The sequence below is a fragment of the Sporosarcina sp. SG10008 genome (assembly GCF_044569405.1).
Taxonomy (GTDB): domain Bacteria; phylum Bacillota; class Bacilli; order Bacillales_A; family Planococcaceae; genus Sporosarcina; species Sporosarcina psychrophila.
The window spans coordinates 3,272,177-3,329,847 of sequence record NZ_CP172607.1 but is presented as its reverse complement, the minus strand read 5'-3'; the positions used below and the strand labels follow the sequence as shown (position 1 = coordinate 3,329,847).

Genomic DNA, 57,671 nt, shown 5'->3' with positions numbered 1-57,671 from the left:
TTAAATATACAACAGCTTTTGATTACGAAAAGCGAGCAGATAAAGGTAAGAATTATTTACAAAACAAAGTAACGCTCAATTGGAAAGACAAAGATGAAAAAGACCAAACAAAAGAAGCGAAATCTGACTTCACCCCAGATGGTTATACACAGTCCAATGGTTTCAAAAACGGTTCATACAATGCCATGACGCAAGAAATCACTTGGAATGTTGGCGTGAACTATAACCTAAAAACACTTACAAATGCTTCTGTGGAGGACTTCATTCTTGGAAATCAAAAGGTTTTAAAAGAATCGATTGAAGTTCATGAAATGGCTCTCACAGGTGGGGCAAATGGAACAGAAGTGAAGGAATTGATTGAAGGAAAAGACTACTCAACTAGTTGGATTAAAGATGAAAATGGTAATCCAGGATTTGTGGTTAAATTTAACAACGAAATAACTAAGCCGTACATGATAACGTACAAAACAAGCTTGAAAGATTTAGATTTAGTCGAAGCCAAATACGATAACACAGCAACTGTTAAGAATGGCACGGATAAAGAAACAGATCTTACAGCATCCGTTTCAATTCCACACGGTGGAAAATACACAGCCAAATCCGGCTTACAAAATGGGAAAATTATTGATTGGAAAGTCGACATAAACTTTGCCCAATCGAAAGTTTCTAAGGCAAAAGTAACCGATATACCAAGTGCTGACCAAGCAGTTTTGGAAGATTCCATACGTCTATATGCTACGGATGTAGATGAAAAAGGGAATGTTAAAAAAGGTGCATTATTAACGAAAGGCACAGACTATACACTCGATTTCAATGAAAGCCACGATCCATATGCGTTCGAACTTTCATTTATAAATGAAATTAGTGAACCGTATATGTTGGAATATCAATCATTTATTCTAAAAGCACCTGCTAATATTACGAATAAGATTTCATTTACAGGTGAGCATGTTAGAGTAGATAAAACCGAATCTACTAGTACAGTTGAAGTGAAGGTAACAGGTGGTGAGGGCAGTGGTTCAGGTGAACTAGGACGCCTCAAAATAACGAAAACAGATGCTGTAACTGGCGAACTACTTAAAGACGCAAAATTCATATTGATAGACAAGGATAGTGGAACAATTATTAAAACTGGAGTTACTGGTGTCGATGGAGTCGTTAAATTCGACAGATTACTCTGGGGCGATTACCTCTTAGTAGAGACTGAAGCTCCTGAAGGATATCTTAAAAATGAAGATGTGATGCCAATTACAATTAATAAGGCATTCGTCGATGGAGATGCAGAAAAAGTAGGGAACCATGAACCTGTTACGAACAAAAAAATTGTGCGAGCTGTGCAATTAGAGAAGGTAGATAGCGAGGATACTTCGAAGAAGTTAAAAGGTGCTAGCTTTGAATTGAAACACCTAGTTGGAGATCAATTCGAAACGATTGGCTTACTGCCAACTGATGAAAAGGGGATCATCTATAAAGACGGATTGAAACCGGGTGACTATCAATTTATCGAGCGAATTGCTCCGAATGGTTACTTAGTAGATGATACGCCGATTCCGTTTACAATCGGAGAGAACCAACTTGAGGTTGTTAAATTAGACCAGGTAAAAAATGATATTATCAAAGGGGCAGTCGAACTTAAGAAGGTCGACAAAGATAATCCGAAAATCACGCTTAAAAATGCAGTATTTGAGTTGCAAGATGCAACTGGTATAGTGCTTGAAAAAGGTTTGACAACAGATGGCGGCGGAAATATCATTAAAAACGGTTTGAACCCAGGCAGCTATCAGTTTGTTGAAACGAAAGCCCCGTTCGGTTATAAGCTGGATCAGACGCCAATTTCATTCGAAATCGTACCGTCCCAAAATACGATTCTTGAATTGACGGCAAGGAATGAAGTGATCTTAGGTTCTGTGGTCCTTACAAAAGTTGACGAGGACAATTCCGAAACAGCATTGAAAGGCGCAATCTTTGAATTACAAGATGCAACTGGAAATAAAATACAAGATGGACTATCAACGGATAAAAACGGTAAAATCACTGTTCTTAATTTAAAACCAGGAGCTTATCAGTTCGTTGAAACAAAAGCACCTGCATACTATCAACTAGATCAACAACCAATTAAATTCAATATTGAAACTGGAGAGACTTCGGTTACAACTTCAGTCAATGCACCAAATAAATTGGTGACGGGTTCAGTTGAATTAAAGAAAGTCGATAAAGATAACGCTAAATTGGTAGTAAAAGGTGCAGAATTTGCACTGCAAGATACAGATGGGAAAGTACTCCAATCGGCATTGAAAACTGATAAAAATGGTAAGTTACTTGTTACTGACTTGAAACCAGGTAGCTACCAATTCGTAGAAACGAAAGCACCATTCGGTTATGTGTTAGATGAAACACCAATCACGTTTACAATCAAAAAAAGTAAAACGATAGCTGATGTAAAACTAGTAAAAGTCAAAGCAGAAAACGAATTGAAAACGGGCTCTGTAGAATTAACAAAGGTCGACAATGAAGACCCGACAACTATATTAGCAGGCGCGGTATTCAAACTGCAAAATGCAAGTGGCAAGACGATTCAAAAAGGCTTAAAAACGAATAAAGAAGGTAAAATTGTTGTAGATAACTTGAAACCAGGCAAGTATCAGTTTGTCGAAACAAAAGCACCATTCGGCTATGACTTAGATGCTACGCCAGTTAAGTTTACGATTGCCAAAGGCCAATCAAAGATCCTCAAAATTTCAACGAACAATAATTTGACACGCGGTTCCGTGGAATTAGTTAAAGTGAACAGCGATAACAATGCAGTCACTCTAGCAGGTGCAGAGTTTAAATTGCTGGACGAAAAAGGTGAAATGCTCCAAGAAAACCTACCAACGAATGCTGATGGGGAATTGGTTGTAAATGAATTAACACCAGGTAATTATCAGTTCGTGGAGACAAAAGCACCTTTTGGCTATGAATTAGACGATACACCAATTAATTTCACGATTGACAAAGGTCAAACTGAAGCGCGTAAATTGGAAATTCCGAATACGATCATTAAAGGCTCAGTTGAATTAACGAAGTACGATAAAGACAATGACGGTGCGATTTTAACAGATGTGGAATTTGAATTGCTAGATGCAGAAGGCAAAATGCTCAGAGAAGGATTGGTAACAGATCAAACTGGTAAAGTTGTTGTAGAAGACTTAAAACCGGGTAACTATCAATTCGTAGAAACGAAAGCACTATTCGGTTATAAGCTGAATGCAACGCCAATCAAATTTACAATTGTCCTAGGACCAACTGCTGTAGAAACAGTAGAAGCCTATAACGAATTATCAACAGGCTCAGTTGAACTTACAAAGCGTCCCGAACATAATGGGAATGGAACACTTGCAGGTGCAGTCTTTAAACTGCTAGATGCAGAAGGCAACACGTTGAAAGAAGATTTAACGACGGATAAAGATGGTAAACTAGTTGTAGATAATTTAAAACCGGGTAACTACCAGTTTATCGAGACAAAAGCTCCAACTAATTATATTCTAGATACTACACCAGTAAAATTTGAAATTATTAAAGGTCAGACAGTTACGGTACAGGTAATTAAAACAAATAAATATAATCCGTATTATCCACCGGTCGACCCAGGCAAACCAAGTGAACCAGGCAAACCGAGTGAACCAGGCAAACCGAGTGAACCAGGCAAACCAAGCGAACCAGGCAAACCAAGTGAACCAGGCAAACCAAGTGAACCGGGCAAACCGAGTGAACCAGGCAAACCAAGTGAACCAGGCAATCCGGTTGAACCAAGCGAACCGGTTGAACAAGAGAATCCAGGTATACCGGGCAACCCAAGCAACCCAAGCAACCCAAGCAACCCAAGCAACCCGAGCAATCCGAGCAATCCAAGTAATCCAAGTAACCCCAGTCTAGTGATTCCAAGTGAAAAGTTACCACAAACGGGTGAAGCCTTCCCAATTGGCTCAATGGCAGCCGGTATTGGAATGATTCTTCTTGGAGCTTGGATGGTATTGAGAAGAAAAAAATCAAAAAAAACACCAATTGAATTTTCATGACACAATAATGACAAGCAAAACCAGTTAGCTGTTTAGCTGCTGGTTTTGCTTTTTTCTTTTTTTGAGAGAGTATAAAGAGTTCTTTAAGAACGTTGACGTATGATAGAAGTGAAATTGAATTACATACTAATGACCTATTACAATTGATCATGAATTTATTCAATAAGCCATTCATAATTGAAAATCACCAAATCAATGCAAGTATAAGCATTGGGGCTAGCGTTTATCCACGGATTCAAAGCTGTTAATCGAGTATGCAGTTTTAGCAATGTTCGATGCTAAGGGGACTACTGGAAATACGTACTGCGAATATAAGCCAAGCATGAATGGATAACAGTAAGAAATGGGTGTATCTAAAACCCATTTAAGATGAATGGATAGGAGAAATAGAGATGAATAAAAAAGGGATTGACCTGTCAAACAGCGAAGACAATTGTCATGAATAAGAAAAAGATGATTGTTGTCGTTGGTATTTTTGTACTTATACTTATCAGTTTCCGGTTTTTATGGATTTATTACAATTTGACAGCGGATTATCCTTACGCTGAAAAAGGGATACTTGACCTTCGGGATATTGAGTTAACAGATGAAAGGGTAATTACGCTAAATGGCGAGTGGGATTTTTATAACAATCAATTGATTGAACCGGGGAGCTTGGAGAAGCACTTAGCGGACGATGAAAAAATAGGGATAACGGTTCCCGGAGATTGGAGAAAAATAATACCTGAGGATGAAAAATCATCGTATGAATATGGGACCTATCGTTTGCGTATTTTGCTGGATGAACAAAAACAGTTGTTCAGTCTGTATATAAAAGAAATAAGGTCGAATGCCACTATATTTATAAATGGAGAAAAAGTAATGGAATTGGGGCGTGTAGGTGAAGATTCCGAATCAGCAAAATCTGATTTTCGACCAGTTGAAGTGAGTCTGGAAAAACACGAAACAGAGATTGATTTGCTAATACATGTTTCGAACTATAACCCCGCTTATCCAGCAGGCATTACCAAAACGATTAAATTTGGAACATCATCTGCCATTAAAAAAAGTCAACTAGTTTCTTATTTAATGCAATTTACATCAGTAGTCATTCTGCTAATGCACAGCGTTTATACACTAGTCATCTTTCTTTTATTTGGAAGAAAGAAGGAATTAGTTTTTCTTTCGCTTACGTTCCTTTGTGCTGCGATTTCGATTCTCATAGATGATGATAAACTATTGCTTTATTTGTTTCCGGCGATTAGTTGGACGTGGTGGGTGAAGCTGCTTTATCTTTCATATGCAAGCAGTGTTTTTTTTATGTTGCAATTTTTCAAACAGATACTGATGGAAAATTCAATTCATAAAACAAGGATATCTATTCCGTTCAAGGCGCTTACAGTTTTGTATCTGTTATTTGTCATATGTGTGTTACTAGATTATAAGATGATGATCGCTCCATTGTTTAGGGTTATTATGTTCTTTATACCGGCGATTATTCCTTTCACTTTGAGTAAAGTGGTAGCGCAAGGCAAGGCTTACGCAATCTACTTTCTACTTGCGACGATTAGCATTGCCTCCAGTATTTTATGGGGATGGATTAAAAATCATGCTTTTTCGACATTACCCTACTACCCATTTGAAATCATCATTGGTGTTATTCTTTTTGCAATCTATTGGTTCAAACGTTTTTTCCAAGCAACAGATGAAAGTAAGGAACTGACTGTGAAATTGCAAAAAGAAGTCAAAAGAAAAGATGACTTTCTAGCGAATACATCTCATGAATTAAGAAACCCTCTACACGGAATCATGAATATTACCCAAACGATTTATGACAGCGAAAAGGATAACTTGACCGAAGAAAACAAGAAAAACTTACAAATTCTGATGTCTGTAGGCCGCCGTATGTCAATGATACTGAATGATCTTCTTGATATTACTAAACTGAAGGAAAATGGCATTAAGTTACAAGTTAAAGAAGTGGACCTCTCATCAGTTGTATCGGGTGTATTTGATATGCTCCAGTTTTTGAAGGAAGGGAAAAGCATTACGTTTAGGCAAACGGGCCTCGAGACATTTCCAAGGGTGGAAGCTGATGAAAATCGTCTTTTTCAAATACTATTTAATTTAGTTCATAATGCAGTGAAGTTTACAAATGAGGGAGAAATCATCGTTTCTGCAGAAACTCAGAACGACATGGCTGTTATTCATGTGCATGATACTGGTATTGGTATAGATGCTGAAACAATGAAATCTGTTTTTCAGCCATACGAGCAAGCGGACCCTAAGATAACAGCATTTGCAGGCGGAATTGGACTTGGACTGAGTATTTGCGATCAGTTAGTTAAATTACATGGAGGATCGATTAATGTCAAATCGACTGTGGGAAAAGGGTCTACGTTCACTTTCACATTGCCGATTGCCTCGCAACAAAAGAGAATTGCTACTAACCAGTCTATACGACAGGTTATACCGGAGATAGCTAGCGGGAATCAGGAGACAATAGATCAGATTTTGAATGAAGAATTGCCATGCATATTAGTGGTAGATGATGATCCGCTTAACTTAGCGATGGTCGGGCAAATGTTGGTAGCTGAACAATTCGATGTTGTTACATGTACAAGTGGAAAAGAAGCCTTGGTTTTATTGGACAAAGGAAGATGGGATCTCGTTATATCGGATGTAATGATGCCAAATATGTCTGGTTACGAGTTGACACAGAAAATACGGGAACGCTTTCCGATTTCGGAACTTCCTATTTTACTGTTGACAGCCCGTAGTCAATTAGAGGATATCCAAACCGGTTTTCATTGTGGAGCCAGTGATTATGTTACTAAACCCGTAGAAAAACTTGAATTGGTGACACGCGTAAAGGCCTTAACCGATTTGAAAACGTCGATTGGCGAACGAGTAAGAATGGAGGCTGCGTGGCTGCAGGCACAAATTCAGCCTCATTTCTTATTCAATACCTTAAATACGATAGCGGCACTTAGCGAGATCGATCCACCCAAAATGGTGGAGTTGCTAGATAAGTTCGGGAATTATTTGCGTGCTAGTTTCGCAAGCCATAATTTAAATCAAGTGATCCAACTAGAGACAGAATTAGAGCTCGTTCGTTCCTATCTGTTCATTGAACAAGAACGTTTTGGGGATCGATTGAGTGTAGAATGGGAGATGCGTGGGATACCGGCTATTCAAATTCCTCCGCTTTCGATTCAAACAATCGTAGAAAATGCCATTCAACATGGTGTCTTAAAACGACCTGAAGGCGGGACTGTCCAAATAAAAGTGCTAGAACAGAAGGACTTTATAGAAATTATAATAATGGACGATGGAGTAGGAATACCCGAAGAGAAATTGAAGAGTCTGCTAAACTACCATACAGAAGAACAACGAGGAATAGGCTTGCTTAATACAGACAAACGGCTCAAACAGCAATTCGGAAGTGGAATTGACATAACAAGTGTACCAAATAGGGGAACGACCGTTACATTTATCGTTCCAAAAAAAGAATAACACACGAAAAACGCCGCTGCCAATTCAGGCAGTTGGCGTTTTCTGTTTGATTACGTTATAACGAGGATCGATTCATAAAGTTCATTTGTTGCACGTCCTGGTAAAATGTCGAGATCCTCCAATAATTGTTTCTTGAAGTCATGGTACACCTTAATGGCATCCCCTCGGTTCCCAACGTCAAGGTGGTAGTGCATAAGTTGCTGTAAAACATGTTCGGAATATGGATTATAGTTGAGCAGAATCTGTAAAAAATGCTGTTTTTTATGTAACTCCTCATTCTTAGAGTAATAATCAATCATCTTTTGGAGAAGCTGCAACAGTTTTTGACGCATACTTTGTGTTTTGGCTGCGGCCCATTCATAGCCGTTCTTATCCATATAGTCGCCGCTATATTGCTGAACTACATGTTCGAATACCTGAATAGTATCATGATCCACGTCAGTATAATCAGCTAATACCCGCTCCAGTTCAATCGCATCGCATTGGAATCCATGTAGCTCCAGTGCATAGCATTGATCTGAAAAAGTTAACGAGCCTGGGTAGCCCACAGAATCCAACATTTTACGCAAATGCGAAATTGACGTATGGAGTTGAATCTTAGCCTTTTGGTATTCGCTCTCCGGCCAAAGCAAATCGATAAGAGAGTCTCTGTTCATAGACGTATTTAGATGTGTAATGAAAACAGCAAACAGTTCTTTTACTTTTGCCGTTTTCCATTTGACAGGTTCCTCTTGGCTGAAGACAGTAAACTCATCAAAACAGAAAATTTTCAGGGAAGGAGAGGTATCTCGTTCATTTACTGAAGATTTATCACTCAAAAGCAGCTGTTCTTGAAGACGCATCACTGTTTTTTCGAGGCGCTCTTTCATAATAGGCTTCAATAAATAATCAATCGAATGCAATTCAAAAGCTTGAATCGCATAATCCCGATAGGCAGTCACAAAGACAATATATACATCTTTTTTTCCTTTTTGAATGAGTTCAGCTAAATCCAATCCGCTAAAGCCCGGCATTTCGATATCCAAAAAGGCCACTTGAAAATCAAGGTGCTTCATTTCCTTTAAAACATTAGGTGCATTTGAAAAAGTTTTAACGACTTCGACAGTACCTAATTCATTTAACTTGTTCTCTAAATGTTTCAAAGCCAACTGCTCATCATCGACTAATATTGCACGTATGACGAGAATCACCTTCTTTCCTGAAAAGAAACGCTTTCTTTCTATTATCTCAAGAGTGTCACAGACTTGCAATATTTAACAAATAACTGTTTGGCGGAGAGTGCAAGGAAACATGTCAGGAGTTTTCATCCGGTTAAATATAAATTATTGAGGCCGACTTGGAAGGTATCTGGTATCGGAGCTGTTTTGATAAAAGGCTGTGAAACAAATTAGTTGTCTGAGTCGTTTCGGATTAGACTGGGTGACTGTCACCCAGTCTAATAGTCGCGCGGCCAATCATATATCCCGCCACCCGATCATAACCGCCGGGCTGCCGATCATATATCCGGCCTACCAATCAAAACCGCCGGACTGCCGATTATATATCCTGCAAACCAATCAAAACCGGCGGACTGCCGATCATATATCCGGCCATCCAATCAAAACCGGCGGACTGCCGATCATATATCCCGCTAACCAATCATAACCTGCGGGCTGCCGATCATATATCCTGCCACCCAATCAAAACCGCCGGGCTGCCAATCATATATCCCACCACCCGATCATAACCAACGTTCAACCGATCATATATCCCGCCAACCGATCATAACCGCCGCGCTGCCGATCAAATATCCGGCCATCCAATCAAAACCGTCGCGCTACCAATCATATATCCCACCACCCGATCATAACCACCGTTCACCCGAGCATATATCCCACCAACCGATCATATATCCGGCCATCCAATCATAACCGTCGCGCTACCAATCATATAACCCACCACCCGATCATAACCGCCGGGCTGCCAATCATATAACCCGCGACCCGATCATAACCGCCGGGCTGCCAATCATATATCTCACCACCCGATCATAACCGCCGGGCTGCCGATCATATAACTTGCGACCCGATCATAATCGCCCGGCTGCCGATCATATAACTCGTCAACCGATCATAACCTCCGCGCTGCCGATCATATATCCCATCCGACTCTCCTCAATTTGAGAATAGAATCACTAGAACTATATTTAGCACTAAACAAACATTCAATTCACGCTATACGCCACCAAGCCCTTAGCATTGGCATACAATGCCGCGTTTGTTCGATCGGCAAGATCTAACTTTGCTAATACCTGACTGACATGTTTCTTTACAGTAAACTCTGTAATATATAAAGCCTGTGAAATTTGTTTATTTGAATGACCCAACCCGAGTTCGAGTAATATCTCCTTTTCCTTCGGTGTTAGCTGTTCGATATGCCTATCATTTTCAAAAGGGCTTTCCTTCGATTTTATCACCAAATCAAACACCCCTGGATCATAATACTTTCTACCTCTGCCGATAACTCCGAGGGCATGGATCAGTTCTTCAGGTAATGCCTCTTTTAATATATAGCCATCGACTCCTATTTCTTTTGCCTGTTTAAAGTCGTGCTCTTCCGTCGATGAAGTTAGCACAACGAATTTACAAGTTATTCCTTGTTGTTTCGCTTCTGTAATTAATTCCAAACCGGATTCATTTCCCAAGCGAAGATCCACTATCGCCAAATCAGGTGTAGTGTCATGGAATAGAGTTAGCGCGTCCTTTCTATTTGCTGCTTCACCTAGGATTTCAATTGCTCCATCTATAGTAAGGATAGATGTTAATCCTTTTCTTACTAATGGGTGATCATCGACAATAACAATTTGCATTAGCCACTCACCTGGACCTTCTCAAGTATTTTTGCGGTTGGAATTTCGATTTGTATTTCTGTCCCTATCCCGTGTAATCCACTTATCAAAAACGTTCCTGCAAAAGTACTTACAAGACGTCTCATATTGAAAAGACCGATTCCTTTTTCCGGTTGGCCTTCGGGTATGTGCGAATTAATTCCGATTCCATTATCATGAATTTCCAATACAGTTTTCGCGTCAAGTAAAGATAATCTGACTTCAATAGCCGTGCACTGGCCATGACGAACGGCATTTCCGCAAGCTTCACAAATAATTCTATAGAGTGCTTGTTTTAGTTCGCTTGATAGTAAAGCTTCATCACCCGTTATCTGATAATCAATTCGTATATCACTTAACCGTGCGTACTCGTCAAAATAGTTTTGCAGCCCAACTTGAAAAGATTTTTCGCCATTCTTCGTCGAGTTGAGACCGTATATCGTCGACCGTAGTTCCTTTAATGTAGTGTTGGCAGATTGTGAAAGAAATTGATATTCATCATTCAACTCAGTACTTGTCATACTTTTACTTTTTGTTTGTAAACTATGCAGAGAATAAACAATACCGACCAATCTTTGCGAAACACTGTCGTGGATTTCATTGGAGATACGATTTTGTTCCTTACTTACAATCATTTGCTCCTTCATTGAATCTGTATGAATTCTTTCGAGCATTATTTCACTAAGTTCGGCTAAAAACTCAAAAGGGCGATTGAAGAGTAATGTTTCTCTAGCCTCACTTGAACCGGAAATCTTAACGCCGATAACGCCGATAGTAGTGGAGGTTCTAATGACTTTCATCCCGTACCAATCCTCGTTAATTTTACTGACAAACAGTTCATTCTCCAGACGTATAGTATTCCATTCTTTTTTTAGGCCAGTTTCAATATGGGGATTACTCGTAGAAGATGCTAGGTAGCTATTTTGATGATTTATATCCGTTAACCAAAAGAATACTTCATCACTATGTGTAAGCTTGATGATAGATGCTATTATTTCTTTCATTATCATTTGAGGGCTTGAATTATCCATTAGGTGGAACAGTGATATACTGTGCTCCAATGTAGCTAGATACATATCATTCGTTTCGATGTTTTTTTTGGGGACGCGTGCTTTTCCTATATAGAAATGGGGAGTTTTCTTATGGCACCTTTTTAACATAATAACTAGAGTTTTTTTGATTTCCACTATTACTCCTCCTCATGGCATAATAAAACCTGACTAAATTGAACATATTGTCCAAATCTAATCAGGCCGGTTGCACCAATAACTCCATACATCCAAGGTGCCCATATAGAGGATGTATTTCACAGTTTCCGTTAATTATATTCTATTTTATAGTTCAGTATAACCAAGTTCCTCTAAATATCACGTCGCCTCTTGCGGTTGAAGAGGTTCTTTTTTTTTGTTATTAACTTGTATTTTAGCGAATTAAGACTTTTCAGTTACTTACTGCCCATCAGTAAATCAATATACAAGGTTACTTCTATAAGGTAGAGCTGTTCATCGAAGTAGAAGTGAACTGGTACGAAAGTGCACCGACTCTACACTAAAGTAGAAAACCGGGGTAGACAAACGATATCAGAAAATTACTCTTTAGAGTGAGGATGCCCGACTGGAATACTCCTATACTAAAAGTAGTTACAAAAATGGTAACGAGCCGAAAAAAGCATTGGAGGAGATTTCCATGAAAAAGTATGACACCTACTAAAGGGGTGTCAAGGATCACAACAGCTGCCAAACTATGAAAATGGTGCATGCAATCAAGGCTACTTTATCAGGTGAAAATGAACTCATACCTTAGATCGAAGAAGAAAATAATTTCTTCCAAGTCGCAGGGAAGAACAAAGAACAAGCATTCAATAAAAGCGAAAAAATACAAACTAATTGGAGGAAATTAAAAATGGGTATTAAACAGAAGCTAGCAATGGGTATCGCAACTGGGGCATTGGCTGTAAGTATGATTGGCGGGGGAACATATGCTTATTTCAACGATGTAGAAACAATGACGAATACATTCGCAGCAGGTACTCTGGATTTATCGCTAAACCCTGAGACAATTATTGGTGTAACTAAGATTAAGCCTGGTGACTGGATGGATCGCACTTTCAAATTAGAGAACAAAGGTAACCTTGATATTTCAAAAGTATTTTTAACTACTGAATATACTGAAACGGTAGCAGGTTTTGCGGATCATATTGTGGTAGACTTCCTTAAAAATGAAGATAAAGGCAGTATAGCTGGACCTAGTAATGTGATTAAATCCATGACTTTAAGCCAATTGGCAAATATGTCAGCGGATGCAGTTAAAAATGAATCACCGAAATGGTTTGGATTACAGGGTGGAGAAAAAAGCGGGATTAAGGCCGGTACAACTGATAATATGTACGTGAAAATTAGATTTAATGAAAATGGTGAAGATCAAAACGCTTACCAAGGCGCTTCCTTAGAACTGAAATGGAAGTTTGATGCACAGCAGACAGCTGGAGAATCGAAATAAACTATATCCCGGGAGGAGAGCACTTCTCCTCCTTCCTTTTATTTCATCAATCAACCAACGCTCTTCCTTATATATATTTCTCAACATATAACTCGATTTTGTGTTTTGAGGAATATACGTAAGAAAAATCCAGTGGTAAAAAATCGAAAGGCGGGATCAGGTTGAAAACCAGCCGAAGGCGCAAACGTAGGAAAAAGCATCAAGGTTCATTTCTATCTTTAAAATTGGCACTCATATGTTATTTAGTCATCTTTAGCATTAGTTATATGTCGTCTAACACGTCTGCGTATCTCAGTAGCCAGTCGGAAGTTTCCCAGATGATCACTGCCGAATGGGAAGTTCCGGTTGTTCTCATTAATCAATGCAGTGAGGAAATTGAAAAGGATGCTATAACGGGTAAGGAAATCAAGATCGACCGTGAGAACATAGATAATAAGCCTAAGGAAGAAAACGATAAGGACACGGTATCGGGTGAGGAAACCGAAGTCGACTGCCTAGACAAAGATGATAAGACTAAGGAAAAAGAAGAGCAGGATGCTGCACCAAGCGATGTCGATTGCAAGCGCGAAGATGATAAGTCTGTTGGAGAAAACGAACAGGATGCTGTATCAAGCGAGAAAATAAAGGCCGACTGCAAGAATATAGATGATGAATCAAAGGAAGAAATTGAAAAGGATAAGGTCATAGAAGGTGAAGATGATAAAGCAGATTCGGATGCTAACAAAGAGAACGAGCAGCAGAAGCCTGAAGATGACGGTCAAAAACAGCCGGACGTCAAGGATGGATCTGTTGATGAATCTACTGAAAAGAAACCGGATGAAAAGGATTCTGTAGAAAGTAAGGCTCCAGAAAATAACTCTGAAACAAAGAATGAAGCTGAAGTGAACGCTGTCGTAAAACCAGAAAATAACACAAAGAAAGTAGAAGGTGATACAAATGAGAGAGAAGAAATTAATGAAAAAGAAGAAACGAATGAAGAGGATAAGTAGCATCGTCTCAGGCATATTGATGGTTCTGCTGATTAGTGTAGCTTCCATAGTGGTCATCACGAAAATTTCAGGCGGTGAGCCACAGCTTTTCGGTTACCAATTAAAAACAGTTCTGTCGGGGTCTATGGAGCCTGGAATCCTAACGGGTTCAATCATCTCCGTAAAACAAGCTGTAGATAAAACCAATTTTAAAAAAGGTGACGTCATTACATTCCAAGAAGCAGAAAATATTTTGATCACACATCGGATTACTGAGGTAGTCAAAAGTGGAGACTCCGTACTTTACCGGACAAAAGGCGACAACAACAATGCAGAGGACATGAATCCAGTTATGTCTGACAATGTGGTAGCGGAGTACACTGGTTTTACAGTGCCTTACGTAGGGTACTTCATTAACTTTACCCAGTCGAAGAATGGTGCTTTTTTGCTATTAATACCTGGATTCCTGCTGCTACTCTACTCGGGGTTTACGATTTGGAGAGCACTTGGAGAAATCGAATTGGCTCCGAAAAAAAAGGTGAATATAGTGGGGGAAGATGGCGGAGAAAGTTCTTCCTGAATCGATCGCTAAGATATGTAAGGAGGCATTACCATGAGTAAACTGTTTCGAGTTTTCCCGATTCTTTTATTAATAAGCGGAATATGTTTCTTTCCCGTTACGAGCGTATTTGCAGATGGTGAAGACAACGCGGGCAAGGATGATATAGACATCAGTATTTCACCAAATGATACGTTATTTGAAATCAGCAATATGAAGCCTGGTGACTGGGCGCCTCGGACCATTACAGTCCAAAACGTAGGTAGCAAAGATTTTGCCTACCAAATGCAGTTAGAAAACAGTGGAGAAAAAAAGCTGTTCAACGAGCTACTGCTGGAAATAAAAGTCGACGGCAAGGAATTGTATCAGGGCAAATTGGCTGCATTTAAATCTCTGCCCGCAAGAAAACTTACACGCGGCGGCGGGGAGAATCTGGACATCACTATTCGTTTTCCGGAGCACCTTGGAAATGATTTTCAAGGCCTTGGGGCGGCATTTGTTTTCACTTTTACGGCGGAAGGAAGAGATAACCCGGGGAATGGAGGAGGCGATAACCCAGGGGACGGAGGAAGCGATAACCCTGCGGAGGGAGGAAGCGATAACCCTACGGAGGGAGGAAGCGATAACCCTACGGAGGGAGGAAGCGATAACCCTGCGGAGGGAGGAAACGATAACCCTACGGAGGGAGGAAGCGATAACCCTGCGGAGGGAGGAAGCGATAACCCTGCGGAGGAAGGAAGCGATAACCCTGCGGAGGGAGGAAGCGATAGCCCGGCGGTTCAAGTCACAATACCAGGACAGATCGACAGCGGCGTTCCAACAACAGCCGGGTTCAACTTGCCTGCCACGTCAACAAATATATTTAATTTGATGTTAGTTGGTTCTGTACTTGTGGCAGGTGGAATTGTGTTGATGATCATCAGGCATTACAGAAGGATGAAGATAGCTCAATAGCCACGTAAATGACTCAAATGGCTAATTGGTTAAAGAGAAAATTTTGAAAAGCTGCCTGTGCATGGCGTATCGTGCCTTGGTAGCTTTTCTGTTTTTCGTCAAAACTGAAGTGAATATGAGATGAATCAACACATCCTTTATTAGCTGGAGGTGATGTAATTTGCTGAAAAAAATGGCTGTGATTATGCTGGCGAGTGGACTATTTTTCATTGGCTACGCCAGTGTGCAGCTAAAGTCCGCACAGCAGTCGGAAAAAGTAGCACTGGTTCAGGCAAAGGGGGAGTTGGAAAAACAAAAAATAAAGTCACCCCAGCTTGAGTCATCCCATCCCGACCTGTCTTTTCAGAACGGTCAAACAATCGGCATCCTGCAAATTCCCATTATTCAAAAAGAGCTTCCCATTGTGGAAGGGACGGATGACGATGCTTTAAAGCAAGGCGTTGGTCACTACACAGGCACCGTTTATCCCGGGCAAAAAGATCAAATTCTGTTATCGGGACACAGGGACACTGTGTTTACCGGATTGGACAAATTGCAAAATGGCGATACAATCATTATGGAAATGCAGCATGGTACCTTTACATATGCCGTTGTGGATACGGAAATTGTAGATGCAAATGATACAACAGTCATCCGTTCTACAGCACCGGAAGAAATGCTGACTTTATCCACATGCTATCCATTTCGGTATATCGGCAATGCACCGCAACGGTATATTGTTTATGCGATACCGAAGTGAAATAAGTACCTACTAAACTTCGTTATTCAAAAAAAGCATTGAACAACAAAAAAATCCAGCCAATCTCATAAATGGCTGGATTTCTCTATGTCTAACACCTAAAACTATCCCTATTTCTTCTCACCAATCAGAAAACCGAACAATTCCGACCAATCAGTAATCCGTGGGAAATCCAGGTGTCGATTATACGATTGGCTTTTGGCAAACAATTTAAGGGGATGATTCCTCAAGGTTTCAAGAACCGCAGGCTTGTCATCGAAATAATAGTCTAGGTTCAAATCCTTGATGATGTTGACTTTGTCTTCGTCTTTCATGCCGTAATAAAACCTGTCTTTGTCAACAGGAAACCCATTTTCAATCATCCACTCGATTGTACGCTTGCCATGAACGTCGGGTCTCGCCGTAATATAATAAATTTCATGACCTTCTTTATCCAATCTTTGTAAGGTTTCTACTGCATCTGGATAGGGAGGACAGGATGTGAAATAGATTTCTTCCAATGAACGATTCCACATTTGACTGCCTTGTTCAGCAGTCATGTCAAAAAGCTCATGAATTTCAACCTTATCCAACGCGTGGAAGAGATCCACCGCCACTGTCCGATTCAACTTCGTGTTGTAAAGTTGAAAAGCATGTTCCCTTAAATTAATCAACGTATCATCAATGTCAAAACCGAATTTCATATTCCAAAACCTCTATTCATTTGCGGTATACCGCGGATAGCCCGTGAACTTGAAATCTTTGCCGACGGGGGTAATCCGAAGATCCGCCAAGTCTATAGCGTCCCGCATTAATTCCACGCCTGTACCTTCAAGAAATGTTGGTGCATGGGCGCCTCCGACTAATTTAGGTGCGATATAAATTTCAACTTTGTCGACCAGCTGATTTTCAAGGAAAGCAGCGTGAATGGAACCGCCTCCTTCAATCAAGACGGAGGAAATCAGCTTTTCACCGAGAATGCGGACGACGTCATTTGGGTTCACCTGTTTCACTCCTGAAGTTGGGAAGATTAAAATCCCTTGTTCTTCTAGCTTTTGTTTAGCTAGTTGGTCAACCTCTTGAGCGGTAAAAATCCAAGTGGGTGCCTGTCCGTCGGTTACGATCTTTGAATCCAGTGGAATTCGCAGTGTGGAATCTAAAATGACGCGAATCGGATTCCTTCCATTAGGGATCCGTGTAGTTAATTCGGGATCATCCTCAATTACTGTATTGACGCCAACTAAAATAACCATATTTTCATTGCGCAGTACATGTCCGTCATGCCTAGCTTCGGCGGATGTAATCCACTTACTATCGGCAGTGTGTGTAGCGATTTTGCCATCCAATGTGCTTCCTGCTTTCATCGTCATGAAAGGCTTTTGTTCGACGATGAACTTGTTAAATACTTCATTCATCTGGCGAGATTCCTCTTCCATTATGCCGACGATGACCTCGATTCCGGCATCTTCCAAAATCTTGACACCGTTACCGGCAACGACAGGATTTGGATCAAGCGTAGCGATAACAACTTTGTTAATCCCGGCTTCAACAATGGCTAGTGCACAAGGACCCGTTCGCCCGTAATGCGAGCATGGCTCAAGGGTCACATAAATCGTGCCGCCTTTTGCCCTATCACCAGCCATCCGAATGGCATGTATTTCCGCATGCGGTTCTCCAGCCTTTAAATGTGTCCCGATGCCAACTACTCGATTGTCATTAACAATAACCGAACCGACGAGTGGATTTGGATCTGTCTGTCCTTTCATCGCGCGCGCATTGCTTAGGGCTAAATTCATGTAAAATTCATGGTTAGTCATTTGGCTGAGTTCCTTTTTCATCTAAATGGCCTGAACGATCAATCTTTGTCTGCAAATAACTTTCATTGAACTCTGATTTATCGCCCCATAAAGGTTCTCTTCCGGATACAGGGAGCCCAGCATTTTTCAGTGCATCCAGTTTCTTTGGATTATTTGTCATGAGCTTAACAGGTTTTGTCCGTAGCGTCTTGAGTACCTGAATCGCATCATCATAATTTCTGGAGTCGTCGACAAATCCAAGACTTTCGTTTGCTTCCACTGTATCATAGCCATTTTCCTGCAGCACATAGGCCATCGCTTTGCTGAATAAACCAATACCACGCCCTTCATGATTCGCTAAATAAAACAGCGCACCCGTCCCATGGTCCGCAATATTCTGCATCGATTGCTTGAGCTGATAGCCGCAATCGCATCTTTTACTACCAAATATATCGCCAGTATGGCAAATTGAATGCATGCGAATTAACGCATCATCCGCATGTTCGAAATCTCCGTAGACGAGCACGCTTGACTGTTGGTACTCCGCCAAATTCGCAGATGACAACTGTTCGATAATTTCTAAGTAATTGTCCGTTACTTGGCAACGGCTAAGCCAGCAATACCATTGAAAAACAACTGTTTCTCCATGCAGATTGACAGGGAGTTGGATTGGTCCGACCAAGTAGATGGCGCCTTCATCTGTGGGGATCATTTGTATTTTATCTTTTAATACGTCAAGGACTTTTGGTTCCAGTTTCAAATTCAACATACAATCATTCCTTCTATTTAAATTTGGGTTATCATGCAAATTTATAGTAACTGTAGTACTAGAGCCACTTCATGTGGATTTTTAAATGTGCAATAAATCAGGAAATTATTCCTTTAGCATACCTTATTGTTTCGTGATTTACTCTAAAGTTGTTTTGGGCAGTTTGCTAGGCAGTTCATTCAATAAAACTTCATCCTCTTCTATACGTATGCGCTTATATCTGATTGTCGGTGACAGTCACCCAGTCAAATTGAAAACTGCCGAATAAGCGGTGACAAAAGCAAAGAAATCGTGCAAATTACTATTTTGCTCCGAGCTGATCTTTTATTATTTACATGGAATGCAGAAAGAGGGATAATAGTATTACAAAATAATTTAATGTCGAAGGACTGTATTTCACTCATGAAAAAACAGCACAAAAAAGAAACACGTACACATTTTATATTCCGTTATCTATTCATTATGATAGGGGCGACTATGGCGGCGGTCGCGATTGAACTATTTCTTGTTCCAAACTCTATTATAGATGGTGGAATCATCGGGATTTCACTAATTCTTACTTTTTTAACGGGTATCCCATTCGGTTTACTCATACTGCTGATCAACTTGCCATTCCTTTTCTTTGGCTATAAGTATATCGGGAAGAACTTTTTCATATCTTCCTCTTTTGCAATCGTTGTGCTTGCGCTTGTGGAAATTCCACTTAAGGCGGTTGACCCTTTTGTGACGGATCCGCTTCTTGCGACTGTCTTCGGAGGGCTCTTGCTCGGAGCGGGCGTCGGGCTTGTCATTCGTAATGGCGGTGCTTTAGATGGGACTGAGATACTTGGTATTTTATTGACTAAAAAGATTCCATTCTCTGTCGGCGAATTTGTGATGTTTTTCAATATCTTCATTTTCGGCTGGGCAGGCTTTGTACTCGGCTGGGAGCAAGCCATGTATTCGATTTTGACGTATTATATCGCTTCAAAAACAATCGATGCCGTTATCCAAGGTTTGGATGAAACAAAAGCGGTGATTATCGTGTCGGATGAATACGAGGAACTCGGAATTGCCATTAATGAACGTCTCGGTAGAAGCATTACGAACCTTAAGGGAAGCGGCGGTTATAACAACAGTGACAAAGATGTCATTTACGTAGTTGTCACGCGTCTGGAAATAAGTAAATTGAAACAAATCGTCCATGAAGTCGATGCAAATGCATTTTTAACAATCATGAATACGCAAGAAGCACATGGCGGACAGTTTAAATCACCGATTCATTGAGATAAACAACAAAAAGAAGTGTAGACCTTAATTGGTCTGCACTTCTTTTCATTAATAAAGAAAAAGCCCCCATCCGGCTTGGGATAGGGAGACTATCAATTAGTACTTGGGACAAACACGTGGAAGTTAACGTTAAAAGTTTCTCGGAATTGAATGTCGTTTTTGTCAGCGTAAAGTGTAACTTGGACGTCCTCTGCAGATACATCGCTGTCCGTTGAAGGTTTAGTACTAGGTTTCAAGAGGGCGAAGAAGTCTTCTTTCAACGTATCTTTTGCGGTGGGTCGCGAGAGGTCGACAGCTTTAGCATTACCTATGCTAATTTTTTTCACGCCGAGCGCTCGCAATTTACTAGAGAAAACACCAATTCCGGTCAACCCTTTAATCCCTTCGTCAATATCATAGGCAGTCATCGTTACTGTATTTGTCCTGCTATTAAACCTTGACTCAGCAACTTTTTTAACGCCTACTTCAATGACACCATTTTGCGTAACGACTTTTCTGATTTCAGCACGCGCCTTTTCGATTGGATTAGATGCGACTTTGATATTCTCGGTACGTACAACAAATGATGCCATTTGGGCACGTGTGATGCTAGAATTCGGATCGAAAGTTGTTGGCGTCTTTCCTTTCGTCACCTTGTTAGTGACGAGTGCCTTGACATGATCCACGTACCACGCAGAATTACTTACATCTCTGAATGGATTTACGGTAGATTTACCCTCGAGTTTGAATCCGAGATCGATTGCTTTCGCCATATGGGCACGCGTCATGGATGCATTCGGTTTGAACGTGTTGTCTTCGAATCCTGAAATGAGCCCTGCATTTTCAAGTGCTGCTACATATTTATAGAAGCCATTCTTGTTGTCGAGGTCTTTAAAGCCCGGATTTCTGACGTTTCTCGTATCCAGCTTCAATGCGAGCGCAAGTATTTTCGAAGCTTGACCACGCGTAAGCTCATTGTCCGGACGATACGTACCATCTGAATAGCCTTTGACAATTCCACGCCCAGCAAGATTCATAATCGGATCATAATGGTCAAGAGTCGACTTTACATCTGTAAATGAAGTACCAGCCGCATCAGTAGTGACAGGAACTGCAGTAACAATCACTCCCAAGACAACTGCCACAGAAACAGTAGCCGCGTATATCTTTCTTCGTAAATTGCTCATTGTGATGTAATTCCCTCCAATAGTTAAACTTTTATGGCAATAATATGGATTTTAATACACAAAGAAACTATAGCATAATCCTATTTAGAATGATAACTCAATATATGAACTAATTATAGAGTTAAGCTGGACTTCTAGTACTTAACGGAAATGGTACTAGTTGGTTAGTTGGGGAATTGGATGTGATTGTTGAGGAGTCAACCAAACTATCGAAGTGTCCAACGAATGCGGTGGGATGTCCAACCAAATCGGTGAAGCCTCCAACTAATTCCGCGAAGTGTGCAACCAACCAGAAAGCGTCCAACCAAACTATCGAAGTGCCCAACCAACGCGGTGGAGTCTCCGACCAAATTGGCAAAGTCTCCAACGAATTCCGTGAAGCGTCCAACCAACCGGAAAGCGTCCAACCAAACTATCGAAGCGTCCAACCAACGCGATGGAGTCTCCAACAAAATTGGCAAAGCCTCCAACCAATTCCGTGAAGTGTCCAACAAACCGAAGAGTGTGCAACCAAACTATCGAAGCGTCCAACAAATGCGGTGGAGTCTCCAACAAAATCGGCATAGCCTCCAACCGATTCCGTGAAGTGTCCAACCAACCGGAAAGCGTGCAACCAACCTATAGAAGCGCCCAACAAATGCGGTGGAGTCCCCAACGAAATCGGCAAAGCCTCCAACCAATTCCGTGAAGTGTCCAACCAACCGGAAAGCGTGCAACCAAACTATCGAAGCGTCCAACAAACGCGATGGAGTGTCCAACCAACCTTATACGAAGTAGTGGGGGTATAGGGAGGAGGTTGTAAAGAAAGAGAGTGTAATAACGAATTACAATGGTAGTGGCCTGGCGATTTAATAAACTTGCAATTTGAAAATAAAACGCATATTTATTTAGAAATTTCGAAAAACGATGCTAATGACATCCTACAATTGTCATGGGAAAAGTTGGTTATAAGGCTTTAGTGGTCTAGACGACTGTACTTCATTTTAGATATGCTTTAACTATAGGTTGTAAGCGTTTCCACCTAACTACTTTTATTTATTAGATGGATGACCTAAAATTTGTTTATAAAAGGAGGAAGATATGAAAAAAACGTTTATGATCACCACTGTTTGTACGATTTTGTTGGGAGCATCGCCTGTTTTTGCCAGCGGTGATTCACCTCATTTACCATCGATTGAAAAGCAAGAGAAGCACGCTACTTCATCCCAGAAACCGCATCCAGTATTCACATGGAATTCAACCATCATCCCGATTTCTAACACACTTCACCCCGGCTCGGCACGAGGAGCAGGTATGGTGGAAACTCCACTCCAACAAATTGATCAGATTATGAATCAGGCCATCACGGAAAAAGTAATGCCCGGCGCTGTTGCCATCGTGGCGAGAGGCGGGAAAATTGTGAAGCATGATGCTTACGGTTTTTCAGCTCAGTACACAGATGACTCGCGTACAGAAATGGAAAGTCCAATCCCAATGCAGACGGACACAATCTTTGATTTAGCGTCCATCAGTAAGATCTTCACTGCTACGTCCGTGATGATGCTTTTTGAAAAAGGTTTATTCGAACTAGATGACCCAGTTGCTAAACATATTCCGGAATTTGCTGCAAATGGGAAGGAAAACGTAACGATTCGCCAATTGTTGACACACACCTCGGGGTTTGTTGCGTGGATTCCTTTATATTCAAAGGGGAATTCGAGAGATGAGCGGCTGCAGTCGGTGTTAAGCCAACCGTTAGCCAATGCCCCTGGTACGACTTACACTTACAGCGATTTAAACATGATCACATTAGGTGTGCTAATCGAGCGATTGTCAGGGACTCGTCAAGATGAGTTTGTCAAGACGCACATCACTGGACCAATGGGGATGAAAGATACGATGTATAATCCTCCAGCTTTCTTGAAAAATCGAATTGCAGCAACCGAATTTCAGTCAATACCAGACAGGGGCCTTGTTTGGGGAGAGGTTCATGATGAGAATGCCTGGTCACTGGATGGTGTTGCGGGACATGCAGGTGTGTTCTCAACTGCGAAGGATCTTGCCATGCTTGCCCACGTTTTCCTGAATAACGGAAAATATGGCGGAAAAACAATGCTTAAGCCTGAAACGGTCCAACTCTTACTTCAAAATGAGAATGCAGCGTTCCCTGGGAATGACCATGGTCTTGGCTGGGAGCTAGGACAGGGATGGTATATGGATGCACTTTCAGAGGGGACATACTCCTTTGGCCATACTGGTTATACGGGAACATCGATTGTGGTTAGCCCGAACAACAAAACGGTTGCGATTTTACTGACCAATCGCGTGCATCCTAGTCGAACGACTGTATCGACAAATCAAACGCGGAGACTGTTCGTTAGACAGGTAGCGGATGCGATTCCGGTCTCCATTCCTGGTAAGAATTCAGCATGGTTTGCAGGCTACGGAGACAATATGAACCGTGTAATGGAAGCTGATCTTGCATTAGAAAAGGACGCCAAACTTACTTTTCGTACATGGCATATGCTTGAGAATGAGTCTGATTTTGGCTTTGTAGAAATATATACTGATGGCGTATGGGAAAAGATCGCCTCATTCACTGGTACAAGCAATGGCTGGGTTGATCAAAAGCTCACCATCCCAAAGGAAGCTTCGAAACTACGCTTCGTCTATCGTACCGATTCTTCGGTGAATGGCCGTGGCTTGTATATTCTAGATCCGTTGCTCAATTCAAAGAGCAAGCTTACTTTCACTAATAATGAATGGCAGCTGCGTGACCATTAATATTGTATATATGTTAAGCAAATGAATGCCTATATAAACTGGGCGGGGGAGTTTTCGGTGCCAGTTGCTGACACCGGGCGGCATCTCCTAAATGAAAAGGGAGGCAAAGTATGAGTAAATTAGTCAAGAAATGTATCATCTCAATTATTGCATTTGCTTTAGTGTTAACGGGGATTCCTCTCGCGGGGGCATCGGCTGCTTCGGGAATCAAGGATTTAGTGATCGACCTCAACGTACCGCAAGTCAAAAGAGATGTGAAGAATAACAAACTTGATTTAAATGGTCTATATGTCTATGAGGATGGCCACTTTACCCTAGCATCAGAGAATGTAACCTGGGAGTCTTCTAACAAAAATGTGGCCTCTGTTAATCAAGGCGGAGAAGTTAGTCTATCTGGTCACAATGGAAAAACGTTTATCTCTGTAAGCAATGGCAAATTCAGTGACCGGATCTCCATTCAATACAAAGGAAATCAAGGTCAGATTATTGTTGAAAAAGAAAAAGGTGTTCGCTATGACCTTATCGGACAGGCGATCAAGCAGATGACGATGGAAGAAAAAGTCGGACAAATGCTAATGCCTGATTTTAGAACCTGGAAGGGTAAAAATGTTACGGAAATGAATGCTGAAATTGCCCAGCTTGTTAAAGATTATCACTTGGGCGGCGTGATATTATTCCGCGAAAACACAGTGACAGCTGAGCAAACGACGAAGCTAGTTAGTACTTATCAGGAAGCATCAGAAAAATACGGACTTCTGATTTCAATTGACCAAGAAGGCGGGATTGTAACACGTCTCCAGACTGGTACGGATTTTCCAGGAAACATGGCACTAGGAGCAACACGATCTGAAGAGGTAGCAAAAAAGGTTGGTATGGCCATTGGTGAAGAGCTTAACGCCCTTGGTATTAATATGAATTTTGGACCTTCACTGGATGTAAACAATAATCCTGATAATCCTGTCATCGGTGTTCGTTCCTTTGGAGAGGATCCTGAGTTAGTGGGGAAATTGGGGAATGCCTACATTAAAGGACTTCAGGAAAGCGGAACAGCTGCAACGGCCAAGCATTTTCCGGGTCACGGTGATACGGCAGTTGATTCCCATTTAGGCCTTCCAGAAGTACCACACGATATCAATCGTCTGAAAAAGGTAGAATTATATCCGTTCCAGCAGGCAATGGATGCTGGTATTGATGCAGTTATGACGGCACATGTGACCTTCCCGAAAATTGATGATACAAAAGTGATTTCGAAAAAAGATGGAAAAGAAATTGCCCTACCAGCTACGCTTTCTCAAAAAGTATTAACAGGTTTGATGCGTGAACAAATGAGCTTTAAGGGAGTTATTGTTACAGATGCGATGAATATGGGGGCGATCGTTGAGCATTTTGGTGCAGTCGATGCGGCCATTCGCACTGTGAAAGCAGGAACAGATATTGTTTTAATGCCTGTAGGTCTTGAGGCAGTCGCCAATGGCCTTTATGATGCAGTTAACAAGGGAGAAATTTCAACTAAAAGAATCGAACAGTCCGTCGAACGGATTCTAACGCTGAAGTTAAATCGAGGCATCGTGAAGGCTGAGGTTGAAAAAAGTTTAGATGAGAAAATTGCTAATGCCATACAAGTAGTAGGCTCTGCTGAACATAAAGCAGTAGAAAACGAAGCAGCGGCTAAATCAATTACACTTGTAAAAAACAATGCTGCTCTTCCACTTAAAGTGGGAACAACAGATAAGATTGTTGTGGTCGGTTCAAGTGCTGACCTCCTTGCAGTTGAGGTTCAAAAGCATCATGAAAATATAACGGTTTTAACTACTGAAACACTCCTTACAGAATCACAATTGACGCAAGCAAAAGCGGCAGATTATATCATTTTAGGAACCAATACCTCCACAGTGAGCGGCAGGGCGCCAAGTAATAATTTAATGAAGCTGGCAAATCAACTTATCGAACAAACCGATGCACCAGTCATTGGAGTCGGAATCCGAAATCCGTATGATATTATGTCCTATCAGAATGTAGATGCTTATCTGGTCCAGTATGGATTCAGACCAGCAAGCTATGAAGCATCCATTAACACGATTTTTGGGATAAATAACCCAACAGGTAAGCTTCCAGTTACCATTTACGATCAAGATGGTGACGTTCTATACAAGTTTGGACATGGTTTAGGGTACTAATCTAGGTTTTTTGATGGAAAAAGTTTCGGTTGTTTATATATTACATGGAAGAGGGAGGCGTTTTTATGAAGAAATGGCTTACAGGGATACTTGCGCTCGTTCTAGTACTATCCACATTTTCTGCAGTTTCTGCCAAGGATGATAAAGATAAGAAGGACAAGAAGTTTCGCTTGGGTGTGGAGGTTTTATTGCAGGATCGCATTGAATTGATCAAGGGTAAGCGGGTTGGTTTGATCACCAATCCAACGGGAGTAGATAAAAGCGTTACGAGTATCGTAGATTTGCTTCACACTAATCCTAATGTGCAACTTACAGCTCTTTATGGTCCTGAGCATGGTGTTCGTGGGGATGCGCAGGCCGGGCAATATGTTGAAAAATATATTGATGAAAAAACAGGGGTTCCCGTATATAGCCTTTATGGGGCCACGAAAAAGCCAACACCTGAAATGCTGAAAAATGTCGATGTGCTGATATTCGATATTCAGGATGTAGGGGCACGATTTTACACGTATATTTATACAATGGCTCTAGCGATGGAAGCGGCAAAGGAGAACAATATTCCGATTATCATTCTTGACCGTCCGAATCCGATTAGCGGAACAAAAGTAGAAGGTCCTGTTCTCGAGAATAAGTACTCCTCGTTTGTGGGTGAGTACCCGATTCCTGTGCGCCATGGGATGACGGTTGGGGAATTAGCGCAGCTTTTCAATAAAGAATTCAAGATCGGAGCCAATTTAACGGTCGTGAAAATGGAAGGCTGGAAGCGGAGTATGTATTATGATGAAACGCCTTTGGAATTCGTCTTACCATCACCAAACATGCCAACCTTGGATACGACTCTTGTCTACCCAGGTGCGGCTTTAATTGAAGGAACGAATGTTTCAGAAGGAAGAGGAACAACTAAGCCGTTTGAATTAATCGGTGCTCCATTCATCAACAGCACGGATTTGGCGGCAAAGTTGAATTCTTACAAATTGCCTGGAGTCACCTTCAGAGCGGCTTCGTTTACGCCGACGTTCTCAAAGCACGCGAATAAGTTGAGCCATGGAATTCAAATCCATATCACGAATCGAAACGTATATAAGCCGTTTGAAACCGGGTTATATATTGTGAAAACCATCCATGATATGTATCCAAACGATTTTGAGTTTACAGCGCCGGGTAGCGACGGAATTTCCTTCTTTGATAAACTTGTCGGTAATGGCTCCATCCGTGCCGATATTGAAGCAGGCAAGTCTGTCGAGGAAATGAAAAAAGCATGGCAGGCTGGTCTAGACAAATTTACTCACGTTCGTGAGAAGTATCTGTTATATAAATAAGTAATCGAGCGACCTCTTTTTGAAAAGAGGTCGCTTTTTGGTGCGTTCGGAATCTGAAGGAAGCGGGCGGCAAACCGGAAAGCGTGCAACCAAACTATCGAAGCGTCCAACAAACGCTGTGGAGTCTCCAACAAAATCGGCGAAGCCTCCAACCAATTCCGTGAAGTGTGCAACAAACTGGAAAGCGTGCAACCAAACTATCGAAGTGTCCAACGAACGCGGTGGAGTGTCCAACAAAATCCGCGAAGCCTCCAACCAATTCCGTGAAGTGTGCAACAAACTGGAAAGCCTCCAACAAACGCGGCGAAGTCTCCAACAAAATCGGCAAAGCCTCCAACCAATTTCGTGAAGTGTCCAACCAACCGGAAAGCGTCCAACCAAACCATCGAAGCCTCCTACAAAACCGGAAAGCGTCCAACCAATCCCGCGAAGTGTTCAACAATCCTGGTGTCGTATATACTAAAGGTGTTGGAGGTGTAGAAATGAAATCATTAATCGATAAAATTAAACAAGGCTTGGCTATTTTATCTGCTGCTGAAAGAAAAGTGGGTGAATACATAATTTTGCATTCGGAGTTAATTCCCAATATGACGACAAAAGAGCTGTCAAAAAAGATAGGTGTAAGCGAGGCAAGTGTGATTCGCTTTTGCAAATCGATTGGAATGGGTAGCTTCAAGTCATTTAAACTTGCGCTTGTTAAGGATTTAACGTTAACAGAAATGAACTTAACGGATTTTTCGATCTTGCAGCAAAAGGATACCCCCTATGACTCATTTCAAAAGGTCATACAGGTGAATAAATTCGCAATTGAATCTTGTACGGACTCAATGGATAAGAAGGAGTTATTGAAAGCAGTAGATGCCATAAAAGACGCAAAAAAAATTGTTTTCTTTGGTGTTGGCGGATCATCTACTGCAGCACTTGATGCACACTATAAATTTACAAGGCTAGGGTATCAATCTATTACCTCTTTGGATTTTCATTACATGCTTACGGTTATTCCTTATTTAACCAAAAATGATATTTTTGTTGCCATCAGTACATCGGGAAAGACGAGGGATGTATTGGAACTTTCCCAGTTTGCTCAAAAGAAAGGGGCAATTGTAATCGCAATTACGAATCTGGATAAGTCACCCTTATACAGAACAGCGGATATCAGACTATGCACCCCGAATGTGGAACAGGATTTTAGAATTGGAAGTATACCTTCCAGAATGACGCAGCTGACCGTCATTGATACCTTATATATGAGCGTTTTTCATCATGTCGGAGAAAAGGTAATCAAACAATATCAGGAAGCTAGAAGTGAGATGGAGAAATTACGGAGATGAGGAAACCGAATAGGGGTTTCCTTTTTTTTATTTTCTTATGAAATTAAGATTCAGTAATAATTCGAATAATCTTGACATATAGTTTCTTGTGAGTACAATTGGATTATAAAGTATTAGTTTAAGAGGGGCGATAGAATGCTTGAAAAATTAGCTACAGAAAAGAGAAATAGCAAGACGATGCAGCTTGATGAAATGTCTGTAAGAGGAATTCTAGAAGCGATGAATCGAGAGGATAGTTCAGTTCCTACTACTATCAAAAATGAGCTAGATCATATTGAAAAAGTTGTTGAATCTGTTGTTAAATCGTTCCAAACAGGAGGCCGACTCATTTATGTTGGGGCGGGAACGAGCGGAAGATTGGGGATTCTTGACGCTGTTGAATGTGTCCCAACGTTTGGGGTTTCTCCTGAAATGGTTCGAGGTTTCATTGCTGGAGGAATGGAAGCGTTTACAACTGCGGTTGAGGGTGCCGAAGACAGTGTAAATATGGGGGCGCTAGATATGGAATCTGCTTCAGTTTGCGATAAGGATACTGTCATTGGAATAGCCGCGAGCGGTAGAACTCCATATGTAATAGGTGCTTTAGATTACGCGCGAGAAAAAGGGGCTAAAACGGTAGCAATTTCATGTAATAAAGGCGCTGAAATAAGCAAGCATGCTGAAATGGTAATTGAAGTAGAGACTGGTCCTGAGATTTTAACAGGGTCAACGAGATTAAAAGCGGGAACAGCCCAAAAATTAGTACTGAATATGATTTCTACGGCATCCATGATTGGAATTGGGAAAGTATATGAAAATCTTATGGTCGATGTCCAATCTACTAATGAAAAGTTAACAGAGCGCTCCAAAAGAATCATTATGGAAGCCACTCAAGTTGACTATGAGACAGCCGAGAACTATTACGAAAAAGCACAACAGCAGGTGAAAACCGCTATAGTCATGATTTTACTGCAAAGTACTTATGAAGAAGCGGTTGGAAAATTGGAACAAACAGGCGGCTTTGTCCGAAAGTCTATATAAATAGTGAAATGGGGGGATTGGAATGAAAAAGGAAGAGCGTATGGCCAAAGATATTTTTGCGAATATCGGTGGTAAGGAAAATATCCAGCGGTTATCCCACTGTATGACTCGTTTGCGCTTAGTATTAAAAGATGATAGTAAGGCGAATATTGACACGTTGAAAAAAGTCGATGGCGTAATGGGTGTCATTGAAGATGATACTTTGCAAATCGTAGTGGGGCCGGGGACGGTCAATAAAGTTGCTGCAGAAATGAGCAAAGTCACGGGGCTGTCAATTGGGGAAGAGGCAGCCTTAGATGAAAATGATTTAACTTTTAGCGAAAAAGCAGCAAGAAATCAAGCTAATCTGAAGGAGAAGAATAAAACACCTATAAAAATGCTACTTCGCCGAATTGGTAGTATCTTCATTCCACTAATCCCAGGTCTTGTTGCATCAGGTCTAATTAACGGAGGGGCAAACTTCGCGAAAAACGCGGGTGTGGATCCGACGGTAACATGGATGCAAATTCTTCTTCTACTTGGAAGCGGTATTTTCATGTATCTTGCGATTTTGGTGGGTTGGAATACAGCTAAGGAGTTTGGAGGCACACCAGTACTTGGTGCAATTGCTGGAGCATTTTTGTTCAACCCTGCACTTGCAGATATTACAATTTACGGTGAGGCATTAGTGGTAGGTCGAGGTGGATTATTTGGCGTCATCTTTGCGGCTTGGTTAATGACTTGGGTTGAAAAGCGTGTTCGATCTGTTATGCATGATTCGATTGATATTATAGTTACACCTTTAATTACCGTATTAACAGTAGGTTTCTTTTCACTCTATGCAGTAGTACCAGTTGCTGGTGTTCTATCTGATGGTATTACTTCTGGAATCAATGTCATTTTGGATGTCGGTGGTGTTTTTGCAGGTGCGGTTCTCGCAGGTTTCTTCCTGCCGCTGGTTATGGTCGGACTTCATCATGGTTTGACGCCCATTCATCTAGAATTGATCAATTCTGTGGGCTACACTGCATTATTACCAATATTGGCAATGGCAGGCGCGGGTCAAGTTGGTGCAGCCATCGCGATATTTGTGAAAACTAAAAACAAACGATTACGTAATATAATTAAAGGGGCGCTACCAGTAGGCTTCCTAGGAATTGGAGAACCGCTGCTTTACGGGGTAACGCTTCCTTTAGGTCGCCCATTCCTTACTGCATGTATGGGTGCAGCAGTCGGCGGTGCCTTCCAGGCAGTCATGAAAGTTGCTGCATCTGGTATCGGCGTATCTGGTATTTCGTTAATACCACTTATTGCAGACAATAAATTCTTGTTTTATTTCTTGGGTCTATTAATTGCCTATATATTCGGATTCCTATTCACGTACTTGTTTGGATTCAAGGAAGAAATGGCGGACGGTATTTAAAAAAGGGGGGCTTGCCTCCTTTTTTTGATGAAAAGAAAGATCTAGCTCGAGGCACGTCTAATGCGGCACCTTGCGCTTTTCTTAAACTTACAAAGGAGCTGATTGCATGCTTGGAATTTCCGTTTATTTAGGAAATGATTTGAATGAGGAATTTGAATTTTATCTTAAAAAGGTAAGAGAAATCGGTTTTACTTCCATTTTCACATCGCTTCATATCCCCGAGGAGGATCCGCAGCTTTATAAAGAACGTCTTCAAAAGCTAGGGGCAGCAGCGAAACAATATAATATGGAGTTAATGGCAGATATTTCGCCAAAGTCACTTGGACATCTTGGTTTCACATGGGAAAATGCAGAAGGTCTCCTCGAGTGGGGGCTAACGGGTTTACGGGTGGACTATGGTATTTCAGAAGCCACAATTGTCAGGTTGTCTAAGAAAATGAAAATTGCACTGAATGCAAGCACGCTGACCGAGGATAGTCTGGAAAAAATGAAACAGGCAGGGTTACACACGGAATCTATTGAGGCGTGGCATAACTTTTATCCGCGACCCGAAACAGGACTCGATCGTGATGAATTTCGCAAGGTGAATGAGTGGCTGAAACAGGAAGGGGTCACAGTGATGGCCTTCATTCCAGGAGATGGATCATTGCGCGGACCGCTGTATGAAAGATTGCCGACATTGGAAGACCATCGAAGTATCTCACCATTTTCCGCCTTTCTGGACTTAATTGAAAATGGCTGTGTGGACAAGGTCTTGGTCGGTGATCTTACACTGACTGAACAATCGCTAGAGCAATTTGCTTCTTATCAAAATGGGATTTTTTTATTGCGAGCTGAACAGGCAATCCACGACAAATCTCTGCTTGAAATAGTGGGAGCCGTACAGACAAATCGTTTAGACGCTGCTCGGGATTGTATCCGATCGATGGAATCAAGAGAATACGGACTAATAGGAACCCGTCCCGTTAAAGCGGTCAATACGGTAGAAAGACCATTTGGTACGATTACCGTAGATAACGAAAAGTATGAACGCTATCAGGGAGAAATTCAAATTACAAAACGAGATCTCCCAGCTGATGAAAAGGTGAATGTGATTGGACGAATCAATGAGGATGATCGGTTATTGCTACAGTATATGTATGGTGGATCTAAGTTTCAAATAAAATGGATGTAATGGGAGGGTGTGCAACATAATTGGTGGAGTGTCCAACCAACTCCGGGCAAGTGTCCAACGAACCTGGGAGAGTGTCCAATATAATCAATGAAGCGTCCACCCAACCGGAGAGTGTCCAACCAAACTATAGGAGTCTCCAACGAACGCGGTTGAGTCTCCACCCAAATTGGTGAAGCGTCCAACCAACCGAAGAGTGTCCAACCAAATCAATAAAGTGTCCAACGAACGCGGTGGAGTCTCCAACCAAATCGGTGAAGCGTCCAACCAACCGGAGAGTGTCCAACCAAACTATAGAAGTGTCCAACAAACGCGATGGGGTTTCCAACCAACCCAACAAAACCCCAGCCAAAGTCCCACCTTGGCTGGGGTTTCACCTAATATCCAGTATAAAAATCCATCAAATAATCCTTCCCATTTTTAACACGAATCACAAGCTTATACGAAGTAGATGGTGCATAAGAAGAAACCGCCGAAGCAACAATCTCCTTAGTTTCAACTTTTGAACGCAACGTAATCGGCACTAGTTCACTGCCCCGAAAAACGTGAATGTCAATGATGTCCTTAGCTGAAAGCTGTCGGGTAAACTCAATATGCCACTCCTTATTCAAAGGAACATTTCTCACCGTGGGAAGCCGGATGAAGTTTGAAAAGTCCATCGCCTGTTCGTCCGCGCTGACACGTTGAGGTTCGTCATACGACGCAACATTGACAATGCCCTCTCCAAAAATCGGATCCCAACCAACAGCACCTTGATCATCCACATACTTCTTCAACAGCCGTTCAATCTCCTGAATCGAACGACTCGGATCATCCAGTTTTATCATCGCTGCAACACTGCTAACAAACGGCACAGCCATAGAAGTACCAGTCAGACTGCCGTATCGATTACCAGGTAAACTCGAAACAATTCCGACGCCCGGGGCAGAAAGATCTATTGTGTCGCCCGTATTACTGAAACTAGCGATATTATCATGTTGATCGGTAGCGGAAACAACGATTACATTTTGTTCGGAAGCAGGGAAATAATTTGCAGTATCCGCCCCGTTATTCCCAGCTACGACGACCACAAGGACATTATTCGCAAGGGCGTAATTGAGTGCATCGGTCAAGTATTGCGAGTAACCTTCTCCAATAAAGCTCAGGTTAATAATATCCGCTCCATTATCAACCGCAAATCGAATCGCTGTCGAAATATCGGAATCATACCCTTTTCCTTTTTCATCCATTGCGCGAATGGGCATGATCTTCACATTTGCCGGCGTTGAATCAGCAATGATGCCCGCGACATGCGTACCGTGGAAATGCACATCCATCGGGTCAGACGTATTTTTGAGTACATCATATCCCGCTACAATCCGATCCTTCAGCAGCGGATGCGTGTAATCGACGCCCGTATCGATGACTGCGATAACAACCGTACCCTTACCTGGAACCATTTTTTTTACACCAATCCGTTCTTTCCCCCAAGAATCCGCAACGCCAGTAGTTGTCTGTATGGCTGCATAGCGAATGAAATCAGGCTGAAGGACCTCGATACCATCAAGAAGTTCAACCTCGTCTTTTGCCACACTATCAATCAATTCACTACCAACGAATTTAACAAGCACTCGATCACTCTCTTTAGATGAAGCAAAGCCCTCATTTGCAGGAGGCACAACATACAAAAGTCCAAGAATAAAAAAGAATCCAAGTATAGAAATAATTTTCTTCAAAAATAACACCCCTATATTATAGTAGTTATACGTTTATATATCGGCTCAAAAGGGAAGCTAGTAAGGAAATAGTAGAGTTAATGTAGAAAAAGTTTTCAGAAATACCAAACAATTTTTATCAGCCTACTATAGAATACCTACTAAATCTATGATACGATGAAAATAGTAAATTCAGATTACCATGTATTTATGGGGATTATGTCTAATAATATGTTAAAATGGTTTTTTAAGGATATATATCATAGGAGGTTGGAGAATGCAGAAAAACACTTATCAAAAACTATTCAGAGCAACATTAGCGACAACGGTTGCAACGGGGGCATTTGTTGCGGCAGTACCGACCTTTACACAAGCAGAAGTAACGAAAGGCACTTCTTTCTCGGACGTTAAAGATACGCATCAGTTCTATGAAGCTATCAAGAGTTTAACATCTAGAGGCGTTATTAATGGCTATGAAGACGGTACATACAAGCCAGGTCAACAAATTAGCAGGGCGCATGCAGCAAAAATCATGGCTTTGGCTTTAGGTCTAGACACGAAAAATGTAGTAGATCCAGGATTTAAAGATGTCAAAAAGGATCATCCTTACTACGGACATATCGCTGCACTTGTAAATGCAGGAATTATTAAAGGATATGAAGACAAAACATTTAAACCAACTGGTAATCTAACACGTGCTCATGTCGCGCAAATGCTCGTATTAGGCTATGAATTAGAAGAAAACAAGCTTTCTAATCTACCATTTAAAGACGTTAACAACAAACAATGGTTTGCGAACTATATTCAAACATTGTTCTCCAATAAAATCACGTCTGGAACAACTGCAACTACTTTCTCACCTAACGCATTTGTAACACGCGGACAAGTTGCTTCTTTCATCTTTAAAAGTGAAGCAGCAACTAAGGTAGAAACGCCTGAAGTTCCGGAAGTTCCAGAAGCTCAACAGAAAGAATCGACACTCGTAAACATTACGGCTGATAAAGTAGAGTTCGCAGAAGGAACATATACATTGCCAGCTATCTTGAAAGACGTATTCAGCGATTCTAATCTAGAAGCTCTTAAAGGAGCAGTCGTCAAGTACTCGGTTAAAGACGGTACGATCGTTGGCATTAGTTCAATTGAAATTAAAGCAAGCGGTACTGCTGAAAAACATCTTACACTAGATGGCAAAGGTTTAACATTCCCTGGCAATCTAACAATTAACGGAGACTATGTTCACCTGAAAAACCTTACAATTAAAGGTGATCTAGAAATCGGTAAAGAAGTGAAAAGCAGCGTCACTGTTGAAAAAGTTACAATAGAAGGAAAAACAATCGTTTCCAATAAAGCAGCTTCTACAGCAAAAGCGAGTTATTCGATAGCGGCAGAAACAGCAGCAGCAGCAGACATCATCTTTATTGATTCTACAATGGCTAGCGTTGTGGTAACGAAAGATGGCGTACTAATCGAATACAAAGGTACTACAAAAGTTTCAGAATTAATCATTTCTGCTAACGTTACGATTAAAGCGGATGCGGGCATCACGATTCCAAAAGTAACGATTAATGCAGGAGCTACAGCAGTAACAATTGATGCAAATGTAGGCAACCTAACAGTCAATTCAACTGACAAACTAACAATCGCAGGTACTGGCAACATTGCAGAAGTAACGATTGAATCTGCCAATGAAGTGAAGTTAGATACAACAGGGAAAGTCGACAAGCTTGAAATCAAGTCAAAAGACGCGAAAATCTCCCTAGGCGATAAAACAAAAGTTGCAAATCTAGTCCTTCCTGAAGGAGTAGCTGCAAAAGATCTAATCCAAGATTACGATAAAGTAAAAGGCAACATCGAGCAAATCGGTGGAACAACAAACCCTGACGCTCCAGTAGTAACACCAAGTCCTGGAAACGGTGGCGGTGGAACGGTAACACCTCCATCAGCTGAAGCAGTATTTGAATCAGCAGTTCAAGCTAAATTGAATGCTATCGACAGTTCAGCTGTAGGTGCAACAGTTCAATTTTCTCCATCTTCTAACACTGTGAATGTAACAGTTACAGAAAAAGGGAAATCTACATCGGACCTTTTCGGGAATGGACTAGCAGGAGCATTTATTGGGACAGGCGTAACAGAAGCTAGTTTATCCGCTATTAGAGCACAAGCCCTTGAAGTATTTAAAACCGCTCCTACACTAGGGGACTTGACTGACCCACTAGTGATAAACGTTACATTAACAGGCGGTCAAGCGTTAACTTATACAATTAACTTTAACTAATAAGAAGTGCAGAAATCCCCCAGGTCTATTTCTAGACGTAAGGGGATTTCTTTTCGTTTGGCGATAAAAGTTGGTAAATTGGCGCTACCAACTTATACATAATGAATAAGGCGAACAGTTCTACATAAAAGATTTAGTTGGATGAAAAAAATCGATAAAGAGAAGTCCGTTCCACCGCTTATCGAGCAAAACCTACAAATTAACGCAAAATGTCGAAGATTGCCTATTTAGTTACACCCGACACCGCCTTTCTGTTAAACTAGTAAAAACACACCAATAAAGGGGTAGTCAATTGAAGAAAAAACTAAAGATTTTCTTACTAATACTACTAATTGTACTCTTGGCCACCGCGGGAACTCTACTTTATTTCTTTAAATTCAAAGAGTACGATGTAGCGGATGAAGAAGTGGCAAAAATCATTGAAGATCCGTATACCATTGAAATGCCTGACGGAACGACGATTACAGTGGATGCCAATGGTGAAGTTGTGGAATCTGTCGAGCCTACTTTACCTCCCGTAACCGAGGGAACTTCGTCTGAAGGAACGTCTACAGATGGCAGCGAAGTGAAAGGGACTTCTACAGACGGCAGTAAAGGGGAAGGAACGTCTTCTGGCGATAAAGCCCCTAGCTCGACGACGGGGGAGAGCAACACTACGGAAACAACTCCAAAACCGACAGTTAGTACGATTAAACAGAAGTATGTCCCGACGCTTGAAAATCTCCAATCCCAGGCTGACAGTAAGCTGAATACATTGGTGGGGCATGCGAAGAAAGAGTACAGTGATAAAAAAGCGAGTGGGGAAAGCATCAGCTACGGTTATTTTTACAATAAATACGTAGGTGCTGCAAACGGGCTTGAAGCACGTACCGATGCAGTATTCGCAGGTGTCATCAAAGGGGTAGAGAAAGATCTAGTAGCAAACGGCTACGATAAATCCTATGCACAAAACTTAATCGATGATTATAACGCGAAGAAAAAAGCGCGTAAAGACAGTCTATTGAACAAGGCAATGGGTTTATAAAAAGAACCAAAAAAGCAAGAGTCGCCTCTCGGTGGACTCTTGCTTTTTTATGTCTAGCCGCTTGGAGGCTCACAGGAACTGGTGCACTTAAGCTGCGTTCCTTTTAGGCGACGCTTTTCTTTTCTTCTTTTTCTTCGGTTTCACTAGTATAATCAACCGTAAAATAAGCAAAAACGTCACGGCTCCAGCTGCATCAAGAATCACATCTTGCAACGCTGGCGTTCGTCCGCCCGTCAATGACTGGTGATACTCATCCGCTATAGCGAGTAGAACTGTAATCCAAGTCGCTGTCAACATTCGAAATACATGTTTGGGTAGTATCAAGTAGATAGCGACGGCAAGAACACCGAAAATGACAAAATGAGCGCTTTTTCGAAGAAGGAACTCAACGAAGTGGTAATAACCTCGTTCCTCAACTGAAATCGTTGTACCCCAATAGGGCACTTGCAACTTTGCAAGGGATGATTCGAACGGTTCACTCGGCAGCCACTTCTCAAGTGTTGGGATGAGTGACTGCTGTTCATAGGTTTGACCTGATGAAAAGAATAGAATGCTTAGTAGAATGATCAGAACGATTAGTTTTTTCATATGAGGATTGTACCATACTGAATGCAAGAATACATGCATAAGGGAAGGTCAGAGAGGGGCCCTTCCGACGTTCAAATCAATTATTGCTTAGGAACGAACAGTCAAAAGTATTCATAGTTTGAATGAAAGCTCCCCCAACATCAAAAAAATCCCCCAACCGTTTAGTAATCCAGTTTTGGGGGACTATCTTACTAGCAAACGCAATGAACAACTGCTTTCACAACTTCAAATGCTCTTTCAATTCAACTTTGATACTTTCCAATTCCTGATCGTTCATCATGTAATACCATACACCATTCATCATTTTACCCTGACCTTCTTTAATATAAAGCTGATCAACTTTTCCGAACGCATCGCGATACTTCGATTGAACATCAGTCATTTCGTCGAACGTCATATTTGTCCGGACATTCTTACCGATCGCGCCAAAGATACTCTTGAAATTCACTAAGCTATTAAGAGATGCACCTTCACGCATAACCGCTTGGATGACTTGTTTTTGTCGATCCTGTCGGCCAAAGTCGCCACGGGGATCTTCATAACGCATTCGTACGAAAGATAATGCTTTTTCGCCGTCCAATGTGATTTCACCTTTAGGGAATGTATAGGTACCTACTTTAAAGTCCAATGGATTAGTAACTTTAATACCGCCGACCGCGTCAACAATATCCTTAAAACTCTCCATATTCACTTGCACCACATAGTCAATTGGAATGTCGAGCAAACCTTCAACGCTATCCATCGACATCTCGATGCCACCGAATGCGTAGGCATGGTTAATCTTGTCTTGGACACCTTTACCAACCATCTCTGTATATGTATCGCGTGGAATACTGACCATCTTAGTGGATTTTAATGCTGGATTCACAGTCAAAACAATCATCGTATCCGAACGACCCTTATCGCCTTCACGTTCATCAACGCCAAGCACAAGGACGGAAAACGGTTCCTTCTTTTTAAAAGCAACAGGTTCTTCACGTTTTTCGGATAGTTCACGATTAATCGGTTCGTGTATCTCTTTCGCTGTATCGGTCAACCCTTTGAAAACCACAATACCATAAACAACAATTGCTAAAATTAAAACCCCGATAATACCAACGATCCAAGGCCATTTTTTCTTCTTTTTTTTATCAATGCGATCCATCTTCTATTCCTCCGTCTAGTTAGCTATAAACTAAGTAATTAACGTATGTGCCGAAACTTCTGCACCATCACTGTTCGGCGTGCTCTTGTCATCTAGGAAGGCTAAGAGTTGGCCATTTATTCCAATACTTCACATATTGTATTCCTTCCGCTTCGTCAACCGATTTAAGAGCAGTCACTTGAGTTGAGTAATACGTTGCTGCATAAATCGGATTGGGCGGATGAAATGAATAGAATGCGAAAAAAAACGAACAGAACGATTCGTTTTGCTCAGATTGGAATTGTACCATATATGTAGAAATAAAGAATCCAATGGAATTTGCTACAGAGCTAGGGGATGCCTTCGCTCGAGGCGCCTTACAAGGGGTTTTTATTGCCTTCATGCTCATAGTGACTGCTTTAGTGTTGTGCCAGCTGCTGCCACAATTCGAAGTAAACGAATGGAGTCAGTAACTGGCACAGTGTATTATTTTATTCGCTCACAAAATAAGCAATAAGTGCATCCGACCATGCCGTGACCCCACTCTCAGTAGGGATACGCGCTTCATCCATATACGTCTGTAAATCTTCTGAACCCGTGTCGGGCCAATTAGACCAATGATTGATATAGGAGATACCGCGCGCTGCTGTGTACTTTTCAAGTGCCCGGATCTGCGTCAAATAATAACCGGCCCGGTAAATCGGTTGCGGCGGTGTGACAAGGAACGATACATCCTCTACAGTGCTTTCCGCTAGCGCCTTCACAGCAAGCAAATGCCGGTGTTCGTTTTCAATGATGACTTTACCGTTATTGTGCAACGTGAATGGCTCGTACAGGACGATGTCATAGCCCGCTTGCCAGTCAATTCCACCGCTATCCAACTCCTCCTCGACAAAACGAGCAGACGTCATATCGAACGTGGCCACATCGACGCCAATCAAATCGCCATACGCATCACTAATCACGCTTGCAAAGCGATCCGCTGTATCTGCAAGTGCCTCGGAGCCGACAATTAACATCTGGACATGCTCCCCGGCTTCCGCGCGGGTACGAATCACCTCAAGTGTCTTGTCATCTAACGAAGCGCCTATCTTCTGTAGATCATCTACGCTCAACTTCTTAACGGGTGGCGTCTTTTTTACAGGCGTCTCTTTTTCAACAATGGGTTTTTGTATAACTTCATCCTGCTGAGTAGTAGTTCTCCCTGCATTCCGAATTTTCTCTTGCCAAGTCGAGGCACTGAACCAAAGGATACTGACACAAACAACAGATAAAATAACTATAAAAATGGGTTGAGTCTTCATACCTGCACCTTTCTACTTCGTTTTAGAATAGCTTTAATATACCATATAGATTGGGGATATTTGTTACAAAATGAAATCTCATTATGCTATACTTAGGCAAAGTTCGACAATGCAACTGTAAAGGGGAAACTGTCATTTATGGAAGAAACGATTAGTTTACAAGATTTAGCTAAGACATTGAGGAAACGGCTTGTATTGATCATCAGTGCGGTCATTCTTGCTGTAACGATTGCAGGAGTTGTCAGCTACCTCTTTTTGACACCGATATACCAAGCGTCGACACAAATTCTTGTCAATCAAGAAAAAAGTGAACAACAACAATTTAACGCACAGGCCATTCAAACCGATCTTCAACTCATTAATACATATAACGTTATCATCACAAGCCCAGCAATCCTTTCAAAAGTGATTGAAAATCTGGATTTGGATACAACGCCTGCTGGACTAAAAACCAAAATCACTGTGAATAGTGCGCAAAACTCACAAGTCTTAGACATTAGCGTCCAAGATACCGAGCCTTATGTAGCAGTGGATATTGCCAATACGACAGCTGCAGTGTTCCAAGAAGAAATCAAGAAGCTGATGAATGTCGATAATGTTAACGTCCTATCGCCGGCAGTTCTTGCGGAAAACCCGTCGCCGATTAAACCGGATCCGATGCTCAATATGGCAATCGCGGCAGTGATTGGTTTGATGCTAGGTGTAGGGATTGCATTCCTACTCGAATACTTGGATACGACAGTCAAGACGGAGCAAGATGCTGAAGAATTGCTTGGCTTACCTATACTCGGTCTAATCAGCACAATTGCAGAAAAAGATATACAGGATGCAAAAGGACCCGTAAAAAGTAGAAGGAAGAAGAGGTGACCGTCATGTTCAACAAGAAAAAGAAGCCCGTTCAAGCGGTTGCACGTAAACTTGTGACCAATGTGAATCCGAAATCAGTCGTTTCGGAGCAATTCCGCACGGTCCGAACGAACATTAACTTCTCAATGCCTGATAAGGATCTCAAAACATTACTGTTTACTTCATCGACGCCGGGCGAGGGCAAATCGACGAGTGCTGCAAACATCGCCATTGTTTTTGCGCAGGACGGGAAGAAAGTACTGCTCGTTGATGCGGATATGCGAAAACCAACGATGCATTACACATTCCACACAACAAATTCGACAGGGCTCTCCAACTTATTAACTAGAAAGTGGGGGTTGCAGGACGTCGTTATCGAAACAGAAATTGAAGGCCTTCACCTCGTGACATGCGGACCGATTCCGCCGAATCCAGCAGAATTGCTTGGCTCGAAAACGATGGATGTCTTGCTCGAAGAACTAATTGCAAGCTATGACATCGTTATCTTTGACGCGCCACCAATTTTATCTGTCACAGATGCGCAGATTTTGTCGAATAAATGCGATGGTACAATCCTAGTCCTGAATTCGGGTTCGACAGAGAAGGCTAGCGTTCTCAAAGCGAAAGAGGCATTGGTGTCAGCTAAAGCCAATATCCTTGGTACAATGCTGAACAATTTTGTACTTGAAAAAGATCATTACTACTACCAATATTATGGAACAGGAGAGTAAAGGGATAGATTTGTCCTTTCACTCTCTTTCTTTATTGCTGAAAGAGGAGAACTAAATGATAGATATGCATAGTCATATTCTTTTCGGTGTCGATGACGGACCGGAAACGATTGAAGACACGTTACGAATACTAGAACAAGCGGCAATCGAAGGCATTACAGATATGATTGCAACACCGCATGCATTCAGCCCACACTTCCATGTACCGCGTACTGAAATTGAAGGTCAAATCGAATTACTGAAAGATGTTATAGAGGCAGCAAAAATTCCGGTCAAGCTTCATACAGGCCAAGAAGTTCGTCTGTGTGACAATCTTGTCGAAAAGTTGCTCATGAAAGAGGCATTGACACTTGCTAACTCACGCTATCTACTACTCGAACTTCCAACACAATCGGTGCCAGCCTACACCGTAAATATTATCCAGTCCTTGCTGGGAGAAGGCTACATCCCGATAATCGCTCACCCAGAACGCAACCGGGCCATCGCAGAAAAACCCGAACGGCTCGAGCGGCTCGTCAGGCATGGTGCACTTGCACAAATCACAGCGGGCAGTGTAGCGGGTCACTTCGGGAAGAACGTTCAAAAGCTGTCACTCCAACTGATTGAAGCGAACTTGATTCATACGTACGGATCAGACGTCCATAACATGTCGACGAGACCCGCCCTGTTCGAAAAAGGGCTCGATTATTTAGAAAAGAAGAAGTTGCATAATATCGTGGATATTCTGCTAGAAAACAACGATCGTATTTTACAGGATGATTCTATGTTCCTATTAGAACCAGAAATACCAATCTCTAGAAAGTGGTGGCGATTAATTGGATGAAATGCTACTATTGTACTGGGATAAACTTTAAAAAATGATAAATTATGTGTCATTGGTTAAAAAGTCCTGTTATAATAGGAATGTTCAAATAATTCGGCGGAAGGAGAGTGGGAATATGTCGATTAAAAAGAGAATGACATACTTAGCGATTGCGGACTCCTTCATAGTTTTGTTTTCCATCTACATAGGTTATTTCATCTTGCATCCTTATATCAACGTATTTACCAACAAAATGCTGCTCATCAGCGCGATTACGATTCAAATCGCCCATCACTTCTTCGCATGGCGCTTTGGCCTATATCGAAAGGCATGGTCCTATGCGTCCATCGGTGAATTGAAGTCTATTTTCCAGGCGGTTACATTAACGATTGTAATCGTCGCAGCCGTTCAATTCACGCTTACACAAGATATTTATTTACGGGCACTTCTCCTCACATGGATGTTACATATCCTTATGCTTGGTGGGTCGAGATTGTCATGGCGGCTATTCCGGGATACGATCAATCACCGTGAGGACAAAGAAGCGAAGCGGACAATGATCGTTGGGGCTGGACAAGCTGGGAGTATGATTGTACGTCAAGTACTTCAAAACGCTGAGTCTGGCATGAAACCGGTTCTTTTTGTAGACGATGACCGTGCGAAACAAGGCCTCGAAATTTTCGATGTGAAAGTAGTCGGTGGCACGAACCAAATTCCCAATTTCGTTAAGGACAATGACATCGAAAAAATCGTTATTGCCATCCCGTCGATGGATAAACAGCAAATGGCTGACTTGATGAAATTATGTATTGAAACGGGTGTCCAAACACAAACAATTCCGCGCATTGAAGATTTAATGACGGGGAAAGTATCCGTCAATGATATGCAAGACGTGAAAATTGAAGATTTGTTAGGCCGTGACGAAGTCCAACTCGATTTAAAAGCGATTGCGGACAAGCTAACGGATAAAACCATACTCGTTACAGGCGCAGGCGGTTCCATCGGATCGGAAATTTGTCGACAAGTGAGTGCATTTAGGCCAAGTCGATTAATTCTATTAGGTCATGGTGAAAGTTCTATCTATAACATAGACATGGAATTACGCCAAAAGGTTTCAACAGATATAGAAATAATTCCAATTATCGCAGATGTCCAAGATCGAATGCGTATTTTTGATATCGTTAGTGACTATAAACCGGATGTTATGTACCATGCAGCTGCGCATAAGCATGTTCCTTTAATGGAAGCTAACCCGATGGAAGCTGTGAAGAATAATATCTTCGGTACGAAGAATGTTGCGGAAGCGGCAGATACATTCGGTGTTCCGTACTTCGTGATGGTGTCAACGGACAAAGCAGTGAACCCTCCTAATATCATGGGTGCGACGAAACGCTTTGCTGAAATGATTGTGCAGAATCTTGCGAAAGATAGTGAGACGAAATTTGCGGCAGTGCGGTTTGGTAATGTGCTTGGGTCAAGGGGAAGTGTTGTTCCTTTGTTTAAGCAACAGATTGCAAAGGGTGGTCCGGTAACAATTACAGATCCGGAGATGACTCGCTACTTTATGACGATTCCAGAAGCTTCACGGCTAGTGATTCAGGCAGGAACTTTGGCTGCTGGTGGTGAAGTGTTTGTGCTTGATATGGGGGAACCGGTGAAGATTGTGGATCTGGCGAAGAACCTGATTAAGTTGTCGGGGTATAGTGAGGAAGAAATTGGGATTGAATACTCGGGGATACGACCTGGGGAGAAGCTGTTTGAAGAACTTCTTAATGAGAATGAGCGGCAGAGTGAGTATGTGTTTCCGAAGATTTTTGTTGGGAAGGCAGAGCCGGTTGGTAAGGTTGAGATGGAGGATGTGCTTGGGAGGCTTCTTGAGATGGAGGATGAGGAGTTGAAGGGGACTTTGGTTGGGTTGGCTAATTTAAAGGTTGCTAAAGGAAAAAGAAAAGAATTACTATTAAAGAAATAAAATGAGTTCTTTAATGAAATTCATTTATTAAATAAAGCATGACAAGCTATCCAATGGTTTTAAAAATTCAAGACGGTCTATAGCTTGTCATATTGTGAAGTATATTAACCATCAGCCTGAGTAATATTGGATAGGTAGCAATCTGATATTTACATAATTTTAGAACTTGCCTACAAAATTAAAAAGAAATCAAACGCTTTTCAAAGATTAAGAAAAAGGTGAACTAAACGTTTAGCAAATTCGAAGAAAGTTACTGAGGAATTTATGGAATTTTTTTGAGATATTAGGTAAATATTATTTTTTTATTCACTCATCTCCTATAAATTCAACTTGATCTGAAAAGTTTATTTTGGGTGTTCAGATTTCTAAGTTTTGATTAGTAAACTAGTTTACCCCAGTATTAATAGTCCGGAAGGGAATGTTTGGGAATTGAAAGTTATCTTTAGCCACTCAACAGTACAGAATTATAGAGAAGCATTAATTAAAGAACTGGTAAATAAATTGCCTAATTTGAAAATTGTTTTGACATCAAAGAATAAAAGTATTAATGATAACTTTATTGAAATAAATAAATTTAAAAATATCGAATCATATAAATCGTATTCTGTATTATTGTATAATAACTTTTCTTTTTCTTTATTAAAACATGCTTTAATTGATAAATATGATGTATGGATATCCTCAATGTTAAATTCATATTCAACACATTTTGTCTTTTTGATATCTAAAATAAGAAGAAAAAAGTTTATTATTTTTACAGAGGATTGGTATAATGTGAAATCGGTGAGATTTGGTCTTATAAATTGGTATAACCAGATTATATTAAACAATGTAGATGCTCTGGTTGTAGCAAGTAGTGCATCACGTGAATATTTTCTCAATAGGGGAGTACCTGATGAAAAAATATTTGTAGCCCTTAATTCTACGGAAAATTTATCCTTAAGGAGAAAGAAGACTAATAGATTTGAGTATATTAATGAGATAACAGATTTGAAGATTCTTTTTATGAATCGACTTGAAGAAGTTAAGGGATTAGATGTTTTATTAAAAGCAATAAAAATAGTTCAGGATTCCAATAGAATAATTTCATTATTTATAGCAGGAAGTGGAAGTATGGAAAAAGACTATAAAGTGCTAGCAGACAAACTTAAATTAACTAACGTTTATTTTATAGGGAAAGTTCCGAATAATGAGATTCATGATTTGATAAAAGAAGTAGATATTTACGTTCATAGTGGGAAAGTAATAAGGGATTCAAAAGCCTCCCAAGAAGCTTGGGGATTTACAATAAATGAAGTAATAAGTTTAAATAAGCCTATAATTTCTTCGGATTCTGTAGCGGCTTCAAGAGATTTAATATCAGAAAATATAAACGGTATGATATTCGAAGAGTCTAATTATACTGAGTTGTCCGAAAAGATAAAAGAGTTTTCAGACTTACCGAAAGAGGAACAGAGAAAAATGGGAGCCAATAATAAATTTATTATTGATAAAATCACTGGGAAATCTCAAGCGGAAAAGTTTATTGATTCACTGAATTATGTGGAGAAAAATGAAAATTAAAAAAAGAAGTATTCTAGAAAATTCTATTTTTAATACTAGTATAACGATATTTTCTTCTATAATTCCTATTTTAACATTACCAATTGTAATTAGTAGAATTGGAATAGAGTCATTTGGAGAAGTAGAATATATATTAGCTACAGTAAATATATTTTTATTTTTAGGAACATTTGGTTCCAACTCTTTTATGATTCGTGAAATATCAATAAGTAAGAATCAAAAAAAAGATTTCACTTTGTTTTTATTTTTTAGGTTGATAGCAACAATTCTTAGTTTAATTATATTTAATGTTATTTCAGGAGTAATATTAAATATTGATCCTATCTTTATCATTATTTTTTCATTAATGATAATCTCTGTTGCATTTGATGTGAATTGGTATTTTAAAGGACAACAAGATTACAGGGCTTCCGCGGTAGTAAGAATTACAACTAGAATTTTTTTGCTTCCATTGGTTCTTCTTTTTGTAAAAGGAGAAAACGGGCTGTATATTTATGCCATCTTGCTAACTATTACTTTTTTTGCGTCTAATTTTATCCAGTTTTTGTATGTTAGGAAAGATATAGTAAAAGACATAAAAATATTGAAATGGAGTAACATAGTTGTTATTGGTAAAAACTCAACGCCTTTTTTTGTGAATCAATTGTTATTACAATTATATAGAAACTTAGATAAAGTAATTATAGGATTTATGTTGGGTAACTTCGTTACCGCGGCATATGCGGTGGCTATAAGAATATATTTATTTGTTTCTGGAATTATGGATTCCTATATAACAGTTTTATTACCCGCGATGAAAAAAGAAAATCAAGAAAAACTTTTCAGAGATCATTACATAATAAACCTAATATTTATATTAACGATTTCTTTCGCATTAAACATGTTTTCTGAATATGTAATTTGGTTTTTAGGGGATGGGTTGATTACTAAAAACTTTCTGAAAGTAATGACTTTCGGTTTGATATTTCTATCTTTAAGTCAGCATATTATTTATGCCTGGGTTTATCCTACCAAAAATGAAAAAAAACTTAACTTTATATTGTTAATAAGCCTACTTTTCTTTTTGACATTGTTATATGTAGAAATAAAAATTTTAGATAGTGATTTTATAGGACTATCAATAGTTATAACGGAAATATTGATTTATTCTTTATTAATAATTAATATTAAACAATATAAAAGCTTATTTTTAAAAACAATATCTTTAATCTTAATACAAATATTTTTAATACTATTTTTAAAAACAATCAATATAAATGTATTTCTATTGATTGTTTGTGGGATAGGCGCACAAACTGCGTTAATTTATATAGCATTTAAAAAAGAAGTTCTTTCAATAATAAAAGATATAGTGAATAGAAATAAAGGTAGGGTAAATAATGGCTAAAATTATTGAGTTTTTATTCCTAATCGGTATAGCAGTATCATTTCTACCAATTAAAGTATTAGGTTTAAATTTAACATTGGGCGATTTTTTTTATGTCATATGTTTTATTTTAATTCTGATTGAAAAACTTAAAATTAATAATTTGACCTTCTATAGGATGAATTTATTACATTGTATTGGATTATATTTTCTTGTCTTTGGCTCAATAATTTCAACAATGAATTCTTTAAATCCATTAGATTCCCTGTCAACCATACTACAATATATTTTTTCTTTAACTATCTTATACTATAACGTTAAGTATTTAATATTTATGAATGATGGTTATTTCAGAAAAATAATTCTGGCAATCATGTTACCTTTATCGATTTACGCTAGTATAAATTTTTTATCTTTCTTAAATATATATAACTACTTTGATTATATTATAGTTACAGGATCGGGGCGATATTCAGGTTTTTTCGGTAATCCTAATGGGTTAGGTCAATTTATGATAATGAATATTATTATTATTATTTATTTACTTTATACAGAAAAAAGAAAGAGGATTTTTCGATTTGTGCTCTACGTTTCATTAATTTTATCTTTTTTCTCCATTATGTTAGCAGCTTCATTTGGATCTATATTAACCTTGTTCACAACAATGTTAATAACAATAATAGTATTACAAAGAAAAATAAAGTTTAATAATAAAAAACTGATTTCTTTTACATTCTTATTTGCTTTGTTAACTGCTTTCTCGAATAGAATAATTGAAATAGTACAAAACTCAGCGATAGGTGATGTAATTAGAAATAGGTTAGCCACTAATTCAGATGGAATCGGTAGTTCATCAATGAGAATGGATTTAAATATTGAAGGATTATCGCATTTCTTTCAAAATCCATTAATAGGGACAGGTTATTCTCAGTTTTCCCAAATAAGTATATATAATGCGACGATACATAATACAATTATTGGTACAGCCGCAGAAGCAGGATTGTTTGGTTTAATAGGCATAATAATCTTATTGTTTTTTCCAGCAGCATATATTTTAAAGTTATATTTTAGTTCCGACATATCAATAGATAGAAATACTTTCTTCTTCTTTCTTAGTTATAGTATATATAGAATAATTGCTACAGCGAGCACTGGTCATTATATAAATAGGGAACAGTGGATAATTATATTAATAATATTTGCAACAAGAGAACATCTGGCAAATAGGAATAAGAAGTGGGGAGAAGGGGCATGAAAGTGTTGCATGTTTTACATTCAACTAATATAGGTGGAACTGAAAGAGCTGTACTTAACTATATAAGTTATAATGAAGATTCTACCATTGAAAATATTGTAATTAGTTTCAATGGCGGAGATTTGGATGAATATTACATGAACGAATCTGATTTTTATAAAGTTACAAATACAAATAGCGCAACTAAGAATTTCAGTGAAATATATTCTTTAATTAAGGAACAAAAAATCGATATTGTTTATGCATATGGTTTAAGAGCAAGTATTATAGCTCGAATAGTATCGAGGATGTTAAAAATAAAGAATATTTATGGAGTAAGAGGGTTGCAAAATAACAGTAAGGGTTTTATTGAAATTTTAAACAAGGCCACTATGATATTTGTTGATCAAATTGTTACAAATAGTGAGAGTGTAAGACAATATTTAGTTGATAACCATCAATACGGGGTTAATATAAGTACTATTCATAATGGTACTTTTATTCCTATTATACAAAGGAACTTACATTATGAAAAAGGAAAGATTTTAAGAGTAATTTGTGTAGCAAACTTTCATTTAATAAAGGGGCATGCATACTTGATAGAAGCTATATCTAATTTAATCGATAAGGGTTTTAAATTAGAGCTAACTCTTTTGGGCGAAGGTAATTGTGAAAAAGAAATAGTTAGACAGATAGAAAAATTGGAAATGCAAAATTATATTAAATTATTCGGGAAAGTTTCCGATGTATATCCATATTTATATGAAAATCATGTACTTGTTTTACCTTCATTGTCTGAAGGGCTACCAAATGCTGTAATGGAAGCTATGGCTACTGGGTTACCGATTGTATGTACGGATGTAGGTGGGTCTTCAGAGCTAGTAGGAAATATGGTAAATGGGCTATTGGTGGAGCCGAGGAATCCTAAGCAAATTGAAGAGGCGATTAGGTACCTATATGAAAACCCAGTTCGTATGAGAGAGTTGGGTGAAAAAGGGAAACAGATTATTGAGGCCGAATTTAGTTTCGCAAAACTAGTATCTAAAAATAACGGAGTTTTCAGAAGGGTTAAAAATCGGTAATGTTGTATCTAAAGGAGGCTAAATTTAATGAAATACAAAAAAATATATGACATTGCTCCGGTTTTTGTGCAAAACATAATGACATCAGTGTACGGTAAAATACTGATGGATAAGAGATACGGGAAAAAATATCGAGAACATATGAAATTTCTTAGAAGTAATTTTACTCAAATCGACCATAGCAGGTATCAACTTGAAGCATTAAATACTTTTTTGCAGTATGTATATAATAATAGTAATTACTATAGAAAAGTAATTAATCAAGAATTATTACCTTTAAAAAGTATTGCCGATTTGGATAAATTACCCATTTTAACAAAAGAGTTAATTAGATCTAAGATAGATGAAATCGTAACAGCACCGAAGAATACTCTTAGTCCCTCATTTACAGGGGGAACAACAGGGAAAAGTCTAAATATCTTTTATGATTTTGAGGATTTTGAGAAACGAGTAGCTTTCTTAGACTTTTTTAAAGAGCGTCATGGAGTTTTACATGAAATGAAAAGAGCAAGTTTTACTGGGAAAAACTTAATACCAGTTAAACAAAAGAAAAAAGTGTTCTGGAGATATAATTATCCACTTAAACAATTATTATTTTCAAGTTTTCATCTGACTGAAGAAAATATTCCCCATTATATTAAAGCTTTAAACAAGTTTAAACCGCAATCTTTAGATGGTTTTCCTAGTGTAATGGTGACCTTGGCTAAGTACATAGTTCGAAATAATATTAAACTTAGTTTTAAACTGATAGCTATCTTTCCGACGGCAGAGACGGTTTCTGATAATGACCGAGAAATAATTGAGATGGCTTTTAAAGCTAAAATGAGAAACCAATATGCCTCATCCGAAGGGGCCCCTTTTATAACTGAATGCTTGGAAGGGAATTTGCATTTGGATATAATGACTGGTGTATTTGAAAAGGTTGATAAAGATAAAGATGTAAGCGAAGTTTATGTAACTGCTTTTGAAACAAAAGGTACCCCTTTAGTCCGATACAAGATTGGTGACGTGCTTGAATTTACTAATCGTAAATGTACTTGTGGTTATAACGCTCCATTGGTAAATAGAATTATCGGGCGTAGTATGGATTTTTTGTATTCAAAAGAACGCGGAAAAATTTCCAATGCCAATATGTCAAATACAATAAAGAATCTACCGAATTCTATTATCAATATACAATTCGTTCAAGAGGTAGAAGATGAAATTGAAATACTCATTGTTAAAGATAAAACGGTATATAAGTCAAGCCATGAGAGAGATTTGTTGGATGAAATGAAAATAAGATTAGGCGAATCAATTAAGTTCTCAATTCAGTACGTAAATGAAATATCCGTTGAAAATAGTGGGAAGTACAGAATGGTTAAAAATAATATGGGAAATCTCGAGAAAATCTAGGGGGCTTATTCATTGAAAATATTAATAACTGGTGCTGCAGGTTTTATAGGTTTTAATTTGGCAGGAAAGTTATTGTTCCAGAACCATCAAGTCATTGGAATCGACAACCTAAATGATTACTACGAGGTATCACTTAAAGAAAATCGATTAAAAGAAATTAAAGATGCAAACTTTAGTTTGCATCAAATTGATCTCGAAAATCGTGAAGCTATAAATGGTGTTTTTGAAACTGAAAAGCCTGAGGTAGTAATAAATCTTGCAGCACAAGCGGGAGTTCGCTATAGCCTTGAAAATCCGCATGCCTATATAGAGTCCAATATTGTGGGATTTGTGAATATACTGGAAGCGTGTCGTCATAATAAAGTTGAGCAACTGATTTATGCTTCTTCAAGTTCAGTTTATGGGGCAAATACTTCATTACCATTCTCTACCAGTGATAATATCGATCATCCCTTAAGCTTGTATGCTGCTACGAAGAAAGCAAATGAGTTGATGGCCCATACATACAGTAGCTTATATGGCATTCCTACTACAGGTCTTCGTTTCTTCACTGTATACGGCCCTTGGGGACGTCCTGACATGGCACTCTTCAAATTCACGAAGAATATTATTGAGGGTAAGCCAATTGATGTATATAACAATGGGGATATGATGCGAGACTTTACTTATGTAGATGACATCGTTGAGGCAATTAGCCGACTCGTAGAGAAAAAAGCAAAGCCGAATCCTGAATGGTCTGGTAAGAATCCAGATCCTAGTTCGAGCTATGCTCCTTATAAAATTTATAATATCGGAAATAACAGTCCGGTAAGTTTGATGGAATTCATAGAAGCGATTGAAGAAAAGATTAACAAAAAAGCAATAAAAAATTATATGCCCCTCCAAGCCGGGGATGTACCAGCGACATATGCAAATGTTGAAGATCTTTTTCGTGATATTGATTTCCGCCCTCAAACCTCCATTAAAGATGGAGTGGGGAAATTCGTTGACTGGTATATCGATTACTACAAAGTGAAACTGTGAGGATGGGTTATATGAATCGGAAAATTGCAGTCGTTGGATTAGGATATGTAGGACTACCTGTTGCCGTAGCATTTGGGAAGAAATATCCTGTTATTGGATTTGATATTAACGAAAACCGTATTCAAACTTTGATATCAGGTACAGATTATACAAACGAAGTAGAAGTAGAAGAATTGAAAGAAGCACAGATTGACTTCACTTCTGATGGTAGTAAGTTAAAAGAAGCCAACTTCATTATTGTATCTGTTCCAACTCCGATTAATGCACATAACCAACCGGATCTGACTCCATTATTGAAAGCATCTGAGACTGTCGGGGCGAATCTTCAAAAAGGATCCATTGTCGTGTACGAATCAACTGTATATCCTGGTGCGACTGAAGATGATTGTGTTCCTGTTCTTGAGAAAGCTTCTGGATTAGAATCCGGTAAGGATTTCTTTGTTGGTTACTCTCCAGAGCGTATTAATCCAGGGGATAAGATACATACATTTACGACGATTACGAAAGTCGTTTCCGGCCAAACACCTGAAGTGTTGGAAATCGTTGCAGATGTGTATGCTAGTGTAGTTACTGCAGGTGTACATAAAGCGAGTTCTATTAAAGTGGCTGAAGCAGCAAAGGTAATTGAGAATACACAACGTGATGTGAATATTGCACTTATGAATGAACTTGCTTTAATCTTTGACCGTGTTGGCATTGATACAGCAGAGGTATTAGAGGCTGCCGGAACGAAATGGAACTTCTTGAATTTTACACCCGGTTTAGTCGGAGGTCACTGTATCGGTGTAGACCCTTACTATTTAACGCATAAAGCTGAAATGGTTGGGCATCATCCCGAAGTTATTTTAGCAGGACGTCGCATCAATGATAATATTGGGAAATATGTCGCTGAAGTATTGGTGAAAAAACTGATTAAGCTTAATTTGCCAGTACAAGGAGCAAGAGTAACTGTCCTTGGATTAACATTTAAAGAGAATGTTCCGGATTTACGAAACTCGAAAGTTATCGATGTCATCCGTGAATTACAGGAATATGGAATAGATGTTCAAGTGACTGATGCACAGGCGGATTCTGCTGAAGCTGTTCGAGAGTATGGAGTGTCTTTAGTTTCTTACGATGAACTCCTTCCTTCAGAAGCTGTTGTCCTGGCTGTTTCACATCGTGAATATATTGAAGCGGGATGGGTACAATTTGATCGATTGTTGAAGCATGGTAAAGGGATAGTTGTGGATATTAAAAGTGCTTTGGATAAAGAGAGTAAACCTGAGAAAATTGATTTGTGGAGATTATAAAACCGTAATTAGATGACAGAATAAAGCTTCATAGGAGGCACAAATGATCTTAATAACAGGATTTACGGGAAACACGGGAAGTTTGGTATTAAGTAAACTCCTGGGGAAGTATGATGCATCTGAGATTATTGGACTCACTAGAAAAGAACATATAGAAAATGAGCACAATATCAACTTGGTTTTTGGGGAACTATCTGATTCTGAAACAATTGAGAAAGTATTTCTTGAGCATAATATTCAAGGAGTTATCCACATTGCAAATATTAGGTATTCACCTTTAATCATGGAGTTGGCTAATAAATATAAAGTAGAGAGAGTAATTCTCGTACATACTACAGGTGTTTATTCAAAATATAGGGATTACAGTAAGCTTTACAGGCAAATAGAAGCCAAGATAATGAATAATTCATATCCGCATACTTCATATGTGATTGTTAGGCCGACCATGATTTATGGTAACGAACGAGATCATAATATGCATAAGTTAATAAAATTCTTGAATAAGTATCCTGCTTTTCCTGTGTTCGGGGATGGGTCTGCTTTGATGCAGCCTGTCCATGTTGAAGACCTTGCTGATGGTATTGTATTAGCTTTTGAAAATAGTGATATTAGTAATGAGGACTTTGATCTATCGGGTGGCAGTGTTGTTGAATACAAAAAAGTTTTAAAACTTATAAAAAATGAATTAAATAAAAAGGTGTTCTTTGCTCATATACCACTGGGCACGGCAATATTAGCAGCTAAAATATACAATAAAGCATTTCGAAAAGCCATTATCACGGTGGAACAAGTAGAACGCCTACAAGAAGACAAAGCTTATCCTAATGCTAAGGCAAAGGGGATTATTGGATTTAATCCAAGGTCTTTTGAAGAAGGAATTATCCAGGAAGTACGGCTGCTTAAATCTAAAGGATTGATTAAATGAAAGTATTACAACTAACAGCGGTGGATTTTACGGTGAAGAAATTTCTACTTCCACTTGTAGATGAAATGAATGATCAGAACTACGATGTTCACATAGCTTGCAACAAAGGTGAAATCGGCAGGGAGATTGAATCTAAAGGGTATGTGGTGCACCACATACCCTTTAGTCGAAATTTAAATGTTATTAGCCATTTCAAGAGTCTGATGGCATTGGTTCGACTTATGAAAAAAGAAAAGTTTGATATTGTGCACTCTCATACTCCTATAGCGAGTCTTATTGGCAGAGTAGCAGCAGTATTAGCAAAGGTTCCATTAAATGTTTATACAGCACATGGTTTTTATTTTCACGAGAACATGAAACCATACGCTTATAAAATTGCGTATATGATTGAGAAGTTTTGGGGTAAATACTTTTCGGATTTCCTTTTCTTTCAAAGCAAGGAGGATTACGAGCTTGCTTTAAATAACCGTTTCCAAAAACCGGATAGACTTGTACATATCAATAATGGCGTTTCAAGTGAGCGGTTTACTCCATCTAATTACAATCGAGGCGAAATTAGAAAATCACTTGGAATTAACGATGAAAAAGTTATTATGTTCATTGGCAGATTAGTCCGAGAAAAAGGGATTGTTGAATTAATTGAGTCTTTTGATGCGGTATTAAAGGAAGTAGAAGATGCAATCTTGATAATAGTTGGCGGCTCTGTAACAGGAGACCGTGATGGAATTGATTTGGATCTGATAATTAAGTCGCTTCCACAAGATAGGCAAGACAGGATCAAACTTTTAGGTTTAAGAGATGATATACCCGAATTATTGTCTGCTTCTGATTTATTTGTATTGCCGTCTTATCGAGAAGGACTACCGCGGTCAATTATTGAAGCGATGGCAATGGGGAAACCAGTTGTCGCGACCGATATTAGAGGATGCCGTGAAGAAGTATTCCCAAATATTAATGGATATTTGTGTAAGGACAAAGATAGTGGATCCTTAGCTGCTGCAATAATTAATGTGCTCAGCGATGATGAGAAATTGACGGAGTTCGGTGAGAATTCTCGTAGAATCTTCCTTGATGAATTTGATGAAAAAGTTGTTTTAGAAAGACAACTAAAAGTATTTAACAAGTTTAGAGAGGTAGAAAAGCATGTTTGAAGCATTAAAAAGGGTAATGGATATAATCCTATCATTCTTAGCGATTGTGGTATTTGGAATTCCAATGCTACTTGTGGCTTTATTAATCAAACTGGACTCAAAAGGTCCAGTTATTTTTAAACAGAAACGCCCTGGGAAAGATAAAAGCTTGTTTAACATCTATAAGTTCCGTACGATGAGAACTGATACGCCTAATGTATCGACCGAAGACTTAGGCGACCCATCTCAATACATAACGAAGCTGGGTATGTTCCTGCGTAAATCTAGCTTGGACGAACTACCCCAGCTATTTAACATTCTAATGGGGCATATGTCGATTGTAGGACCCAGGCCAGCTCTTTACAACCAGTACGAGCTTATTGGGATGCGTGATGAGGTAGGAGCAAACAACATTCGTCCTGGACTTACAGGTTATGCACAGGTAATGGGACGAGACCTTATTTCAGATCAGGAAAAGGTCGGTTTTGATAAGTATTACGTAGAGCACATGAACCTGTGGTTGGATGTTAAGATTATTTGGTGGACTGCGAAAAGTGTTGTGAATTCTGAAGGGGTACGCGTTGAGTAATGAGGTTAACATGTTAACCTGTCTTTTTGATAATTGAACATATTAAGGTAATCTCAATTAACTTGGAAAAAGAGACTATTCCAGTTGATTGAGATTCTTTTTATTGGATTTATGAAACTATCAGACAGCACTTTTATTTCGAGTAACAGAAGTGTTGAATTTTGAGGAAATTTAATAGCATGGAGATGATACTATGAATAAACGAATTATAGCTTATGCATTTATGTCACTTAGCTTATTGCTTAGCATTATTTTTTATGGAGATGTATTAGTAAACATATCTAGCGAAATCCAATTAGCAACAGTAGTCGGATTATCGGCTATTGCATCCGGTGTAACGGGCATAATTATGAGCCTTTCATCAAAGAAAGTGGCAAACTTTGAAGCAATTCGAGAGTACTTTCAACAAGGTGATACTCCCGAGATGCTCAAGAATAGAAGTAAAATCTATGATACGGAAGTTGAAGGAGTAAAAATAGATCATACTGCGGCAGCCGAGATTTGTGGTTTATATCATTTTTGGGGAATGATGGTTTCAAAAGGTTATTTACCCTTTTGGATATTCAAAAGCTCCTCAGGATATTCTGTCGTCAAATTATTTTTTTTGCTAGAACCATATATCATGGAGAGACGAATGGCTTCCAACAAGTATTACGCTGAAGGTTTTGAGCAACTTGCGAAAAAGATTAAAAAGAAATATAAGTACGAGTACATACCTGAAGAAAGAATGGATCAACAGGAAGTCTAAGAGATAAAGAAAGTTTTGTTGTAAAGCTTACTTGGCTATGACCATAGCATGGGCAATATCGTAGCACGAGTAGGTCATGCTACGGTTTGAAGTATTGGACAAACGTGTGAAGTCTGTCGTGATGTATTTGGACGCGGGGATACCGAAATACGTCCCGTGTAGGAGCCATTGCACATGCAGCCATCGATTAAGGACTGAAGATTTTATTCACATGGAAAAGGTGTCATCCAAATATTACCCAATAAGTTGAAAGCTTCTTTTAATCGAATTGATAATTATACTAAACCATAAAAAGGAGGGGTTTTATGATGAGCGGGCTAACAGGAAATCCATTGATAATGCCTTTAGAAAACTTATTTTCTGTATTTGAAAGTTTAAATAGTTTGAATGAAAAGTTCGAGAAATTTGGAGCAGGTGAAAAGATAACTTTTATTATTATAGGACTTATTCTTGCAGTGCCGGTATTATTATTTTTCACCAGACTGTTATTTGAAAATAATAGTCTTACATCATTTGATATTAAACTTTTGCACAAAAAAGAACATGCAAAGTTTATTTTCGGAAAATCTATTTCTACATTAATTCTTTTATCTGTAATCTTTTTTATAATAAATTTACTTGGGATGTTTTTAGTAAGTCAAATAACTTTTTTCGAGTATGCTGTA

At 39.6% G+C, this 57,671-nt stretch carries 45 protein-coding genes and 1 riboswitch (2 of these 46 running past the window's edge); of the genes, 33 read left to right on the top strand and 12 right to left on the bottom strand.

Annotated elements, in window-relative coordinates; genetic code table 11:
- Together ACGLYD_RS15730 and ACGLYD_RS15725 are read left to right on the top strand one after the other, a co-directional pair.
- Positions 1 to 4,058 carry the 3' portion of a SpaA isopeptide-forming pilin-related protein gene (locus ACGLYD_RS15730; protein WP_399629104.1) on the top strand. It extends 1,984 nt beyond the left edge of the window, so 4,058 of the gene's 6,042 nt are visible here — the last part of the coding sequence; its start codon lies off the left edge, out of view; it ends in the stop codon at positions 4,056 to 4,058.
- A gap of 438 nt (positions 4,059 to 4,496) precedes the next feature.
- On the top strand, positions 4,497 to 7,553 hold the full coding sequence (locus ACGLYD_RS15725) for an ATP-binding protein (RefSeq protein ID WP_399629101.1): 3,057 nt from the start codon (positions 4,497 to 4,499) through the stop codon (positions 7,551 to 7,553).
- A gap of 50 nt (positions 7,554 to 7,603) precedes the next feature.
- Here the strand turns inward: ACGLYD_RS15725 and ACGLYD_RS15720 are convergent, their stop codons facing one another.
- From ACGLYD_RS15720 to ACGLYD_RS15710, 3 genes are all read right to left on the bottom strand, one after another.
- On the bottom strand, positions 7,604 to 8,743 hold the full coding sequence (locus tag ACGLYD_RS15720) for a response regulator (protein WP_399629098.1): 1,140 nt from the start codon (positions 8,741 to 8,743) through the stop codon (positions 7,604 to 7,606).
- 1,013 nt (positions 8,744 to 9,756) lie between these two features.
- Positions 9,757 to 10,401 (bottom strand): response regulator, encoded by a 645-nt coding sequence (locus tag ACGLYD_RS15715; protein ID WP_399629096.1) that lies wholly within the window; start codon positions 10,399 to 10,401, stop codon positions 9,757 to 9,759.
- Positions 10,401 to 11,606, bottom strand: coding sequence for a sensor histidine kinase (locus ACGLYD_RS15710; RefSeq protein WP_399629093.1), 1,206 nt, complete (start codon positions 11,604 to 11,606; stop codon positions 10,401 to 10,403). The genes ACGLYD_RS15715 and ACGLYD_RS15710 overlap by 1 nt, the downstream gene beginning before the upstream one ends.
- A 57-nt stretch (positions 11,607 to 11,663) precedes the next feature.
- Positions 11,664 to 11,745, bottom strand: a riboswitch (cyclic di-GMP riboswitch).
- 576 nt (positions 11,746 to 12,321) lie between these two features.
- Here ACGLYD_RS15710 and ACGLYD_RS15705 point away from each other — a divergent pair.
- From ACGLYD_RS15705 to ACGLYD_RS15685, 5 genes are all read left to right on the top strand, one after another.
- On the top strand, positions 12,322 to 12,918 hold the full coding sequence (locus ACGLYD_RS15705) for a TasA family protein (RefSeq protein WP_399629090.1): 597 nt from the start codon (positions 12,322 to 12,324) through the stop codon (positions 12,916 to 12,918).
- Between the two features lie 317 nt (positions 12,919 to 13,235).
- Positions 13,236 to 13,907, top strand: a complete 672-nt coding sequence (locus ACGLYD_RS15700; protein ID WP_399629087.1) for a hypothetical protein — start codon at positions 13,236 to 13,238, stop codon at positions 13,905 to 13,907.
- Entirely contained in the window at positions 13,855 to 14,466 is a 612-nt protein-coding gene (gene sipW / locus ACGLYD_RS15695) for a signal peptidase I SipW (protein WP_231885714.1), read from the top strand. The genes ACGLYD_RS15700 and sipW overlap by 53 nt, the downstream gene beginning before the upstream one ends.
- 33 nt (positions 14,467 to 14,499) lie before the next feature.
- A complete protein-coding gene (locus ACGLYD_RS15690) occupies positions 14,500 to 15,399 on the top strand; it encodes a hypothetical protein (RefSeq protein WP_399629084.1) in 900 nt (299 codons plus the stop codon).
- Between the two features lie 160 nt (positions 15,400 to 15,559).
- Positions 15,560 to 16,138: a class D sortase gene (locus ACGLYD_RS15685; RefSeq protein WP_399629081.1), complete on the top strand. Its 579-nt coding sequence runs from the start codon at positions 15,560 to 15,562 to the stop codon at positions 16,136 to 16,138.
- A gap of 110 nt (positions 16,139 to 16,248) precedes the next feature.
- On the opposite strand, the gene ACGLYD_RS15680 is transcribed toward ACGLYD_RS15685, so the two are convergent.
- The 3 genes from ACGLYD_RS15680 to ACGLYD_RS15670 are packed head-to-tail and all read right to left on the bottom strand — an operon-like array spanning position 16,249 to position 18,682.
- A complete protein-coding gene (locus ACGLYD_RS15680; RefSeq protein ID WP_399629079.1) occupies positions 16,249 to 16,821 on the bottom strand; it encodes a 5' nucleotidase, NT5C type in 573 nt (190 codons plus the stop codon).
- A 12-nt stretch (positions 16,822 to 16,833) separates the two neighbouring features.
- Entirely contained in the window at positions 16,834 to 17,934 is a 1,101-nt protein-coding gene (ribD, locus tag ACGLYD_RS15675) for a bifunctional diaminohydroxyphosphoribosylaminopyrimidine deaminase/5-amino-6-(5-phosphoribosylamino)uracil reductase RibD (RefSeq protein ID WP_399629076.1), read from the bottom strand.
- Positions 17,927 to 18,682, bottom strand: coding sequence for a GTP cyclohydrolase II (locus ACGLYD_RS15670; protein WP_187045820.1), 756 nt, complete (start codon positions 18,680 to 18,682; stop codon positions 17,927 to 17,929). Before ACGLYD_RS15670 ends, ribD begins: the two co-directional genes overlap by 8 nt.
- Before the next feature lie 402 nt (positions 18,683 to 19,084).
- Between ACGLYD_RS15670 and ACGLYD_RS15665 the strand changes: the two genes are divergently transcribed.
- On the top strand, positions 19,085 to 19,948 hold the full coding sequence (locus ACGLYD_RS15665) for a YitT family protein (RefSeq protein ID WP_082786844.1): 864 nt from the start codon (positions 19,085 to 19,087) through the stop codon (positions 19,946 to 19,948).
- A 95-nt stretch (positions 19,949 to 20,043) separates the two neighbouring features.
- On the opposite strand, the gene ACGLYD_RS15660 is transcribed toward ACGLYD_RS15665, so the two are convergent.
- Entirely contained in the window at positions 20,044 to 21,117 is a 1,074-nt protein-coding gene (locus ACGLYD_RS15660) for an S-layer homology domain-containing protein (protein WP_399629072.1), read from the bottom strand.
- A gap of 1,080 nt (positions 21,118 to 22,197) precedes the next feature.
- Between ACGLYD_RS15660 and ACGLYD_RS15655 the strand changes: the two genes are divergently transcribed.
- The 3 genes from ACGLYD_RS15655 to ACGLYD_RS15645 all read left to right on the top strand — a co-directional run bounded on the left by ACGLYD_RS15655 (position 22,198) and on the right by ACGLYD_RS15645 (position 27,376).
- Positions 22,198 to 23,880, top strand: coding sequence for a serine hydrolase domain-containing protein (locus ACGLYD_RS15655; protein ID WP_187045817.1), 1,683 nt, complete (start codon positions 22,198 to 22,200; stop codon positions 23,878 to 23,880).
- A 110-nt stretch (positions 23,881 to 23,990) separates the two neighbouring features.
- Positions 23,991 to 26,057, top strand: coding sequence for a glycoside hydrolase family 3 N-terminal domain-containing protein (locus ACGLYD_RS15650; RefSeq protein WP_399629068.1), 2,067 nt, complete (start codon positions 23,991 to 23,993; stop codon positions 26,055 to 26,057).
- Between the two features lie 65 nt (positions 26,058 to 26,122).
- Positions 26,123 to 27,376 carry an exo-beta-N-acetylmuramidase NamZ domain-containing protein gene (locus ACGLYD_RS15645; RefSeq protein ID WP_399629065.1) on the top strand — a complete coding sequence of 418 codons (1,254 nt, stop codon included), beginning with the start codon at positions 26,123 to 26,125 and terminating at the stop codon, positions 27,374 to 27,376.
- A 197-nt stretch (positions 27,377 to 27,573) separates the two neighbouring features.
- Here the strand turns inward: ACGLYD_RS15645 and ACGLYD_RS15640 are convergent, their stop codons facing one another.
- Complete coding sequence (locus tag ACGLYD_RS15640) at positions 27,574 to 27,762, bottom strand: hypothetical protein (protein ID WP_399629062.1); 189 nt, start codon at positions 27,760 to 27,762, stop codon at positions 27,574 to 27,576.
- Between the two features lie 96 nt (positions 27,763 to 27,858).
- On the opposite strand from ACGLYD_RS15640, the gene ACGLYD_RS15635 reads away from it, so the two are divergent.
- From ACGLYD_RS15635 to ACGLYD_RS15620, 4 genes are all read left to right on the top strand, one after another.
- Positions 27,859 to 28,707 carry a MurR/RpiR family transcriptional regulator gene (locus tag ACGLYD_RS15635; RefSeq protein ID WP_399629060.1) on the top strand — a complete coding sequence of 283 codons (849 nt, stop codon included), beginning with the start codon at positions 27,859 to 27,861 and terminating at the stop codon, positions 28,705 to 28,707.
- A gap of 135 nt (positions 28,708 to 28,842) precedes the next feature.
- Complete coding sequence (gene murQ / locus ACGLYD_RS15630) at positions 28,843 to 29,727, top strand: N-acetylmuramic acid 6-phosphate etherase (RefSeq protein ID WP_399629057.1); 885 nt, start codon at positions 28,843 to 28,845, stop codon at positions 29,725 to 29,727.
- A 22-nt stretch (positions 29,728 to 29,749) separates the two neighbouring features.
- A complete protein-coding gene (locus tag ACGLYD_RS15625) occupies positions 29,750 to 31,129 on the top strand; it encodes a PTS transporter subunit EIIC (RefSeq protein ID WP_399629054.1) in 1,380 nt (459 codons plus the stop codon).
- A 106-nt stretch (positions 31,130 to 31,235) separates the two neighbouring features.
- Complete coding sequence (locus ACGLYD_RS15620; RefSeq protein ID WP_399629053.1) at positions 31,236 to 32,303, top strand: DUF871 domain-containing protein; 1,068 nt, start codon at positions 31,236 to 31,238, stop codon at positions 32,301 to 32,303.
- 374 nt (positions 32,304 to 32,677) lie between these two features.
- On the opposite strand, the gene ACGLYD_RS15615 is transcribed toward ACGLYD_RS15620, so the two are convergent.
- Positions 32,678 to 34,015 carry a S8 family peptidase gene (locus tag ACGLYD_RS15615; RefSeq protein WP_399629050.1) on the bottom strand — a complete coding sequence of 446 codons (1,338 nt, stop codon included), beginning with the start codon at positions 34,013 to 34,015 and terminating at the stop codon, positions 32,678 to 32,680.
- A 256-nt stretch (positions 34,016 to 34,271) separates the two neighbouring features.
- Between ACGLYD_RS15615 and ACGLYD_RS15610 the strand changes: the two genes are divergently transcribed.
- Both ACGLYD_RS15610 and ACGLYD_RS15605 read left to right on the top strand, forming a co-directional pair.
- The gene (locus ACGLYD_RS15610) at positions 34,272 to 36,269 is read left to right on the top strand and encodes an S-layer homology domain-containing protein (protein WP_399629048.1); all 1,998 of its coding nucleotides are present in this window, start codon (positions 34,272 to 34,274) and stop codon (positions 36,267 to 36,269) included.
- Positions 36,270 to 36,561: 292 nt separating this feature from the next.
- Positions 36,562 to 37,293 (top strand): hypothetical protein, encoded by a 732-nt coding sequence (locus tag ACGLYD_RS15605; RefSeq protein WP_399629045.1) that lies wholly within the window; start codon positions 36,562 to 36,564, stop codon positions 37,291 to 37,293.
- Positions 37,294 to 37,380: 87 nt separating this feature from the next.
- Here ACGLYD_RS15605 and ACGLYD_RS15600 read toward each other — a convergent pair whose 3' ends face one another.
- The 3 genes from ACGLYD_RS15600 to ACGLYD_RS15590 all read right to left on the bottom strand — a co-directional run bounded on the left by ACGLYD_RS15600 (position 37,381) and on the right by ACGLYD_RS15590 (position 40,308).
- A complete protein-coding gene (locus ACGLYD_RS15600; protein WP_399629043.1) occupies positions 37,381 to 37,881 on the bottom strand; it encodes a VanZ family protein in 501 nt (166 codons plus the stop codon).
- Positions 37,882 to 38,098: 217 nt separating this feature from the next.
- The gene (locus ACGLYD_RS15595) at positions 38,099 to 39,025 is read right to left on the bottom strand and encodes a LytR family transcriptional regulator (RefSeq protein WP_399629040.1); all 927 of its coding nucleotides are present in this window, start codon (positions 39,023 to 39,025) and stop codon (positions 38,099 to 38,101) included.
- Positions 39,026 to 39,495: 470 nt separating this feature from the next.
- On the bottom strand, positions 39,496 to 40,308 hold the full coding sequence (locus ACGLYD_RS15590) for a hypothetical protein (RefSeq protein WP_399629038.1): 813 nt from the start codon (positions 40,306 to 40,308) through the stop codon (positions 39,496 to 39,498).
- Positions 40,309 to 40,446: 138 nt separating this feature from the next.
- Between ACGLYD_RS15590 and ACGLYD_RS15585 the strand changes: the two genes are divergently transcribed.
- From ACGLYD_RS15585 to ACGLYD_RS15510, 16 genes are all read left to right on the top strand, one after another.
- Positions 40,447 to 41,175, top strand: a complete 729-nt coding sequence (locus ACGLYD_RS15585; protein ID WP_354312085.1) for a Wzz/FepE/Etk N-terminal domain-containing protein — start codon at positions 40,447 to 40,449, stop codon at positions 41,173 to 41,175.
- Positions 41,176 to 41,180: 5 nt separating this feature from the next.
- The gene (locus ACGLYD_RS15580) at positions 41,181 to 41,885 is read left to right on the top strand and encodes a CpsD/CapB family tyrosine-protein kinase (RefSeq protein ID WP_338655168.1); all 705 of its coding nucleotides are present in this window, start codon (positions 41,181 to 41,183) and stop codon (positions 41,883 to 41,885) included.
- Positions 41,886 to 41,940: 55 nt separating this feature from the next.
- Positions 41,941 to 42,708: a tyrosine-protein phosphatase gene (locus ACGLYD_RS15575; RefSeq protein ID WP_399629034.1), complete on the top strand. Its 768-nt coding sequence runs from the start codon at positions 41,941 to 41,943 to the stop codon at positions 42,706 to 42,708.
- A 115-nt stretch (positions 42,709 to 42,823) separates the two neighbouring features.
- On the top strand, positions 42,824 to 44,659 hold the full coding sequence (locus tag ACGLYD_RS15570; protein ID WP_399629031.1) for a polysaccharide biosynthesis protein: 1,836 nt from the start codon (positions 42,824 to 42,826) through the stop codon (positions 44,657 to 44,659).
- Between the two features lie 429 nt (positions 44,660 to 45,088).
- A complete protein-coding gene (locus ACGLYD_RS15565) occupies positions 45,089 to 46,222 on the top strand; it encodes a glycosyltransferase (RefSeq protein ID WP_399629028.1) in 1,134 nt (377 codons plus the stop codon).
- A complete protein-coding gene (locus ACGLYD_RS15560) occupies positions 46,212 to 47,609 on the top strand; it encodes an oligosaccharide flippase family protein (protein ID WP_399629025.1) in 1,398 nt (465 codons plus the stop codon). The genes ACGLYD_RS15565 and ACGLYD_RS15560 overlap by 11 nt, the downstream gene beginning before the upstream one ends.
- Positions 47,602 to 48,843 (top strand): O-antigen ligase family protein, encoded by a 1,242-nt coding sequence (locus ACGLYD_RS15555; RefSeq protein ID WP_399629022.1) that lies wholly within the window; start codon positions 47,602 to 47,604, stop codon positions 48,841 to 48,843. The genes ACGLYD_RS15560 and ACGLYD_RS15555 overlap by 8 nt, the downstream gene beginning before the upstream one ends.
- Positions 48,840 to 49,904: a glycosyltransferase gene (locus ACGLYD_RS15550; RefSeq protein ID WP_399629020.1), complete on the top strand. Its 1,065-nt coding sequence runs from the start codon at positions 48,840 to 48,842 to the stop codon at positions 49,902 to 49,904. The genes ACGLYD_RS15555 and ACGLYD_RS15550 overlap by 4 nt, the downstream gene beginning before the upstream one ends.
- Before the next feature lie 27 nt (positions 49,905 to 49,931).
- Positions 49,932 to 51,299 (top strand): phenylacetate--CoA ligase family protein, encoded by a 1,368-nt coding sequence (locus tag ACGLYD_RS15545; protein WP_399629018.1) that lies wholly within the window; start codon positions 49,932 to 49,934, stop codon positions 51,297 to 51,299.
- A gap of 12 nt (positions 51,300 to 51,311) precedes the next feature.
- Positions 51,312 to 52,322 (top strand): NAD-dependent epimerase, encoded by a 1,011-nt coding sequence (locus tag ACGLYD_RS15540; RefSeq protein WP_399629015.1) that lies wholly within the window; start codon positions 51,312 to 51,314, stop codon positions 52,320 to 52,322.
- Positions 52,323 to 52,333: 11 nt separating this feature from the next.
- On the top strand, positions 52,334 to 53,614 hold the full coding sequence (locus tag ACGLYD_RS15535) for a nucleotide sugar dehydrogenase (protein WP_399629012.1): 1,281 nt from the start codon (positions 52,334 to 52,336) through the stop codon (positions 53,612 to 53,614).
- A gap of 43 nt (positions 53,615 to 53,657) precedes the next feature.
- The gene (locus tag ACGLYD_RS15530; protein WP_399629009.1) at positions 53,658 to 54,539 is read left to right on the top strand and encodes an NAD-dependent epimerase/dehydratase family protein; all 882 of its coding nucleotides are present in this window, start codon (positions 53,658 to 53,660) and stop codon (positions 54,537 to 54,539) included.
- A complete protein-coding gene (locus ACGLYD_RS15525) occupies positions 54,536 to 55,690 on the top strand; it encodes a glycosyltransferase family 4 protein (RefSeq protein WP_399629006.1) in 1,155 nt (384 codons plus the stop codon). Before ACGLYD_RS15530 ends, ACGLYD_RS15525 begins: the two co-directional genes overlap by 4 nt.
- On the top strand, positions 55,683 to 56,258 hold the full coding sequence (locus ACGLYD_RS15520; protein ID WP_399629003.1) for a sugar transferase: 576 nt from the start codon (positions 55,683 to 55,685) through the stop codon (positions 56,256 to 56,258). Before ACGLYD_RS15525 ends, ACGLYD_RS15520 begins: the two co-directional genes overlap by 8 nt.
- Before the next feature lie 193 nt (positions 56,259 to 56,451).
- Positions 56,452 to 57,006, top strand: a complete 555-nt coding sequence (locus ACGLYD_RS15515; RefSeq protein WP_399629001.1) for a hypothetical protein — start codon at positions 56,452 to 56,454, stop codon at positions 57,004 to 57,006.
- 305 nt (positions 57,007 to 57,311) lie between these two features.
- Positions 57,312 to 57,671 carry the beginning of a hypothetical protein gene (locus tag ACGLYD_RS15510; RefSeq protein WP_399628998.1) on the top strand. It continues 525 nt past the right edge of the window, so 360 of the gene's 885 nt are visible here — the first part of the coding sequence; it begins with the start codon at positions 57,312 to 57,314; its stop codon lies off the right edge, out of view.

Excerpts from the sequence above, each read along its gene's own strand:
- ACGLYD_RS15725 (WP_399629101.1), top strand. The coding sequence starts at position 4,497 with ATGAATAAGAAAAAGATGATTGTTGTCGTTGGTATTTTTGTACTTATA.
- ACGLYD_RS15715 (WP_399629096.1), bottom strand. The coding sequence starts at position 10,401 with ATGCAAATTGTTATTGTCGATGATCACCCATTAGTAAGAAAAGGATTA.
- ACGLYD_RS15705 (WP_399629090.1), top strand. The coding sequence starts at position 12,322 with ATGGGTATTAAACAGAAGCTAGCAATGGGTATCGCAACTGGGGCATTG.
- ACGLYD_RS15700 (WP_399629087.1), top strand. The coding sequence starts at position 13,236 with ATGATCACTGCCGAATGGGAAGTTCCGGTTGTTCTCATTAATCAATGC.
- sipW (WP_231885714.1), top strand. The coding sequence starts at position 13,855 with ATGAGAGAGAAGAAATTAATGAAAAAGAAGAAACGAATGAAGAGGATA.
- ACGLYD_RS15690 (WP_399629084.1), top strand. The coding sequence starts at position 14,500 with ATGAGTAAACTGTTTCGAGTTTTCCCGATTCTTTTATTAATAAGCGGA.
- ACGLYD_RS15680 (WP_399629079.1), bottom strand. The coding sequence starts at position 16,821 with ATGAAATTCGGTTTTGACATTGATGATACGTTGATTAATTTAAGGGAA.
- ribD (WP_399629076.1), bottom strand. The coding sequence starts at position 17,934 with ATGACTAACCATGAATTTTACATGAATTTAGCCCTAAGCAATGCGCGC.
- ACGLYD_RS15670 (WP_187045820.1), bottom strand. The coding sequence starts at position 18,682 with ATGTTGAATTTGAAACTGGAACCAAAAGTCCTTGACGTATTAAAAGAT.
- ACGLYD_RS15665 (WP_082786844.1), top strand. The coding sequence starts at position 19,085 with ATGAAAAAACAGCACAAAAAAGAAACACGTACACATTTTATATTCCGT.
- ACGLYD_RS15660 (WP_399629072.1), bottom strand. The coding sequence starts at position 21,117 with ATGAGCAATTTACGAAGAAAGATATACGCGGCTACTGTTTCTGTGGCA.
- ACGLYD_RS15655 (WP_187045817.1), top strand. The coding sequence starts at position 22,198 with ATGAAAAAAACGTTTATGATCACCACTGTTTGTACGATTTTGTTGGGA.
- ACGLYD_RS15650 (WP_399629068.1), top strand. The coding sequence starts at position 23,991 with ATGAGTAAATTAGTCAAGAAATGTATCATCTCAATTATTGCATTTGCT.
- ACGLYD_RS15645 (WP_399629065.1), top strand. The coding sequence starts at position 26,123 with ATGAAGAAATGGCTTACAGGGATACTTGCGCTCGTTCTAGTACTATCC.
- ACGLYD_RS15640 (WP_399629062.1), bottom strand. The coding sequence starts at position 27,762 with ATGGTTTGGTTGGACGCTTTCCGGTTGGTTGGACACTTCACGAAATTG.
- ACGLYD_RS15635 (WP_399629060.1), top strand. The coding sequence starts at position 27,859 with ATGAAATCATTAATCGATAAAATTAAACAAGGCTTGGCTATTTTATCT.
- murQ (WP_399629057.1), top strand. The coding sequence starts at position 28,843 with ATGCTTGAAAAATTAGCTACAGAAAAGAGAAATAGCAAGACGATGCAG.
- ACGLYD_RS15625 (WP_399629054.1), top strand. The coding sequence starts at position 29,750 with ATGAAAAAGGAAGAGCGTATGGCCAAAGATATTTTTGCGAATATCGGT.
- ACGLYD_RS15620 (WP_399629053.1), top strand. The coding sequence starts at position 31,236 with ATGCTTGGAATTTCCGTTTATTTAGGAAATGATTTGAATGAGGAATTT.
- ACGLYD_RS15610 (WP_399629048.1), top strand. The coding sequence starts at position 34,272 with ATGCAGAAAAACACTTATCAAAAACTATTCAGAGCAACATTAGCGACA.
- ACGLYD_RS15600 (WP_399629043.1), bottom strand. The coding sequence starts at position 37,881 with ATGAAAAAACTAATCGTTCTGATCATTCTACTAAGCATTCTATTCTTT.
- ACGLYD_RS15595 (WP_399629040.1), bottom strand. The coding sequence starts at position 39,025 with ATGGATCGCATTGATAAAAAAAAGAAGAAAAAATGGCCTTGGATCGTT.
- ACGLYD_RS15590 (WP_399629038.1), bottom strand. The coding sequence starts at position 40,308 with ATGAAGACTCAACCCATTTTTATAGTTATTTTATCTGTTGTTTGTGTC.
- ACGLYD_RS15585 (WP_354312085.1), top strand. The coding sequence starts at position 40,447 with ATGGAAGAAACGATTAGTTTACAAGATTTAGCTAAGACATTGAGGAAA.
- ACGLYD_RS15580 (WP_338655168.1), top strand. The coding sequence starts at position 41,181 with ATGTTCAACAAGAAAAAGAAGCCCGTTCAAGCGGTTGCACGTAAACTT.
- ACGLYD_RS15575 (WP_399629034.1), top strand. The coding sequence starts at position 41,941 with ATGATAGATATGCATAGTCATATTCTTTTCGGTGTCGATGACGGACCG.
- ACGLYD_RS15570 (WP_399629031.1), top strand. The coding sequence starts at position 42,824 with ATGTCGATTAAAAAGAGAATGACATACTTAGCGATTGCGGACTCCTTC.
- ACGLYD_RS15560 (WP_399629025.1), top strand. The coding sequence starts at position 46,212 with ATGAAAATTAAAAAAAGAAGTATTCTAGAAAATTCTATTTTTAATACT.
- ACGLYD_RS15555 (WP_399629022.1), top strand. The coding sequence starts at position 47,602 with ATGGCTAAAATTATTGAGTTTTTATTCCTAATCGGTATAGCAGTATCA.
- ACGLYD_RS15550 (WP_399629020.1), top strand. The coding sequence starts at position 48,840 with ATGAAAGTGTTGCATGTTTTACATTCAACTAATATAGGTGGAACTGAA.
- ACGLYD_RS15545 (WP_399629018.1), top strand. The coding sequence starts at position 49,932 with ATGAAATACAAAAAAATATATGACATTGCTCCGGTTTTTGTGCAAAAC.
- ACGLYD_RS15535 (WP_399629012.1), top strand. The coding sequence starts at position 52,334 with ATGAATCGGAAAATTGCAGTCGTTGGATTAGGATATGTAGGACTACCT.
- ACGLYD_RS15530 (WP_399629009.1), top strand. The coding sequence starts at position 53,658 with ATGATCTTAATAACAGGATTTACGGGAAACACGGGAAGTTTGGTATTA.
- ACGLYD_RS15525 (WP_399629006.1), top strand. The coding sequence starts at position 54,536 with ATGAAAGTATTACAACTAACAGCGGTGGATTTTACGGTGAAGAAATTT.
- ACGLYD_RS15520 (WP_399629003.1), top strand. The coding sequence starts at position 55,683 with ATGTTTGAAGCATTAAAAAGGGTAATGGATATAATCCTATCATTCTTA.
- ACGLYD_RS15515 (WP_399629001.1), top strand. The coding sequence starts at position 56,452 with ATGAATAAACGAATTATAGCTTATGCATTTATGTCACTTAGCTTATTG.